Consider the following 57,671-nt stretch of genomic DNA (forward strand, 5'->3'; position numbering starts at 1 on the left):
TCCGTATGGGTAGCCCTTTTTTGTATCTGCAATTTAGTAAGGCTTGTGGCTTAATCGATTATGCATCTGAGCAGCTACAGGCAAAGCTTCTTTATCCTCCTTCAAAGTAGCACTGGTATGGCGCTGTAGAGTGCCTCGCACATTGCTGGAAGGCCACCCCCGCATACCCCCATTTAGAAGAAAGACCACTCGCAAATGTAGGCCTTTTTCTGTTTAAAAACTTGTAAGTCTAGTCCTGAATAGTTCAGATGAATTGAGAACCTATGTTTTTTTTGCTAACAAGATATGAGACCTCCCCATAATGAGAAGGACTGGAATCTTATTTGGCAGATGAACACATCATTTATATCGCCATTAAAAAAGTTTTATTAAAGCCTGATATAATTTGTCTATTTTAACGAAAAGTTACTTTTTACTGCCAGTTTATGTTGTCCAGAAATAACGTATTTGTGTTTTAAAACATCATATAGGAATGACATCAATGCTATTTTGGTGAGATATATACTAATTAAATTAATATCAGAAACGACTATGGTTGATTGTTAATTATCTGCTGTTACCTTTGTGTCTAGATTAAAATGGGGTGCGTCAATAGTTGTTGTGACGATCTTACTGTTCGATGAAATAAACTATTAGAGGATTACCTATGCAATATTGGCTATTTAAAACTGAGCCAGATGCATTTAGCATTGATGATTTAGCCAATATTCCAGATCAAACTGAACATTGGGATGGTATTCGTAACTATCAGGCCCGTAATTTTTTACGAGATAACGTGAAGATAGGTGATCTGGTATTTATTTACCATTCTAGTTGCAAAAATGTTGGTATCGTTGGTTTAGCTCAAGTGATTAAAGAGGGCTACCCTGATCACACACAATTTGATCCTGAGTCTCAATATTACGAACCCAAATCGCCAATAGATAATCCCAGATGGGTAATGGTTGATATACAATTTAAACAAAAATTTAAAGAAACTTTGGACTTAAAAACCATTAAGCAGATGACAAGTATTGAGCAGATTGGTCTAGTGAAAAAAGCAAATCGCCTATCTATTATGCCCGTGCAAAAACATGAGTTTGATTTATTACTAAAGGAATGCTTAATTTAAAACAGACTGCTTTGTATAGTAAGGTTATGTGAACCTTACTGTTGTTGTATAAATAGTTGGATATTTTCATCTAATACAGAAAGAGGTATCGACCCATGTTCCAGAACTGCTTGATGAAATTCCCGCAAATCAAAGTTTGCACCTAATGCTTCTTCTGCTTGGTTACGTAATCTTTTTATTGTTAGTTCACCAATTTTGTAAGACAACGCCTGTGCTGGCCAAGATATATAGCGATCGATCTCGGTAGTAACGTTATGTTCAGAAAGAGCTGTATTGTCCAACATATAGTTGATGGCTTTTTGTCTAGACCAACCTTTAACATGCATGCCAGTATCTACCACTAATCGACAAGCTCGCCACATTTCATAGCTCAAACGACCGAATTCATCGTAGGGGTCATCGTACATGTGCACTTCTTTACCTAAGAACTCTGCATATAATCCCCAACCTTCACCAAATGCTGAAATGTAGGTGTAGCGTCTTACGTCTGGGAGCTCTGTCATTTCACGAGACAAAGATATCTGTAGATGGTGACCAGGAACTGCTTCATGGAGAGTTAAAGCTGTGAGTGCGTATAGAGGTCGCTTATCAAGTGCAAATGTATTGACCCAATAGAAACCAGGTTGGCTGTCGTTAGCTGGGGAGATGTAACGACCCGTTGTATATTTTGGTGCAATATTTTCGGGCACAGGCTCTACACCGTATGGAGTGCGAGGCAAATAGTTGAATAATTGTGGAAGTTTTGCATCCATCTTTTTCGCAATATATGAGGCTTCTTTTATCAGCTCTTCGGCTGTTTGAGCATAAAACTTTTTATCAGTGCGCAAGTATTGAATAAACTGATTAATACTTCCGTCATATTTAAGTTGATTAATAATAGTCTGCATCTCAGCACGAATACGTTTAACTTCACCTAGGCCTAAGGTATGAATTTCATCTACTGACATTTGAGTTGTAGTATAAAAATCACTTTGATTCTGATAATAGGCCGCACCATTTGGTAAGGATATGGCGGAAATATTAGATTTTCCTTTTGGAATATATTCAGTAATTAAAAAATCAAAAAATTTTTGATACGCACTAAAAACATGGTTCGTAATTATTTTATTCGCTTCTTCCGTTAATTTTTGATGGTGAATGGAATCAATGCTGGCAGTCTTTAATTTATGAAAGGGTGCATAAAACACACTGTCTTCAGGTGAGTCATGTATAAAGCCTTTGACTGAATTTTCAAAACCTTGCAGCACTACCTTAGGTTGTATGAACCCGGTTTGTATGCCTTTTTTCATCCAATTAATCTGTTGCTCAAAATAAATCGGGAACTGTTCAAGACGTTCTAGATAATTTTGATAATCCACTAAGGTTTTAAAACGGCTAGAGCGTGGTAAAAAAGCTAAACCACTATGGAAGCTAGATTCCGATGTAAGCGGCATATAATGAGCATTAAAGCGATATTCATCTATTTTGTTCTGCAAATTCCTTTGTTGAATTAACAAGCTAATTTGCTCATTTCTGGTTAATTCAGTTTCATCTATAAAAGATAGCTTTTTTAAAAAGTCCTGAAATTGAGAGTCTCGTTTCTCCAGTGCATCAGGTGACATGTTAGCAAGTTTATTATCAAAATCATGTACGCCTTGGCTTGTTGCAAATATAGGACTAATAGATAAGTTATATTGCCAAATTTCATCAAGCAATGGCTGTAACTTAACCGATACAGTAGCAGAACATACATACGAAAAAAGACTCAATATTAGTAAACCGCAAAATGTTTTCATATTTCAACCTTGGTGAAAATAACTTTTTATTTAGGTGAGTTTCTGGGTGTATAAATCGGTGTAGGGAAGGCGGTTACTTTATCAGATAAAGCTGTGATTTTTGAGGTGCCTTGTTTCTTGACTTCATCGATACGTAAAATGCTATGCATAGGTACGTAAGTACGAGTAACGTCAGCAAACTCATCTTTTAGTTTTTCGTGACTAGGATCCAATACTAAACTGGTATGCGTATCCCAAACAAAGTCACCTATTTCGATAAACCCAAACATGCTGCCTTGGCAAACTTCACGCACGTAAAGTTCATAACGTTCACCACTAGCGATAAATTGGATGCGAAATAAATGCTTTTCACTGGACATAATAACTACTCAATATAATAAGCTACTTTTCTCATCTTAATAGACAGGGCTAAAAGTAGAAATAGTTTATGGAACTTAATAATGGTGATGGTCTGACTAATAGCAAGGTTAACAAAAACTTGTTTTAGAATATTATTATCGACCATTTAAGTCAGGGTATATCTATTAATAATTAGAAAGTAGTCCATTTGAGTTAACAGATAGATATATGGACTCTTGTCTAACAGTAAAAGGGTCTTATAAAGTTTGAGTGGCTAGTTATCACTCATCTGTATCATCCGTCAAAATAACATTAACGGTGTAACCTTAAACGTAACTAGTCAGCTGAAGTGCAGTTGATTTATATTTATACGAGCGTGCACGTGTCCTAACAATTGGAGGTTTTCTAAAAGCAAATAGAGTCAAGCCCTTGATGAAACTCAAAAGGTTGCATGATCTTATTTAGGTAAACAGTTTGAATGCGCTATGTAAAGAAAAGTCTACTTACTGCCAAACTTGATATAAAGCCCGGTATTATTGAAATCGGTCATCGGGAATGCCCTCATACATGATAGTACTATAATAAACATGCACCCAAAACGCATCAATGGCTTGTCTTAACACAGTATGGATTTTGTCTTGGGCTTTACGTGGCATGGTTGTCATATGACTTTAGCAGAGCAGAAGTTCTTGAAAAGTTCGTCGGGTTTAATTGTGTGTCAAGGTTGAAGTAGCTATGCATCTCGCTTAATGTGCAAGTTATAATACCTAACTAAAACAAGTGGGAAACAATATGAAGTTAAGTCTAGGCTTGGGAGCCATTTTGACAGCTGTGTTACTGGTTGCATGTCAACCAGAGCAAATTCAACAAATACCTGGAATATCTGCTGAGGCATCACGAATTAAGTCGCATCTTAGGTTTCTATCTGATGACTTATTAGAAGGCAGAGATACAGGTTCCAGAGGCCACGAAATCGCTTAGTTATATATTGCTGCTGAATTTGAAAAATATGGCTTAACACCAGCAGGTAACAATGACACTTATATGCAGAAAGTGAATTTTGTTCAGTCTTACATTGATCAATCTTCAATAAAATTGTCAATAAGGGGTTCAAAAGGTGATGTGACGCTTAGTTACCCTAAACATTTTCTCACTTACCCTGACGCTATAACAGAAACGACTAAGATGGCGGGCAAGTTAGTGTTTGTTGGTTACGGTATCGTAGCGCCTGAGTTGCAGCACAATGATTATCAAGATATGGATGTTAAAGGCAAAATAGTCGTCACCTTATCGGGTAAACCTAAGTCCTTCTCCAGTGAAGAGGGAGCACACTTTGGTTCAAGTCGAGAAAAGCTCCGTCATGCATCTGATAATGGCGCAGTGGGTTTTATCTCAATTAGTACTCCAAGGGCTGAAAAAGTGAGGCCGTATCAAAACCTATTAAACTTTTTACATACTCCAGTTGTTCGTTGGACAAACAAAGATGGACACCCTTCTGGCGTGTATCCACAAATTAAAGGTTCGGTATATCTGAGCAAAGAAGCGTCAGAGCTAGTATTTACAGATGCAGAGCAAAATTTAGAGCAAATTTATGCGATGTTGGAAAATGATCAGTCACCTAAGGGGTTTAATTTGCTTATGGAAATTCAACTTGAATCTAAAAGCACCCACAACTCTATAACTAGCCCCAATGTGGCTGCAATTTTAGAAGGTTCAGACCCTAGTCTTAAAAATGAATATGTGGTGTATTCTGCTCACTCTGACCATATCGGTTTTGCCAAAACGGTAAAAAAAGACAAGATTAATAATGGCGCTATGGATAATGCGACGGGGACTTCTGTATTAATGGAAACGGCAAGATTATTTAGTCAGCTCGACGAGCGCCCAAAACGATCCATTGTGTTTTTAGCTGTTACGGGTGAAGAAAAAGGTTTGTTAGGCTCAGACTACTATGCCCAAAATCCTACGGTACCCTTGGGTTCAATAGTGGCAAATGTGAATCTTGATATGCCAATACTGACTTATGAGTTTGCCGATGTCATCGCTTTTGGTGCCGATCATAGTGATATGAAAACTTCTGTGGCAAAAGCGGCTAAGAAAATTGGATTAGAGTTAAGCCCTGACCCGATGCCCGACCAAGCTCTATTTACTCGCTCTGATCACTACAGTTTTGTAAAACAAGGTATTCCTGCGGTATTTTTAGTGCCTGGTTTTAAATCAGTAGATCCTAAGATTGATGGCAGTGAGCAGTTTAATCATTTTCTTAAGACAAACTATCACAAGCCAAGCGATGATTTTAACCAAGCTTTTAATTGGAAAGCAGCAACTAAGTTTACTGAGGTGAATTATCATATAGGGTTGACATTGGCTAACCAGGTGCAACGTCCTAATTGGAATGATGGTGACTTTTTTGGAGAAACTTTCTCAAAATAGAATAAAAAATCCAAATTTGAATCAAAAAAGGGACACTAAAGAGTCCCTTTTTTGATTTATAGATACTTAAGAAAAAAACTGTCTATGAATTAACTGCCATTGTTCTGCAAAGTTATCAGTGGGTTTTTTGGTGAATTCACTGCGGATAAACTGATTGATACGACCATCTGCAAAACAAATTAACATGTTAGCTATGATGCCTTCTTCTGCAGGCAATGTTTTGCCTTCACGTAATTTACGTTCGCGCAATACTTGCTTCAACTGAGTTTCTAGGCGTTCGAACAATTGTGCAATGCGTTGTCTCAATCTGTCTTGCTCGCCCATTAATGCATCGCCATTTAAAATACGGGTTATACCAGGGTTTTTTTCAGCAAAACCCAAAATAAGATGCAATATAAGTTGGCAGCGAGTAGCGGTGTCTTTTTCTTCATTGATAATTTTGTTGATACGAGAAAATAAGGTTTCTTCAATAAACTCAATCAATCCCTCAAACATCCGTGCTTTGCTTGGAAAGTGACGGTATAACGCCGCCTCAGATACTCCAACATGAGCAGCTAGTTTAGCTGTAGTGATCCGTTGTCCTGGGTTGGTTTGTAACATGCTCGCCAGAGCTTGAAGAATTTGCGCACGGCGATTGGGGCGTTTTGTAGCTGGCATTCTGGATTCCTAGGCGAAAGTGGCGTCAGTCGTTAGAGTCTTCTATGTATCTTTGGGTTACTAGGTGCATTAACTGCATAGCCAGTAATTGCTTATCGGCAACATCTAGTTTTTTTTCACCCTTTGACCAAAATACCGTAAGTGCATTTTGCTCATTGTTAAAACCAATTGTACTATCAGATACGTCATTTGCAGCAATCATGTTGAGCTTTTTACGCTGTAATTTGCCTAAAGCATATTCTCGCAAGTTTTGGGTTTCTGCAGCGAAACCTAAAGTAAAAGGCGCATTCGTTAAATGTGCTACATCACTAAGAATATCAGGGTTTTTAACAAAAGTAAGCGTTAACTCACTATTTGATTTTTTGATTTTTTGATTGGATGTGTGTTGTACCCGATAATCGGCTACTGCGGCGCAACCTATAAAAATATCGCAGGTATGAGTCGTGTGCATGACCGCATCGTGCATCTGCTGTGCACTAGATACAGGTATTGTTTGAATATTAGCCGGCGGAAGTAAATTTACAGGGCCGCTAATTAAAGTCACTGTCGCCCCTAGCTCTTGTGCTGCAATCGCCAATGCATAACCCATTTTACCAGAGCTATGATTAGACAAATAACGCACGGGGTCTATTTCTTCACGAGTTGGGCCTGCGGTTATAGTAATACGTTTACCCGTCAACGTTTTTTCTGGTGTTTGTTGCCACAATAGATCTGCAATTTCTTGTGGCTCAAGCATTCGTCCAGGGCCGACATCACCACAGGCCTGTTCTCCTTGGGCAGGGCCTAAAAACTGTACTTTCCGTAATTCTAATGAATTTAAATTGGCCTGCGTTGCGTCGGCATTCCACATTTGTTGATTCATTGCTGGGGCTACGTAAATAGGTGCAGTTGTAGCAAGACATAAAGTAGACAATAAGTCGTCTGCTAAACCATGTGTTAATTTAGCCATAAAGTTAGCAGTGGCAGGGGCAATCAATAACTTATCTGCCCAGCGCGCTAGTTCAATATGTCCCATAGCCGCCTCTGCATCTTTATCTAATAAATTATCAGAAATTGAGTTGCCTGACACAGCTTGTAAAGCCAAAGGGCTAACAAATTCTTTAGCTGAATCGGTCATAACCACACGAACGTTTGCACCCTTGGCAACAAGCTTACGCACTAGATCTGGGGTTTTGTAGGCTGCGATGCCGCCAGTAATACCTAAAATAATATTTGTTTTATCGAGTTGCATGGGCTCTTTTTGACATGTTGCTGGGCCTGTTAAGCACATTATTGGCTTGAATAGCCTTCATTTGCTAGGCTTATTTTGAAGTTTTGTTAAGTATTAACTTAAAAACCGTAGCTGATTATTGACCGATAAGGCAAGGACGCATGAAAATTACGGATTGGCCCAAACAAGAACGCCCCAGAGAAAAGCTATTACTTAAAGGGGCCGCAACACTCTCCGATTCAGAACTATTGGCCATATTTCTTCGTACCGGCATTAAAGGTTATAGTGCTCTTGATCTTGCTAGAAAGCTACTTACAGAATTTGGAAGTTTACGCCGCTTACTTGGCGCTTCTGAACATGACTTTTGTCAAATAAAAGGATTAGGTCAGGCAAAATTTGCTCAACTACAAGCAAGCGTAGAAATGAGCCAACGTTTTATGGCTGAAACCTTGATTAAAACCGATGCCTTTAGCTCCGTAGAACAAACTCAAGCGTATTTAATGGGCAAATTAAGAGACCAACCCCATGAAGTATTTGCTATGTTACTACTCGACAGCCAACATCGACTCATAAAATATCGCCCTATGTTTTATGGCACAATTGATAGCGCATCAGTTTATCCTCGAGTTTTAGTGCAACAAGCATTAATCGACAATGCCGCTGCGGTGATCCTCGCCCATAATCACCCTTCAGGTATTGCAGAGCCAAGCCAGGCAGATAAAAGTATCACCAAACGTGTTATTGCCGCCTTTAACCTAATGGATATTAAAGTGCTCGATCACTTCGTGATTGGAGATGGAACAGCTGTATCGCTTGCGCAAAGAGGTTTGCTTTAGACAATCGATAATAATTAGATATTTTGTATTTTTAATTAGTTATATTTTGCTTTAAAAGTGAAGTGTTTACGTATTCGTTATCACGGGAAAAAAACAAGAATTGGGCTAAAAACTTAGCATAGACAGGTAATTATGCCGACAAGCGACGAAAGAGTTGCTTTTCTACACATTATTCTTGAACTCATCCCTAGTTTACTGTATAAAATGCGCCCTCTTGTTAATAGCGTTAGCTGACTCGTAGATTGATTACGATTAAACATGAGTCAGAGCTAAATTTTTAGATTGTTTGGAGACAAAGGCCATGGCCAAAGTATGTCAAGTTACAGGCAAGCGTCCAGCGGTAGGTAATAATCGCTCTCACGCAAAAAATTCGACCCGTCGTCGTTTTTTGCCGAACCTTCAATCCCACCGTTTTTGGGTTGAAAGTGAAAACCGTTTCGTGAAATTACGTTTATCTGTTAAAGGTATGCGTATTATTGATAAAAAAGGTATTGATACAGTATTGTCTGATATGCGTGCCAACGGTGTTAAAGTTTAAGGAAGCAGATTATGCGCGAAAAAATTAAATTAGTGTCTAGTGCTGGTACAGGCTTTTATTACACTACAGATAAAAACAAACGTAATATGCCTGGCAAAATGGAGATCAAAAAGTTTGATCCTAAAGTTCGCCAGCACGTTTTGTTTAAAGAAGCCAAAATCAAATAAATTTATTGTTTTTGTCTCCTGAAGAACCCGGCTTTTGTCGGGTTTTTTGCAATTACATCTTATGTCATAATCCCTCACACCTTATTTTATTCGGTTTTAATTTTCACATGATCAAGCTATCACAGCGCGCTTGGAATAATGTCATCATTGTCAGTATGCTAATACTGATCATGTTATTCAATTTTAGCAGCCTTTTTTTAAGTGATGGGGACAGCAATGCTCCATCATTGCTTACGCTTGTGGCCCCTAACATGACCATCACGACTATGGCGTTTGAACAAGAAAAAGTAGAACGAATTGGTCAAGGCTGGCGAACAACTTCTGGGAAATATGGTAGAAAGTATAGTAATGAAGAGCTTGTAAGCTTAGTCGAACAATGGACCAATGCTAATATCAGCTTATTTGATGGAAACTCTAATGGGCAGTCGCCTTTATCAACAGTGCAACTCTGGTTTGCTGGGCAAGCATTGCCCATTGACTATCATTTTATGCAACTTGAGGATAAAACCTTAGTGAAAATAAACAAACAAATATACCTGCTAATCAGCCCCAGTTATCAAATGTTAACCCTATCAGAGTAAAACATGCCTGAATTACCAGAAGTCGAAGTAAGTCGGTTGGGTATTAGCCCTCACCTTGAAAATCAAGTTATTCAAACAATCATTGTGCGCAAACGTCAATTACGCTGGCCTATTCCAATGGATATACACCAAGCCGAAGGTTTAGTTATCACTTCAATCCGTCGCCGCGCTAAGTATTTGTTATTAGACACCAGTAAAGGCAGCATTGTTTTACATTTGGGCATGTCAGGCAAACTGTGTGTGGTAGATTGCGATACAGAAGTGAAGAAGCATGATCATTTGGATATCGTGATGCAAAATGGTGTGTGTTTGCGATTTAATGATGCGCGAAGGTTTGGATCTTGTTTATGGCAAGGTTGTAATGAACCCACACTAAGTTTATTGGCATCACTGGGTCCAGAGCCATTAACTGACAATTTTGATGGAAACAGGTTGTATGAGTTGTCTCGTAGTAAATCTGTCGCTGTAAAGAAATTTATTATGGACAATAAGGTGGTGGTGGGAGTAGGAAACATTTACGCCAATGAATCGTTATTTATTGCAGGTATTGATCCGCGTAAGCAGGCCAGTAAAGTAACTAAAAAACGTTATATGCAATTGGCGGACATTATTAAAAAAGTCTTGGCAAGCGCCATTGAACAAGGTGGCACTACCCTCAAAGACTTTGTGCAAGCAGATGGACAACCAGGCTATTTTTCACAACAACTGCTGGTTTATGGTCGTGCGGGTGAAAATTGCGATGCGTGTCTGTCGCCCATTAAATCAGTAAACATTGGGCAACGTAATACTTTTTACTGTGGGACCTGTCAGCGCTAAGAGGGAGCCCTCAGCGTTGGTAAATAGCCCCTTAACGGGTCTATTTGTTATGTAGCTTTTGTTGCAACGCATCAATTACTGCAGGGTGACAGAATTCGTTTACCCGACCTCTGTGTAAAGCCACTTCTTTGACTAAGGTGGATGAAATAAAGGAATTTTCTTCAGCGGGTGTCATAAATACGCTCTCAAGATCAGGGTTGAGTCTTCTATTCATATTCGCTAGCTGAAACTCATATTCAAAATCAGATACAGCACGAAGCCCACGAACGAGAACACTCGCTCCTTGGTTCTCAGCAAAATCAGCCAGTAACCCTTTAAAACCAATCACTTCTACATTATCCAAATGTGCCGTCACTTGTTTAATGAGTTCGACTCGTTCTTCTAAGCTAAATAGAGGCTGTTTGCTGGGGTTAGAAGCTACGCCGACAATCACTTCGTTAAACATTTTGGCTGCACGTTCAATTAGGTCTGCATGACCATTAGTAACAGGGTCAAATGTACCCGGATATATCGCTTTTCTGTGCATAATTGACCTTATTACTTGATTTCTTTTAGGCTAACCCGATTGAGATGAATTTTACTAATTTATTTGTATTATGGTGTATATCAAACTTTCCAATAGTCGAGTTTTTTTCGCATCTTAAGTTTTCGCAATAAATTACGTGGTTTGGTTTTTAATTCTTTAGGTGGTGATTGGATTGTTTTCTCAGTGGCATCTAGTACCCTGGCTGAAGAATTGCCGTCAAAATAAGGATGCATCAAATTAGTATTATGTTGGATTGTTTTAAGCAGCGATGGGTCTGCCTTTAAGGCTTGTTCTATTGCCGAAAATAAATCTTTTGCCTCAGATATATTTAATAAATGTGATTCTGGCTCTTTATTATTGAAAGTAACAATTGGTTTGTTGAGTAAACCAAATTCAGTAATAATTGACGAAGTATCAGATACGATCACGTCTGCTACTTGTAGTATAGGAGCGAGCTCTGATGTTTCAATTACATGCAGGTTGTCACAGCTTATGTTTTGATATTGTTGAACTAGGTTTTTTGCCATTTTTGGATGAAACTTAATTATCCACTGCCAATCCTGATGGGTCTTAGCTAATAAAGTAATGTCATCAAATAAAGCCGTTGCAGATGTTAATGCCGGTGAAAAAGTAGGAGCATAAAGTATTGTTTTCACATTACGTCTATTTAGCCAGTCGTATGCTGTGGCATTAAATAAGGTATCTGTTTTCGGCCAACCTGTTTCTATTACTGTGAAATGTGGATGAGTTGCACGTATCTGTTCGAATCGTTGAGTGAAAAAAGGACCTTGGGTGCAATACAAGTCAAAACACCCTCGCTCTCGAAAATGCCCTTTTTTCTTCCATTCAAAACCATGAAAGACTTGCACTTTTAAACCAGGAATAAAATCTGGCACTAAGTTTCCGGGTACGAAAACAGCTCTAGGATTATAATTAACTACTTGTTTTATTGTGACTAATATATTTTCATCTGGATCAAAATAATCAGAATTTATTTCGTCACCATCTACAAACCATGCCACATCGTGGCCGCGACGGCGAATTTCTTGTTGCAGTGGACGTAATATTTCAAAGGCATAATTGTGAGCTACATAAAATAGATAGTGCCTCACATTGTTTCCTTGATTATCTCAATGACTTCAGTTGTGGAGATAGAAGGGGTACGAGGTAAGTATACTACCTGACAATAATGTTTTAAATGGTCAAATCGGCCTTGCCAGTCATCACCCATAACTAAAATATCTGCATTCTTTGAAGTAATGTATTCAGCTTTCAAGTCCATTGAATCTTCCACGAATACATCGTCAACAAACCTTAGAGAAGAGATGATTTCCAATCGACTTTTTAGAGGATAAATAGGCTCTCGACCTTTTTTATTTCTATTAAGCTCGTCAGAGGATACGCCTACTATTAAGTGGCTTCCTAGTGACCTTGCGCGCTTAAGCAATTTTATATGCCCGATGTGTAATACATCATATGTACCAAATGTTATGATTCTACTCACTGTTCACCTATTAATTAATAAACTGACGTTCTATTAAAGCCTTAACTCAAGCCCATTGTTCTTAGCATTCGTACAATATATTCCGTATGATATCGGTTAGTTAGAGATTAGTAAAAGCCGCTGTTCGGCATTAACGGAATGACTTATACGCTGAGTCATTCCGTTAATGTGTTTAAAGGTCGGTTATATTCGTGGGCAGTGCCCAAGGCGAAAAGATATTTTATTGGGGATAATGTTGTTAAAAGTTCGACAGAGACATTTTTACTGTTTTTATATTTGTTTATTTTGGTCAATTAAGGGGTGGTGTTCTCCCTGGATTGGTACACTTGAACCACAATTGCACCAAGACTTACAAGTGTTAGTGGAGTGGGGGGTGATAGATGCATCAGTGAGCAGTTACCCTGTTCCTTGGAAAGGTATTGCAAAGCAGTTAGAAAAACTTCAGGTACACACTCTTCCGAGTATTCCTGCCATCTCTGCGCAGCGATTGAAACATTATCTACAAACCCATAAAAAACAAAAGGGTCATTCTGTTATCAGCCTCTATGGCGCAAAAGACGACAGCAGGTTTGTGGGGGGGGAAAGTGTACAGGCCGGAAAAGTCAAACTAAATGTAATTAAAGAGTTTTATGCTGGCCGTTGGGCTGGGCAAATATCGACTAACTATGAACGCGGTGGGGGAAGTCACTTTGACCAAAGTTTTTTGGCTTATCAATTTGGTGATTGGAATCTACGGGTGGGTTCATTGAACCAGTGGTGGGGGCCAGCACAATCCAGCAGTCTGATTATGTCTAATAATGCTAGGCCTGTTCCCTCTATAAGCTTTTCTCGCTCCCAAGCCATACGTTCTGAAAATAAGTGGTTGCGGTATCTTGGTCCTTGGTTTCTGACTGTGCAAATTGGACAATTAGAAAGTCAAAGAGCCATGCCAGATAAAAAGCTATGGATGACGCGTTTTAATTTCAGTCCAATTTCTGGTTTAGAGTTGGGGTTGTCTTGGAGTGCAATTTGGGGCGGTAAAGAGCAGCCTCATTCCATCAGTGATTGGTTAAGGGTGGTGACCTTTCAAACCCAATGTGCAAACGGTGCGGCGACTTGTGAGTATACATTAGATTCCAAACTAGGTAACCATCTTGCAGGCTTGGATTTCAAATACAGCGTGATGTTGTTCAATAGGCCTTTTAACATTTATGGACAACGTATTGGTGAAGATGCGGTTGATTATTATCGTGTAACTGATAATGCAAATTTGATTGGTTTATCAACTTACCTTTGGGGTCATAAAGTGTTTATCGAGTCTAGTGATACCAATGTTGCTTGCTCCCATGTCGGTACTAATGAAAAAAAATGTTACTATGAGTATGAGATTTATCAATCAGGCTATCGTCGATATGGCCGTGCTATCGGTAGTAGTTTTGATAGTGATTCGAAGATGCTCACGCTAGGTATCAATAAAAACTATCACAATGGCGATTTTTTCGAACTGGTACTTAATCGCTTAATACTCAATAAATATGAGGGCACGCCTTCACCGATATTAAGTGATATGAGTGAGGAAGTGATCAGGTTAAGCGGCTTTTATCAAGCAGCTTATGGTAATTGGTTAGTCAAATTTGGTGCAAGCATTGAGCATGGAAAAGTGGACGATGCTGATTCAAAAACCGATAAATTGGTGTTTTCGGAGATTAAATATCGGCTTAATTAGCTACTGCTGCTGTGTTATAGGCAGTCATTAGGATTTTCCAATTAGGCAGTTGCCAATGAATATTATGTAATCTTTTTTCTTTTTCAAACGAACGTTTTAGACGCGCGATATTTGATTCCTTCCAATTATTACCTTGTTTAATTCCGCATTTATCAAAATCAATTAACCAAACGCCATACTCGGCATCAAGCATAATATTATGAATATTTAAATCGTGATGATAAATTTGATGATTATGAAATTTGGCAATAGTGTGACCTATTTTTTGGTATACATCTGCGGCAATGCTTTTTTCTAGTAAAATGTGATGTAAGTCTTGGGCATAAGGAATTCTTGTTGTAATAATATCGGCCTGATAGTAGAAACCGTGTTTAGTGACCATTGCTGCGCTCGGTTTAGGAGAAGACAAACCCAGTGTTTGCATATGCTGCAGTAGCCTAAATTCTTGCCATGCACGGGATTGCTCAAGACCTGTGTACAGATATTGATCGCTCAGCACTTTTCCAATCAACCCGCCACGGCGATAATGACGTAAAACATATTCACTTTTGTCATGTTGAAAAAAATAGGTGATGCCACGACCTTTGGATTGGCCGGTTATGGCATTTTGTGTCTGCCAGTATTGCCCTGTAAAGTTTGGGGGGGTAGGCTCAGGAAAATGTTCTTTATCAAATAAAATGACATGTGAGTTTATAATTTTTTGCTGAATAGTAACCATGTTATAATTTTGAATCAGAAGTGATGAGTGTATTGTATACATATTACTTAGGGAAGTGCAGGTCCAAGTAGCTGTTTTGTGTTTCAACAAATTGAGTAATTTCCATCTATGAATAATCACGTTTCTAATGAAGCGCACTCAGGCGAAATTGAATTAATTATTGGTAACTCCAATTCAAATTTTTCAGGTGTGACATCCACTATGCTGCAAGTGATGTCCTATCAAAAAGGGCTAATTAACTTACGCATCATGGGGCCACATTTTTTACCTGATCAAGCTTTAGCTATTAGTTTTTGGCAAACAGCAAAAATGTGTCGAAGACAACTCAGAAATGGCAAGTGGCGTATTTTTCATGCTCGCCGCGTCGATGAAATGATCCAAGGTATATTATTGAAATACCTGTTTAGAGCAAAAATTAAGCTAGTGTTTAGTTCGGCCGCACAGCGCAAACGTTCAGCATCAACTGTGTGGTTAACCCGAAAAATGGACGCTGTGATTGCGGTAAGTAAAAGGTCAGCGGGATTTTTATGTGATCCCCCAAACTTAGTCAACCCCCATGGCGTGCAAGTTAATGATTATTTACCTGCTAAAGATAAACAGCAAGCATGGGCTGAATTAGGCTTTGGAGGTAAATATGGCATTGGAATTTTAGGTCGCGTCAGACAACAAAAAGGGGTGCACTTGTTTGTTGAAGCCTGCATTGAACTGTTTGATAAGTATCCTGATTACCATTGTGTGGTTGTTGGCGCAATTTCACCAAGCAACAAAGAGTTTGTCGAGCAGTTAAAAACCAAGGCGGCACAGGCTGATATGGCTGATAGGATCACTTTCACCGGTGAGCTTCCATTTGAACAAATACCCACAATATTTAGTGCACTGTCTTTGGTTGCAGCGTTGAGTGATAATGAGGGATTTGGTTTAACTGTTTTGGAAGCCATGAGCAGCGGAGCAGCGGTATTGGCAACAGAAGCCGGCGCTTGGGAGGAAATTGTTCGTCCAGGTGTAGATGGTTATATTGTGCCTGTGAATGATCAACAAGCCGTGACTGACAAAATGGATTTATTATTATCGAATACCAAAAAACTTGCAAAAATGGGTATTGAGGGGCGTAAAAGAGTCGAGGACAGTTACCGTGTGGAAGACGAAGCAACACGTTTAATCGCGTTTTTTCGTAGCTTATAATAGGGATACAATTAATAAGACTGGTAAACAGTAAGGACATCTAGGGTTTTTTGAATCGCACCACTGTTATCTGTTAACGCTTGTTTGCCCGCATCACCTGCAAATTTTCTTTGTTGAGGGTTGTCTAACCATTTTTTACAAGCAGATTCAATTTGCTGAGCATCTGTCACTGTGAGCAATGCGCCACTATAGGCTAAGGCTTGGCAAATAGCAGGGTTATTGTAAGTCGACTCACCCATCAATATTGGCACACCTAAAGCCGCAGGCTCCAATGCATTGTGCCCACCTCTATCAGCCAAACTGCCGCCTACAAAACTGATGTCCGCTAATGCGTAGATGGAACGCAACATCCCCATTTGATCGCACAATAGTACTTGAGAATTGGTCTGACATGGTTTTTCTTCGCTCATCAAAACTGTTTCAATATTTTGTGTTTGAAGCAGTTGATGAACTTTACCAAAGCGGTGAGGATGGCGAGGGACAATAATTAATAATAATGCCGGGTAATGTATTACCAACGCTAAATAGGCATCCAGTAAAATTTGTTCCTCCGGTTCATGGGTGCTACCGGCCACTATGAGTAAACGCTGTTCTAGTACAAATTTTGTTTTAATTGTGTGACTTAGCGCAATGTCTTGAGCGGAGATAGTCAAATCGAACTTAATATTATTGGTCAAGGTTAGCTTGTCAGGATTTACCCCAAGGGTCATGTAGTTCTGATAATCTCTTTGGTCTTGGGCACAGATGGCAGTGATTTTTTCGAACATAGGTTGAAATAACGAAGGGTATTTTTGATAAGTTTTAGTCGACTTTTCGCTCATCCTACCGTTTATAATAAGAATAGGGATATTCGAACACCAACATTGATGACATAAATTCGGCCACAATTCCATTTCATTAATGAGTACTTTGGTTGGTTGTTTTATCTTTAGGAAAAGTTTTATACAAAGTGGGAAATCATAAGGTAAATAAGCATGTTCAACACGACTTGCAAACAACTGTTTCACCCTATCAGCACCTGTGGTGGTATTCGTGGTGATGGTAATGCGTTGGTTGGGATTATTATTTAATAGTTGTTCAACTAAATTTTGTATTGCCACTACTTCACCCACCGACGCACAGTGGATCAGGGGGCCATTCTTATGGTTAGCTTGCTTTGATGTAAAACCATAGCGTGACAGACGGGCTTCTGTATATCCAGGTTTGCGTTTGATAAGTTGGTAAACAAAGTGACAAAAGGCAAAGGGAATAATCAGTAGCCATAATAATGAATAACCGAGTAACACAATTTGCTGCTTGGTACTGGGTTTAAAAGTCTTGGTCATGGTTTCTGCGTGTAGGTGAGAGTATATAAACAAAGTTTACTTTATCAGATTCTGTCAAATTGAAAAGTGCCATTAGTTCAACATTAGCCATGCTGTAGTTAATCTGTCAGACTGAATCGTAATTAATTTTTACCAAAGTATAGCTATTTTTAAAACTCATTTAGTGTGAAAGTGTACTCTGGTAGGAGTGCGCTTTTGGATCACATTTTTCAACAGATTCAGTTGATTCTGTTTGCTGGTTTGGACTGTCTATTATCTGTAGTCTTTTAGACTGATAGTCAGATGCTGTGGTGCGAGTTGTGGTGAAATCCTAAGTTGAAGCTAAAGAACTGAGCGTTGAACAAATACGAAGCATTTTACCCTCCGCCCAATACCATATAGCGATTTATACTTTTATTTTATCTGACAGAAATATTTAACAAACTTTTGACCTATAGTGTAAAAAAAATTTGCCACTTGCATATAACTTTCTGTTCTAAAAATTATCATTCATCATATTGAATATATATGATCCGCTTATTTTCGTCCCATACATAGGATTACCCATGAAAAATGACTTTTATATTCGCTTGGCACAGCAAATTGAAGATACTAAGGCACAAGGGCTATACAAAAATGAACGCATTATTACATCAAGCCAACAAGCTGATATTGAAGTTAATCATGAGCAAAAAGTACTTAACTTCTGTGCCAATAATTATTTAGGATTAGCCAATCATCCAGAGCTGATAAATGCTGCAAAAGCAGGCTTAGATAGTCACGGGTTTGGTGTGGCATCGGTACGATTTATTTGTGGGACGCAGGATATTCACAAGCAGTTAGAAGCAACCATAAGTGACTTTTTAGGCACACAAGAAACTATTCTTTATCCTTCTTGTTTTGATGCCAACGGTGGATTATTTGAAACTATTTTAGATGCTGAAGATGCCATTATCTCTGACTCACTGAACCATGCAAGTATCATTGATGGGGTGAGATTATCTAAAGCTAAACGTTATCGTTACGCAAATAACGATATGCAAGCTTTAGAGGCGCAGCTTATTCAAGCTGACGCAGATTGCGCGCGCACTAAGCTGATTGCCACGGATGGGGTGTTCTCTATGGATGGTGTGATTGCAGACTTGGCCGCAATATGTGATTTGGCCGATAAATATCAAGCGTTGGTGATGGTCGACGATTGCCATGCTACTGGGTTTGTTGGTGAAAATGGTCGGGGTAGCCACGAATATTGTGATGTGATGGGGCGAGTGGATATTTTAACCGGTACCTTGGGTAAAGCCCTAGGCGGTGCGTCTGGTGGATATACGTCAGGCAAAAAAGAAGTCGTTAATTGGCTACGTCAGCGCTCTCGCCCGTATCTGTTTTCAAACTCTGTTGCACCGCCAATTGTTGCCGCATCTATAAAAGTGTTTGAAATGATGCAACATGGTGATGCGCTGCGAAAACAGTTAATCGACAACACTGCACATTTTCGCCAGAGAATGTCAGCTGCGGGTTTTACACTTTCTGGCAAAGATCATGCGATCATTCCTGTGATGTTAGGTGATGCGAAGTTGGCCAGCGATATGGCGGATAAAATGTTGCAAAAAAGCGTCTACGTCGTGGGGTTTTCTTTCCCTGTAGTGCCCAAAGGACAAGCGCGGATCCGCACCCAGATGTCTGCTGCCCATAGTCTTGAACAAGTTGATTTTGCAGTCGATGCTTTTATTGAAGTCGGCAAAGAGTTGGGAGTCATCTGATGAAAGCGTTAGCCAAGTTACACTCAGAAAAAGGCATTTGGATGACTGAGTGTGAAAAACCAACCGTTGGTCACAATGATTTACTAATTAAAATTCATAAAACCGCAATTTGTGGTACTGATATGCATATCTACCAATGGGACGAATGGGCACAAAAAACTATTCCTGTGCCTATGGTTGTTGGCCATGAGTATGTCGGTGAAGTAGTAGATATTGGCCAAGAAGTGCGCGGCTTTGCACTAGGCGATAGAGTGTCTGGCGAAGGGCATATCACTTGTGGTCATTGCCGAAATTGCCGTGCAGGTCGTCGCCACTTATGTAGAAATACCACTGGAGTGGGAGTCAACAGGCAAGGTGCCTTTGCCGAGTATTTGGCTATACCTGCATTTAATGCATTTAAAATTCCGCATAATATATCCAGTGACTTAGCCGCCATTTTTGACCCTTTTGGCAACGCGGTACACACAGCTTTATCATTTGATTTGGTTGGCGAAGACGTTTTGATAACAGGCGCAGGGCCTATTGGTATAATGGCTGCTGCTGTGGCGCGCCATGTTGGCGCAAGAAATGTGGTCATCACAGATATAAATGAGTATCGACTAGATTTAGCCACTAAAATGGGCGCCACTCGTGCGGTGAATGTATCTAATACTCAGTTGCAAGATGTGATGAATGAATTAGGTATGACCGAAGGTTTTGACGTGGGCCTTGAGATGTCAGGTGTGCCAGTGGCATTGCGTGATATGCTCGATAAAATGAACAATGGTGGCAAAATAGCGATGTTAGGTATCCCACCTAACGATGTAGCGATAGATTGGAATCAAGTGATTTTCAAAGGTCTGATGATAAAAGGCATTTATGGCCGTGAGATGTTTGAAACATGGTATAAAATGGCTAGCCTGATCCAAGGAGGGTTAGATTTAAAGCCTATGGTAACCCACCAATTTGCTATTGATGATTTTCAGCAAGGTTTCGATGTTATGGGGTCCGGCCAATCTGGTAAGGTGATCCTAAATTGGCAATAGAGTTAACCTATAAGCGAGATAAGCAGCGCTGCTCAACACCGCTATTTAGCCCATGTCTTCGTTTTAATTTCTGGTAATAGTGCACAATTACGTATGAAAATGAGCCCCGATAATCACTAAAATTTTGATGTTGAGTCACACTTGGGTAGTTTAACAACGTGAACGTTATGTAACAGCTTGAATTTATGATAGTTTAATTGGATACCTTCGACACTCATTATCCCGAGTTCAGGTTAACAATAAATTTTTGAGGAGAGTCATCTAGATGGAGCAATTTGCCCATATATCTGTGCAACAGGCACAACAAAAACTGTCTGAAGGTATTGTACGAATTGTCGATATTCGCGACGACGCTGCTTTTGCAGCGGGTCATATTAAAAATTCTACTCACTTAACCAATGGTTCGCTGAGTAGTTTTATGACTGATGTGGAATTTGATACGCCTGTGATTGTTTGTTGTTACCACGGTATTAGCAGTCAACAAGCAGCGCAGTTTTTAATTCACCAAGGTTTTGAAGAGGTATATAGTCTAGACGGTGGATTTGAGGCGTGGCGTCAAGACCAGTCTTTTGAAGTTTCACATCCAGATGTTTAAAGATTATAGGAAGTATAATACGTTTGTTTACCCCGCTTAAGTTAGTCGCTTTTTCTGAAGAGCAACCAGCAAGATTACTCGCTATTTATCTTATCGAACAAGGTATTAAAGCTGAGTATCAATATTCAGCTAATGAGTACTCTCATGTAGTGATGTTACTGGAGTCAACTGACCAAAACAAAGCCAAACAGCTGGCTGAAGAGTTTGTTATTAACCCGAATAACGTAAAATATCAAACTGCTGCTTGGCAATCTGGCGAAACGGTTAAATTAATGACGAAGCAGTATTTCTCGGTAGGCAAAACTGTTGCGGATTTAAAACAGGCTCCATTTACTTCAAGTATATTGGTAATTTGTTTGGTGATTTATTTATTGGCAATGGTCGGCGTTTCATCACCTTATTCCTGGCTAAAAATACAACCATTTACATCGCTTTTAGAAACGGGGCAATGGTGGCGAGTATTAGGACCCGCACTGCTTCATTTCTCAGTTCTGCATATTGCGTTTAATCTGCTGTGGTGGTGGACATTAGGTAAACAAATTGAAAAAACGTTTGGCCTCAGTAGTTTGCTAGCACTTTTTATATTTTCCGCTGCAGCATCTAATGTTGCTCAGTTATTGGTTAGTGGTTCCAACTTCGGTGGACTTTCCGGTGTAGTGTATGCCTTAGTGGGCTGTGTTTGGTGGTTAGGTTGGTTAAAACCCAGTTGGGGATTATCCTTACCTAAGCCTATCATTGGTTTTTTATTGGTTTGGCTAATTGTGGGGTATTTGGATTTCTTACCCGTGCATATGGCAAATACTGCGCATACGGTGGGGCTAATATGTGGATGCCTTTTTGCTTGGTTTCTGGTCACCAGAGCAAAAAACGCTAGTATTAAATAGTTTGCAGAGATTCTAGAAATAAAGGTATTTTGTAAAGATAACATCTTTAATTATTTTAGAGCCAGTTTCTCTGAGCATGAGTTTTTGTAATTTTTCTAAGCAAATATTCCTAATATTCTCGCGGCCACTTAGTGAACTTACTTCCTCTGCTCCTCGGCTACCGAATACTTCAATTGTGGCAGCTCTCATTGGGGAGAGTGATGTTCAGCTACTTCAAGAAGGTCTGGATTTTCTAACATTAATTCTATTGATACCCTAACAAAGCCTATTTTTTGCGCTAGAGCCTAAGTAATTGGTCACTATCTCTGGCTCAAGACTGAAATAAGCGTAGCTTTTTCTGGAGACCTCTTGTCCGTTTACCACGTTGTGATAACTTAAAAGAGCTAGCAAACTAGTCATTAGCCATATGTTTTGTTTCATTGAGAGTTTCTTATTTTAGTTATCATTATACTTTCCTTAAGCTTACCAACTTTTACGTAGCTCTTAAAACTAAATCAGACAGAGCGGTATTTAACTTTAGTATACGTCATCGACTTGTTATTATTAATTTTTACTAATCAACAACGTTGTAAATTTGAGCTCATCTTATACTTTTCCGGTCGGTATCTCATCACAATGGGCTGATCCTAACCACCTTACTATTCCTAACCCATGTTTGAAAGACTGGTTACTTGACACTGATTCATTAACCGAAAAGCTTCAATCAGCATGCACATCATTCCATTTAACCCTTTTAGGTCAAAGACAAGCCCCCATCACTCTTGAGGAATTTCAACAAGTGTGTTCTACCCAGCAACAATTAAATCTAAAAGAATGGCAGGTTAGAGAAGTAATATTATGGGGTGACAATCAACCTTGGGTTTTTGCTCGCTCTATTATTCCGCAAAGATTATGTGAAAACGATTTTATGAACTTGAATACTCAACCTTTGGGTCAACTGATTTTTAATGATAAACGATTTAAGCGTATGCCGTTTGAAGTCACTAATATGTCTGCCAGCAAAGCCTTTTTAGCGCAATTACATATATCCTCTGAGATGCACTTATGGGGGCGTCGATCTGCATTTACTTTTGACGATCTGAAAATGACAGTCAGTGAAGTGTTCCTTCCTAGTTCACCAGTTTACCGAGAGATGAAATAAACTATCATGGATAATTCAGGGCTATTATCAACTACAAAGTTAAATGCTTATTGGCGTTTAATGCGTGCTGACAAACCTATTGGTATCTTTTTATTATTGTGGCCCTGCGTATGGGCGATGTGGATAGCTTCAGCAGGATTTCCAAGCCTACATATATTAGTTGTGTTTGTTTTGGGGGTAGTGGTGATGAGATCGGCTGGTTGTGTGATCAATGATTATGCAGATCGCAATGTAGATGGTTTTGTTGAACGTTCTTCAGCCCGCCCACTAGTAACAGGAGAAGTGACAGAAAAAGAGGCATTGGGTTTGTTTTTTTTACTTTTATTTTTCGCCTTAATTTTAGTTTTGACGTTATCTTGGCAGACGATACTGATGTCAATAGGTGGTTTGATATTGGCCACTATCTATCCTTTTATGAAACGTTATACTCACTTGCCTCAGGTCATACTGGGTGCTGCTTTCAGCTGGTCTATCCCAATGGCTTTTGTAGCAATAGGGCAATCCCTAAATTGGGTAGTGTGGTCGTTATATTTTGCTAATTTAGCTTGGACCGTAGCCTTTGATACACAATACGCCATGGTAGATAAAAACGACGACATTAAAGTCGGTGTGAAATCAACCGCCATCTTATTTGGTCAATACGATAAGTTGATCATAATGCTGTTACAAATACTCAGTTTGTTTCTACTTACTACCGTAGCACTATGGTTAACACTAAGCTGGCTGTTTTACCTAGCACTAGTTATCAGTATGGGGTTGTTTTTGTATCAACAAATGCTGATTAAAGACCGTGATCGACCCCTCTGTTTTAAGGCTTTTTTGAATAATAATTATGTGGGTTTGGTTTTAGCGTTAGGGATTATTGGGCATTACATTATGCATCCAGCTTAAATTTAATTTGTGAATGGTCATACCCTCCTCTCTATCTTTATACCATGGGTGGTTTTATGCTTCGGGTTTCTCTAATTTGGCCAGGCGAGTTTCCAGTGCTTCTAGTTTTTCTCTGGTGCGCTTAAGCACCTGGCTTTGTATATCAAATTCTTCACGACTAACAAAGTCTAATCGGCTCATTTGAGATTGTAATACTTGTTTAACTTTAGCCTCCGCACCTTCTGCCATCGTTTTCATACTTGGAGGCACTGCATCAGAGATTTGTTTAGCGATTTCTTCTAGTTTTTTAGGATTTAGCATTAGGGTTTGTTTACCTTTGGTGTTCAAATTAATTTTTAAAACGAAATCTGGGTTCAAGTTTAAAAAAATTATACGCTGTTAATCTACTTGGACTAACCTGCGTATTCTCTTACAATCACCGCCCCAGCATCATTGGTTGTTTAATTTAGCATGAAACTTAACCCCGGTCAGAACGAAGCAGTAAAATTTATTTCTGGCCCATGCTTAGTTTTAGCTGGAGCAGGCAGTGGTAAAACCCGCGTTATCACCAGTAAAATTGGTTACCTGGTAAGGGAATGTGAACTTCCAGCACGTTATATAGCTGCAGTAACGTTTACCAATAAAGCTGCGCGAGAAATGAAAGAGCGTGTCGCGCAAACTCTAGGTAAGAAGGAAGCGCGCGGGTTAAAAGTTTCTACCTTTCATACCCTTGGCTTAAACATTATAAAGTCAGAAGTCAAAACCTTGGGTTTAAAGCCCGGATTTTCTTTATTTGATGATAAAGACAGCATGTCGCTTCTTAAGGATTTGACTGAGGTAGAGTTTGATGGTGACAAAGAATTGTTGTCATCGTTGCAAAGTTGTATTTCTAACTGGAAAAACGAACTTATTTTACCAGAAGACTTAAAGTATCAAACACTGTCTCCTAGCGAAGTTGAGTATGCTGGATTCTATCAGCGTTACTATAATCATCTGCGAGCTTACAATGCACTAGATTTTGACGACCTGATCTTATTGCCTACGGTACTGTTAAAAGATAACGAAGCTGTCAGACAAAAATGGCAGAATAAAATACGTTATTTGCTGGTGGATGAATACCAAGATACTAATACCAGTCAATATGAACTGGTTAGATTGTTAGCGGGAGAAAGGGCTCGATTCACTGTTGTAGGTGATGATGATCAGTCTATTTATTCTTGGCGTGGTGCCAGACCCCAAAACCTAGTGCTCCTTCAAACCGACTTCCCTAAGTTAAGGGTTATTAAGCTTGAACAAAACTATCGTTCGTCTGAACGAATTTTGCACTGCGCCAACATCCTTATTCAAAATAACCCCCATATATTTGAGAAAAAATTATTTTCTGAGTTAGGCTATGGTGAGCCTCTGCAAGTAATTACCGCCAAAAACGAAGAGCACGAAGCTGAACGTGTGGTAGCTGAGTTAATGGCTCATAAGTTTATGGGGGCTACCAAATTTAAAGATTATGCGATTTTGTATCGAGGCAATTTCCAATCTCGTGTGTTCGAAAAAGTACTGATGAGTAACCGTATTCCTTATAAAATTAGCGGAGGCATGTCGTTTTTTGGCAGAACAGAAATCAAGGACATCATGGCTTATCTTCGCCTGTTGGTAAATCAGGATGATGACAATGCATTGTTGAGAGTGATCAATACCCCTACTCGAGGTATTGGCCGAGTGAGTTTAGAAAAGCTCGGTAACTTAGCTAATCATAATCGCTCTTCTATGTTTGAAGCTGCATTTGATCCCAATCTCCAAGATGTGTTAAGTGGTAAGGCTTTAGTATCGGTAGAACAATTTAGTAGATGGATAGTTGAACTATCAGACAGAGCTGTCAGAGGTGATGGCATTGCGACCATTCGTGAAATGATCAAAGCAATGGGTTACGAGGAATGGTTGTATGAGTCGAGTACTAGCCCAAAAGCGGCAGAGATGGGCATGGCGAATATCAGCACCTTGTTTGGTTGGATTAGCAACATGCTTGATGGCAGTGAACTCGACCCACCAATGACACTCCAAGAGGTGGTTAATCGTTTAATTCTGCGCGATATGATGGAACGGGGCGAAGATACCGAAGAAACAGATCAAGTACAACTGATGACCTTGCACGCTTCCAAAGGACTTGAATTTCCTTATGTATTTATGGTGGGTATGGAAGAGGGATTATTGCCTCATCAAAGCAGTATTGAGGAAGACAATATAGATGAGGAAAGACGTTTAGCGTATGTGGGTATTACCCGTGCACAAAAAGTCTTGTTTATGACACTAGTCAAAGAAAGGCGTCAATACGGTGAAGTTATCAATCCTGAACCTAGCCGGTTTTTACACGAGTTACCGCAAGATGATTTGGTATGGGAGCATAAAAAGCCAAAAGTGTCAGCACAAGAACGTCAGCAGAAATCTCAGGTAGGTATTGCCAATCTGCGTAACATGATGAATAAGAGCTGAGAGTTAACTTAAAATTTTCATCTGATTAAGTGAAATTTTAGCTGCCTTGGTTAATTTACCTTGACCAAACTTACTCAGTTTCTCTAGAGATAATTCATTGACGTTGTTTGTAGAAATCGTTAGCTAAATTAAAGGACAATTAAATTATTATAAGTACGATGGACCATTAATAAAAATAAACTACTCAAACTAAAAAGACCACCTTGAGGTGGTCTTTTTTATCGAAGTTTAAGCTGTTTTTCTCAATCTATATGCCTTCAATCATATGTTCGATTGCCGCTTTGATGTCATCATTTGAACAATCGCCGCATGTTCCCATTGGTGGCATGCCACGTATACCATTAATTGCATTTTGCCAAACTGTTTCAAAACCCTGTTCCATACGAGGGGCCCAATCTGCTGCATCTTGTAATTTAGGTGCATTTAAAACACCAACACTGTGACACGCAATACAAGCTTGCACGTAAATTTCTGAACCTGTTCTTGGACCTGCAGATGCCAGTTCAGCTTTTGCACCGGCTACATGAACTTTGCCAATTTGCTGGATACGAGCCCTAATGTCATCTTCGCTCATTTCTTGTGCTTGAATTGCCGAGACACTAAAAACACCCATACATATACATAAAAAGACTTTTAATTTCACTATATTCTCCAAATCAGGCTTTGTTTACCTAAAAAAACTGGAACAGATTATAACCACTAATGTTTTGTGAACAACTGTTTAACTGACAAATCTGAGCGATTTCACGCTTTTTGTTTAAACGACGTAATTTTATTTGCTCTTAAGCATTCCAATCTTAAAAGTGACTGATCTCATTTTATATTCGGTGGTAATATTATGCTTAGTGAAATTCTTTCAGAAGGGATCAAAAATGATAACTATAACGCGCCTCTTTGGGATCATGTTTTGTGTTGTTTTTACTAACTCAGTTTGCGCTCAGCAACCAAAGACCTCGCTCTCAGGTAGTATTCATTCTTATAAGCCACAGCTTGTAACCAAGGGAATAGATATTCCTTGGGGCATGGCTTGGTTAGATGAAAAAACCATACTGGTATCCGATCGCAAAGGAGAATTACGGGTTATCAGCAATGGCATATTATTACATGAAAAGGTCACAGGATTACCCGAACTTAGAGCTCAAGGTCAAGGCGGCCTATTAGATGTTGCAGTAGACCCGAATTATAATGAGAACGGGCTTATATATTTTTCTTACTCTGGTTTAGAAGGCGAGGGAGAAGGCGCTCATACGTCCGTTATGCGCGCTAAGTTACAAGATTTTAAACTGACCGAACAAGCGGTTATTTTTGATGCTGGCCCTAACTCTATAAAAGGTCAACATTTCGGCAGTCGTCTATCATTTGATAAACAAGGTTATTTGTATATATCCAGCGGTGATAGAGGCAACCGAGACGTCAATCCGCAGCGTTTAGATCGAGATGCTGGAAAAATTCATAGAATTAATAGCGACGGTAGTATTCCTAAGGACAATCCATTTATTGCACAAAAAGACGCCAATTCATCTGTCTACTCATTCGGCCACCGTAATCCTCAAGGTATGGCAATGCATCCGGTAACGGGTGATATTTGGACACATGAACATGGCCCTAAGGGTGGCGACGAAATCAATATTATCCAACCAGGTGCAAATTATGGTTGGCCCGTGATTAGCTTTGGAGTTAATTATAGTGGCTCGTCCTTTACTGACCTGACTGAAAAGGAAGGTATGCAGCAACCTGCTTGGTATTGGGTACCCTCGATCGCTCCATCAGGCATGACCTTTGTTAATGGCGACATCTACCCAGATTGGAAAGGTAAAATTTTAGTCGGCTCACTCAAGTTTGCCTATTTAGTTGCACTTGAATTAGATGGTAACAAAGTACTCAGTCAAGAAATTTTATTTCCCGGAATAGGCCGAGTACGCAATGTGGTTCAGGGTGCCGATGGATATATATATGTGGCAACTGATGGCGCGGGGATATTTAAAATTGTACCAAGTAAATAATCTTTATAGTTGGCATGTAGCACCGTTGACTATTGGTATTACCTATCCTTATTTTCATTTAGTAATCCATTTTGGTGAAAAGCATATCTCTTTTTGAGCTTATCAATTGTTTGTGCTTTAGGCCGCACCGACAGCGTCATCAATTTATTTTCTGCAAATGATGGCCAAGTTACTAAGTTTTCGCCATTAGGATCGCCAAATTTAATAAAATTGGCGAAATACTGCTGCGTTAACCTGGATACTTTATAGTCCTCTTCTTGCCATCTATACAGCTTATTTACATCTAAATTACCCAGAACATATTCAATTTCAGCCGAGTGAGTCGCGCCTCTTGGGGGAGCTTCGGGTGCTTCTTTTTCTACGTTTGCTGGACGTACATGTTGATAACTGTAATAAAAACCTAGTTTGCCGCTAGATTGGGTAACTGTGTTCATCCAATGATAAGTGCCAAAACTAATAAACCTATCTGAGGCTAAATCCTGAGCAGCATCCATCACTTGCTCGATGTTTGTTGCAGGATATAAGTTAAAAACCTGTTCATAGTCATGGGGATATAATTGTTGCAGTGCTTCCTTATAATTTGAAACTGTAGGTTTATTTTGGGCCAAAATACTTTCATAATTGCTTTCTTGAGAATTCACCCCTGCTAACAATGGAACCTGAGAAAATTGTTTGTTGGCATAAAGTTTCTGTGGAGACAAAGGTAAAAAGTAACCGTCGACAGTGGGACTAAACCAAGTGAAACCCGCATCATTCGCTAAGCTCAATAGTTGCGCTGCTGGTATCTTTCGCAAGTCTCTTAAATTTGCGGTGTCACCCGCGATTGCAGTAACTAAATCTTCCCCTTTTTGTTGCGCAACAACTAAAGGCACTGCCATTAGAGGCGGACCAAGAATAGAGCCGCTTTCACCAATAGCACCAGCGATAAGATCTCTTGATAATGGAGAAGCCATTAGTGCACTTACTGAAACTGAACCCGCCGACTCTCCTGCGATAGTGATACGTGAGGGATCTCCACCAAAGGCAGTAATATTTTTAACTACCCACTTTAAAGCTGCTACTTGATCTAAAAAGGTATAATTACCACTACCTTGGTACAAGGTTTCAGCTGATAACAGCGGATGAGCCATCAATCCAAACAATCCTAGGCGATAATTTGCGGTTATGACTACTATGTCTTGCTGCGCCATGCTGGCACCATCGTAGCGTCGCTCAGAACCATCCCCAGCGACAAACCCACCACCATAAAAATACAATAATACCGGGTGTTTCTTGCCTTGTATGTTACTAGGAGCCCACACGTTCAAATACAAACAATCTTCACTCATGCCTGCAGAGCGAAATTTCATATCATCATAGATTAGATTTTGCATACATTGCGGACCAAATTCGGTCGCCTGTTTTGTTTCTTTCCAAGGCACGACAGGTTGTGGCGTTTTCCAGCGTAAATCTTTTATAGGTGGCGCTGCAAAGGGGATACCCTTGAATGAGACAATTTTATTCGAGCCGGCGTTTGTTCCCACTAATGAGCCCGACGAGATATTAACTTTTGTTTTTGCCAATAATTGGCCATGTGCCATCATGCAAAAACATATCATGGCTAAAACCTGTTTTTTACTGAACATTGAGTAACCTTTAAATAGTGGAATTCGCTAAGGATTAAACTGATGAATATTCACAATAGACCTAATATCGTTAAATCTGGTTCAAATGTACATTTATTTGTTGCAAGGGTGAGGAGTTAATTTGTGATTTTAATAAGTATGAATCGCAACTTACGGTTACCGGCAAGGACACGAGGATTATCAAACCCTATGTACCAAAAACTAAAAAGCCCCACACATTTCTGTTCAGGGCCTCTAGAATAATGGTGCCTAGACTCGGAGTCGCAACTTACGGTTACCGGCAAGGACACGAGGATTACCAAATCTTATATACCAAAAACTAAAAATCCCCGAACATTTCTGTTCAGGGCCTCTAGAATAATGGTGCCCAGACTCGGAATCGAACCAAGGACACGAGGATTTTCAATCCTCTGCTCTACCAACTGAGCTATCTGGGCATCAACTAATAAGTGTCTTTTCAGACCGCTTGTTTCGCTGAAGGTGCGTATTAAACGGATTTAGGCCTTTTAAGTCAACCCCTTTTTAGGGAAATATTGCAGATTGCTTATAGATTGCGCAAATTCACTACTAAAACAGCTTAGTTCAGTTAAATGGTCACTTTAAAGTTGGTTAGTTTTAGCTTTTTGGCGGCACATAACCTTGGATATCAGGTTCTTTGCCTTCAAATAAATAACCTTGCATTTGAGCTTCTAGGAATTCCCTTGCAGTTGGCTCCATCATGTTGAGCTTATTTTCGTTGATCAACATGGTTTGTTTCTTTTGCCATTCAGTCCATGCTTCTTTACAAATATTATCGAAAATTTTCTTACCTAGCTCACCTGGGTAAAGTTGGAAGTCTAGACCATCTGCTTCTTTTTGTAGACGTTGACAAAATACTGTTCTGCTCATAATGCTCCTAATCAAACTGGATAATTAAAATGTTGTGTTGATTGTACTAAATAGTTTTTTGGTTGGCGCGGCTAATCCAACATTTTGCGGCTGGGTTAAATCGTACCATATTTGTGTGTCTTCCATTATTTTCGAAACAGGTTGTTGTTTTAGGTGAAGCAAAACTGGCTGTATGTCTAAATGAAAGTGACTAAAGGTGTGCCGAAAAGATGTGAGTGTTTGTTGTTGGATGTCATTAAGGCCTAAGCTTGACGCTCGTTCAACAATTTGGTCTGCATGTTCAACTTCATGAAACCCCCATAATCCGCCCCATAATCCTGCTGGTGGGCGCTTGTAAATTAAAAGCTGTTTTTGCCACATGGGGATTAGCATTATGGTCGATCGTATCGGAATAGTCTTTTTCGGCTTTTTGTGAGGTAACTCTGCTTGCCGTCCTTGCACACATGCTAAGCAGTTTGTGTGTAATGGACAACTGTCACAGTGTGGTTTGCTGCGAGTGCAAAGTGTTGCACCCATGTCCATCATGGCTTGTGTATAATCAGCTGTTCTGTGCATTGGAGTTAATTGATCAGCATACTGCCATAATTCAATTTCAACTTTTTTATTGCCAGGCCACCCATTAACAGCAAAATAGCGGGCCAGTACACGTTTCACATTACCGTCTAAAATACTGTGATGCTGACCACAAGCTAAAGATAAAATAGCGCCAGCAGTTGAGCGCCCAATACCAGGTAAGGCGATTAGTTGTTGTAACTGTTCAGGGAATTTTCCGAAGTAATCATCTCTAATGATTTGCGCTGATTTTTGCAAATTGCGCGCTCGAGCATAATAGCCAAGACCTGTCCAATGGTGTAACACTTCATCTTGCGCTGCATTGGCCAAACTCAATACATCAGGGAATCGCTGCATAAAAGCATGGTAATAGGGGATAACCGTTTTTACCTGCGTTTGCTGCAACATGATTTCAGACACCCAAACTGTGTAAGGGGTTTTATTTAACTGCCAAGGCAAATTTTTTCTGCCATTTAAGTCAAACCAAACTAAGACTTTTTCACTAAAACGAGAATATATAGCTTTAATATTGTTAGGCACCGAGTAAGGTTCTGTTGTTCTTGAGGTAATTAACGGATAATACCCTAACAAACTTGAAATAGTTCATTTGAGAAGAGATTGCCAAAAACAAACGATATCATTTATCAAATTGACCAGCCTGTCGTCTTCTTCCCTGGCACATTGTGTGATGAAAGAATATTCAACTCATGTTGGCAACATTTAGATATACCTATGCGTGCTTTTGTACCTTTGCAGTGGGCAGAAGATTTAGCCCAAATGAAAATGTTAAGTGCAGACCGTCTCGCCTATTTTGAACCGCCTGTGCATTTGGTGGGATATTCTTTGGGGGGGTATGTCGCAGCGTTGACCGCTTCAGAAAATCAAGGTCGTATTGCATCTTTGACGCTTATTGCTTGTGCCTGTGACGAATTACCTGAAGATGATGTTCAGCAGCGTCAACAATTGCTTAAGTTAATCAAATATAAACAATATAGCGGTATGACCGATACCCGCTTGAATAGTTTTTTTCATGACTGCCATCATCAGAATTGCGAATATGTAAATATCCTTAAACAAATGGAACAAGACTTGGGTTCTGCGGTTTTGGCTGCGCAATTGGCGGCGATTTATCCCAGGAAAAACCTGCTTCCCGGTTTATCTAAGTGCCCTTTTCCTATTCACCTTGTTAGTGGCGAACAAGACAATTTGGTGAGTGAAGCAACCATGTTTACCATGAATAAACTTTTACCAAATAGTGATATGACCTTAATTAAAAAAGCCGGGCATATGTTGCCAATTGAACAATCTAGAGCGTTGGCGGAATATTTAGCGTCAAAAATTAGATAAACTATAACGTCTACCTTGCAATCAGTCTGTGTCGCCGGATAATGCGCCACACAAAGTGCTGGCAAAATCAATTTTAAGCATAGATATGTCACCAGTAACATTTTTTGAGATGAGATCTAAATATGAGTCAGTTTACATCTGAACAAGAAGCCGCCAAATCAGGCGTGTACGTTCGCAAAATTCAGAGTTTTGTGAAAAGAGAAGGGCGTTTAACTTCGGGTCAGGCGAAATCAATCGAACAAAACTGGCCCACTATGGGTTTAAAGCATATTGACGGCTTACAAAATTTTGCAGACGTTTTTGATCGCCAAGCATCGCTAGTATTAGAGATTGGTTTTGGTATGGGCAAGTCTTTGGTTGAGATGGCGTTAAATGAGCCAGATAAAGATTTTATTGGGATTGAAGTTCACCGCCCTGGAGTTGGAACCTGTCTAAGCGAAGCTGCTGCGCAAAATGTACATAACTTACGAGTATACGAGCACGATGCGGTTGAAGTGATTGCTGATTGCATCGCTGATAATTCTTTGGCACGTGTGCAGTTATTTTTTCCTGACCCTTGGCATAAAAAACGCCATCACAAAAGACGCATTGTGCAGTCTGATTTTGTGCAAAAGCTTAGAAACAAGTTAGCAATTGGCGGTGTGTTTCATATGGCGACTGATTGGGAAAACTACGCTGAACATATGTTGGTTATCATGTCTGAAGCTGAAGGTTTTAATAATCAATCAACGACTAACGATTATGTGCCAAGACCCGAGCAGCGACCGCTTACTAAATTTGAACAGCGTGGACATAGATTAGGCCACGGTGTATGGGACTTAATGTTTGAGAGGATTTCTTGATGCTGTCTGCTCCTAGTCAATTATTGATGCGTAATAAAGATACCTTCGCACAGGGCAAGTGGTTACTGGTTAACCCAACCGATAGCCACATAACTAAACAACTGAACAACCCTGACATTGAGGTGTTTCACCAATACTTTGATATTTATCAGCAAAGTTGTGCTGCGGGAAATTCAACGCAACATACGTTCACAGCTGTTTACTCCACTGATGACAAATTTGATGGTGCGGTTATTTACATGCCTAAGTCTAAAGAGCATGCGAAAATGTTGATTGCCAATGTTGCAGCTTGTCTTAAGGAAAATGGCAGTCTTTTACTTGTGGGTGAAAACAAAGGCGGTGTAAAAAGTGCGGCAAAAATCTTCGAGACTATTAGTTCTCAAGTAAACAAAGTCGATTCTGCACGTCATTGTGCATTATTTGGTGCACAAATCGATAAACCAGTAAAATCCTTTGAGCTAGCCAAATGGCAGAGTGAAATTGAAATTTCCGTTGGTGGTTTAGACTATAAAATTTGTTCTTTACCGGGCGTGTTTAACCATGGCGCAATCGACTTAGGTACTAGGGTGTTATTGGATAACTTACCTGAAATAAAAACTGGTCGTTTGTTAGACTTTGGTTGTGGTGCAGGTGTAATTGGATGTTATCTTGGGTTGAAAAGTCCAGAAAGTGAAGTGGTGATGAGTGATGTCAGTGCCTTAGCTGTGCACTGCTCAAAAGAAAGTGCCAATCTGAACCACATTAACGTTAAGGTGGTGCCGTCAAACGGCTTGATGGATGTGCAAGGCAAGTTTTCTGCCGTATATACTAATCCACCTTTTCATACCGGTATTCAGACAGACTATTCTGTGACTGAAGAATTTATTGCCCAGCTAAAACAATACCTTGCTAAAGGTGGTTCACTGACATTGGTGGCGAATAAATTTTTGCGTTATTCTGAGTTACTTGAACAGCGGTTTAGTGTGGTGGGTCTTATTGCCCAAACCACTAAATTCAGTCTTTACCATTGCGCTCGCATAAAATAGAAAAGGTAAGCAGCTCGAATGAAAATATTGTTTGTTGTGTCTGAAGTGGAAGATCTTGTCAAAACTGGAGGTTTAGCTGATGTAGGCAAAGCTTTGCCTTTGGCATTGGCTGAACTGGGTCATGAAGTAACAATCGTAATGCCTTATTATAAACAGTTAGCAGATAAATTTAACGCCCCTGATTGTTGTGCCAAACAAACCTTAGATGCTGGCCATCAATCCTATGAGTTTGCTGTTAAACGTTTAACCTTGGAGGACTTGCCAGTATTAGCGGTTGACTACCCAGAGTATTTTGAACGTAAAGGTCTGTATTCTGACGACTATCATGCTTATCCAGATAATGCAGAACGTTTTGCATTTTTTGCAAGTGCGGCTTTACAAGCTTCAAAGGCAGTAGGATTTCAGCCTGATATTATTCATTGTAATGACTGGCATACTGCACTCACACCCTATTTTGTCAGTATCGACAACTCTGGTTTTTTTGCTCAGGCAAAAACAATTTTTACTATACACAATGGGGCTTACCAAGGAACACATCAATTTAGCGATATTGCTTTCTTACAGACACATTATAAATTACATAGCCAGTTGGACGGAGATGCTTTAAATTTTGTACGCATGGGGATCCGTTATGCCAATAAAATTAACGCTGTCAGTCCTAACTATGCACAAGAACTACTGTCATCTCTTGGTTCTCATCACTTGTATGATGAGTTCCAAAACCGACGAGACGACGTGTCAGGTATTTTAAATGGTTGTGATTACAGCCAGTGGGATCCTATTAATGACCCACATATTGCAAAAAACTTTCATCATGCTGACTTGTCTGGCAAAAAAGCCTGCAAAGCTGAATTACAAAAAGAGTTAGGGCTACCAAAAAAAGTGCGCGTTCCTATCATTGGTATGGTGTGTCGTCTAACTGACCAAAAAGGCTTTGGCTTTATTTTGCCTATGTTAACTAAACTGATGCAACATAACGTGCAATTGGCCATCATTGGTACCGGCGATCCAAAAATCAGCCTGTTTTTGCGAGATGTGGCTGACAAATATCCTAAAAAAATGGCGTTTTTTGAAGGTTTCAGTGTGCGAAAAGCACACATGATTGAAGCGGGTAGTGACTTTTTTCTAATGCCTTCTTTGTTCGAGCCTTGTGGTTTGAATCAAATGTATAGTTTGGCATATGGCACCTTGCCTATAGTCAGAGCTGTCGGTGGGCTTAAGGATACCGTGATAGATTTGGCAGAAGACCCAGGCAGTGCGACTGGGTTTGTATTCGAACAGCCCGATAGCAGCGCATTGCTATCATGTATAGAGCGTGCATTACTGTTTTATCATGAGTTGCCTAAGGCTCTTGAGTTAACCCAACAGCGAGCTATGCATAGTCGTTTTACGTGGGAAGCCGCCGCACAAGACTATCAAGCACTGTATTTGAGCTAAAAGGATGACAAAAGACAGACAGAGTTATTTTTTTGGTCTGATAACAGCAGCTTATGGATTGCCATCCAAATGTTTGTAGATTTTGGAAAGGTAGAATGTATGATTAAATCTTGTAGTTAAAAAAGATGACCTTACCTGTGTTGTTTTTAAAGTACAAAAGGTGATGTTATCTGCATTTTCTTTAGGGCCGTTAAAGGTATGAGAAACTGTAACGAAAAAGTTGAATTTATAAAATAACATGTTGCACATTTAAAGACGGGTAGAAAAACATCAAAAGTTAGTAAGGCATTTTGACTTTACTCAGGTATTGATTTTTTGCAGTAGAAAATATTAGTAAATTTAGTCTACTAGTTGAATTTTGAACGTTTATGTATCAATGACATAAATTAAACGTGGTCAGATTAAGGAACACGTAACGAGCATTATGGCATCAGACACTAAATTTTTAATCTATAAAAAGCCTGTTCATATCGGTAGTCATGGCGATTACATCCATATCATTTATTTTGTTTTCTAGTGTTAATTTGTATAATCAAATCAGTACTTATAGACAATCCTTGTAAGAAAATGTTTTGATTTTTTCCAATATGATTGGTCAAAGTGCATTAAAATCCATGATTAACGATGAAGGTTTGGTTGAAGAACAAAACCTGATGGCGCTCGCTGCATCCAAAATCATTGAAAATGTACATATTTACAAAATTCTGGACCAGAAAACCACTCACTTTTTTGCTAGCTACAATAAAAAGGTATTGCGCCTGTAAAAGCCAAATTTGATCAGATAGAAGCACTGGCTAAAACTAAAGTGACGGGCGGTGTGATAGAGATTATTCGACATATTTTTAATAATGAAGACGTGTATCTCCGCGCTTCAACACAAACATTAGAAAACCTGATTGCCGAGTCAATTATGGTCACCTTAAGTGTGTTGTTGATTGGTTTGCTAATGTATTTTACTTTAAAACTGCAAAGTGCAATTTCTGCTCCTATTATGTTTTGGTGAAATTGGTGCAACGTATTACGCGGCAAAGGGATTATTTAAGCCGAACAGAGATGCACGGCATTAAAGAATTAGATATTTTAGGTGGGGCGTTCAACAATATGCTATGACTCACCCAAGAACATATGGAACCGCAAACTGAAGTAGAATCTGAACAAGTTAAATTTGAGTTTGGAGGAAAAAGTACAGTAACGCACCATGGCTATAAAAGAAGCCAATAATGAATTAATCCAAACACTAGAGAAACTTCACCAGTTTCAACGACAAATGGTGCAAAACGAAAAAATTGCATCCTTGTGCGACATGTTTACCGGTGTAGCTCATGAGGTTAATATTCCAGTTGGTCTTGGCGTTACTGCTTTCACTATGATGTTAGATAGATTATCTGATACGCATAAAGTTTTTGAAGAAAAAATACTAAAAGCCAGTTCTTTGTCGAAATTTATTACTGAGAGTGAAGAAAACCTCAATATTACCTATCGTAATTTGAATCGGGCAGCCGAGCTGATTTCAAGCTTTAAACAAGTAGCGGTTGACCAAGCCTCAGAAAACAATGGCGTTTTCTCCTTTGCCAAGTTGATGGACGAAATATTAATGTCGGTAAGGTCTAAGTTAAAAAAAGTCAATCATTTGATCCATGTGAATTGTGCAGATAACTTAGTGGTTGAATCTAAAACTGGGCCAATTAACCAAATTATGATCAATTTAATAATGAATTCTATTATTCATGGTTTTGAACACGTAGATAAAGGCCAAATAGATATTATCATTGAATCTGTCGATGACAATAAAGTGAGTATCGAATTTAAAGACAACGGCAAGGGTATTCCAGAACATTTACAAAAGCGTATCTTTGATCCTTTCGTCACCACTAACGTTGGTCAAGGGTTAGTGGACTGGGTATGCATTTAGTTTATAATTTAGATACACAAACCCTAAACGGCTCGATCTTTATTGTAAGTGAGGAAGGTAAGAGCGTTCAGTTCAGGATTTTATTCCCTGTCAAAATGGTCGATATCAACAAATTACATAGTAGTTCTTTTATGTAAATGCATAAAAATTAATTATATATGCTACTTTAGTTGGATAAAACACTGATTTTTAGATATTTTCTGATAAACTTTTATAAAAATCCTAACCAGGCGTGAAACATGCAGACTCCTAACGTATTAATTGTTGAAGATGAAGTGGTAACACGTACCACCCTTAAAAGCTTGTTTGAAGCAGAAGGGTATAATGTATTTGAAGCCGAACATGGTGAACAGATGCATGATATCTTCGCAAACAACACTATTAACCTGGTCATTATGGATATCAATTTACCCGGTAAAAATGGCTTGCTTTTGGCCCGCGAAGTCCGTGGCCGTAAAAATATTGGTTTGATATTCTTAACCGGCAGAGATAACGATGTAGATCGCATCTTAGGTTTAGAAATTGGTGCTGATGATTATCTTACTAAACCTTTCAATCCCCGAGAGTTGACTATACGCGCACGTAATTTATTGACGCGAACATCTAACAGTAACGAAGATGATGATTTACCAAGTCGTGTAGGTTTTAACGGTTGGATATTAGACAGCGATAGTCGTAGCCTTATCTCTCCTAGCAGCAAAGAGTTTCGTTTGCCACGAAGTGAATTTCGAGCATTGCATTTGTTTTTGAACAACCCGGGCAAAATTTTGACACGTGAACAACTCATAATGGAAATGACTGGCCGTGAGTTGCGCCAAAATGACCGCACAGTTGACGTGACTATCCGTCGTATTCGTAAACACTTTGAGTCAGAAGTGAATGCCGATGATTTGATAGTGACTATTCATGGTGAAGGTTATCGCTTCTGTGGTTCTTTAGATTCATAATTGCTGGTTGATATGTTTTTATAAAGCTCCCTTGGGGGCTTTTTTATTGTCTTAAGTTTTACTTAAGTTTTAACTTCTAGAATGATTGCAAATTATCTTCATGGCCAATAATTTGCGACACTTCCTATTAAGTATGCTGCTTACCCTCATCAGCATCACACCATTATCTTTAAGTTTTGCGCAGGAGATTGCAGCTCCAGATTTTGCTATCTCTCACGATCAGTTACCTAACAAACTATCTGATTTAAATGGACAAGTCGTGTATCTCGACTTTTGGGCTAGTTGGTGCAAGCCATGTCGTAAGTCATTTCCCTGGATGAACCAGATGCAACTTAAATATGCTGAAAAAGAATTGCAGATTATTGCCATCAATTTAGACGCTGAAGCTACTTTGGCGAAAGCTTTTTTAGATAAAGTACCTGCATTAGTCCCCATTGTTTATGACCCCAAAGGCAAGATCGCTAACATCTATCAATTATTGGGCATGCCAAGCAGTTATTTAATCGATAAAAAAGGCAATGTTCGTTTTGCAGATAAAGGGTTTTTCACCCGCACTCAACCCTTATACGAACAAGAATTAGCCTTACTACTTAACGAATAGGAGTCGCCAGTTATGTTTAAAAAAGCACGAATTACCGTCGTAATTATGCTGTTTACTCAGCTTGTTGGTTGCGCCAACCTTGGAGTACAGTCATGGGAGCGTGATTTGTTAGCCAAAAAAGAAATGACGTTGGACGCCGAGGGTATCGACCTTGGTTTAGATGATCATATTTATTTTAGTAAAGAGGCCACCAGTGGAGGTCGTGCTTTTGCTGGTGAAGGTTGTGGATGCAACTAATATCGAAAAGTCACATAGTCAAAAATAACAAGACAGTTGCCAATGTAAATACGGCACTCGCAGCTGCTGCTTGTGCACTATTGGGCACATCCCCAATCGTTCAGGCAGATGAAAGTGTATGGGAAATGGATACGGCCCTACTGTATTATGGTGAAACGGATAGAGTCACCGCAGTTGAAGGTGTATTTTCTGCTAAAAAAGATTTTGGTGATGAGCATATCTTTTCTGGCAAAATCGTTGTTGATTCACTCACTAGGGCTTCAGCGTCAGGCGCCGTTGTTCAACTAAACGCACAAACTTACACGCGTCCCTCAGGTAAAGGACAATATGTTATTGATGTAGGTGATATACCCCTAGACGATACTTTTCACGATACCCGTGTGCAACTTGAAGCACAATGGACACAACCTCTTTGGAACGATATGCGTGGTAGCACAGGGGTGCATCTTTCGAAAGAATATGACTACCTATCTATTGCGGTTAATGGCTCTCTTACCAAAGACTTTAATCAGAAAAATACCACGGTATCCGCTGGATTATCTTTAGCTTTTGACACTATCGATCCCGAAGGTGGACGCCCCGTAGCTTTTTCTGAAATGGTAATCGATGAGGGTCAATTCGCTAATGAAGAAGCTTATCAAGCTGCTTTTGATGCCACAAGACAGAAAGATACCGATGATAAGACAACGGTAGATTTGATGTTTGGGGTAACCCAAATTATCAACCGTAGAATGTTGATGCAATTTAATTATGGCTACTCAATGTCCGATGGTTATCACACCGACCCCTTTAAGGTATTAAGTGTAGTCAATGACAAAGGGTTAACTCAGTCGTTAGTTCATGAGGACAGGCCTACAGAGCGCACTCGCCATAGTTTTTATTGGCAAACAAAGTATGCCTTGGATAGCGGTGTTGCGGATATCTCTTATCGATACGCCACCGATGACTGGGACATCAATTCCCATACAATTGATTCTCGATTACGCTTCAATTTGAGTGACAATACTTATATTCAGCCACATTTTAGGTATTACCAACAAGGTGCCGCTGAGTTTTATCAACCATTTTTGATAAAAGGTATAACGCTGCTTACATTTGCTAGCTCAGATTATCGTTTAGGTGAAATGACAGCTTACACCTTAGGCATTAAATATGGTGTAAAAATGGCAAGTGGCAACGAATGGGCATTTAGATTGGAATATTATCAACAAGATCCTAAAAACGCTGATTTCGAAGCTCCCGGAATGTTGCAACAACTCGACTTATACCCCAGTGTGAAGGCTGTGATTGCACAAGTCAGTTATAGCTTTTAAAATAAAGCTTTGCCTTAAGGACTGCCTTTGTTAATAAGCTCTTATAGCATAGAACAAAAAAGCGACCATATAATGGGTCGCTTTTGGGCTATTGCTAGCCCTTGTGAGCTGCTGATTGAAACCCAAGACTCTATGCTTGCAAATCATCTAACTTCAGTAGCTTATGCAGAAACCAAACGTATCGAACAAAAATTTAGTCGCTATTTGCCCAACAACCCCATGGCCAATATTAACGATAGTCAGGGTAAGCCTATTGCAATTGATAATGAATTTTTTCGTCTTTTGGAGTTAGCTAATAGCTGTTTTCAGCTAAGTGACGGCCTATTTGATATCACCTCTGGTGTATTACGTCAGGCTTGGACATTTGACGGCTCAGATAATCTACCATCACCTGATGCAGTCAAAGTATTAATGCCGTTTATAGGTTGGGGAAAAGTTAAATATGATCAATCTTCAATTACTGTAGCCAAAGGTATGGAGTTGGACTTTGGCGGCATGGGCAAAGAATATGCGGTGGATTGTGTGGCTAAATTATGCACAGAACACGCTCCAACCACATCAGTTGTTGTGAATTTTGGTGGCGATATTCAAGTGAATCGTGCACGGCATAATAAGCAGCCATGGTATATCGGTATTGAAAGCCCAGACGATGCAGAAGCGACTTAGGTTCTAAAAACTATCAGTGGTGGATTAGTTACCAGTGGTGATGCAAGACGCTATCTATTAAAAAATGGTAAACGTTACAGTCATATTCTTAATCCTGAAACCGGATATCCAGTAAAAAATGCAGCCAGTTCGGTGACTATCGCTGCTCCTCATTGTATTCAAGCTGGATTGTTAGCAACTATGGCTTTATTAAAGGGCCCTAACGCAGAAGTGTTTTTAGAACCGCAGGATGTCAAGTTTTGGTGTTATCGATAGAGCACAGCTGTGTAACTAATCTTATTCAAATAGGTGCTTGATATTGGAACCTGCCAGTTCCGGTGTTTTTCAAGATAGTTGTGGCTTTTGATAGCAGGTTTTGATTTTATATGGCTGTGCATTATAGGCGAATACTTGTCAGTCGAGTTTTATTCAGTTGAACGACCACTGAAGGCTTAAGAGCCTTTCATAATAAAATAGTGGCTGTCTTAAACGATGGTTGAGTTCACATTCGGGCTAAATTACTGATTGACATAAGTCATCGTCAAAACATCGATGATTATCGGCTATGTTTGGGGATTATAAAATAATACCCAAACATATCTAAAAATTATCTTAAATATATGTAGAAGTTAGCTTATGACTACTTCATCTCTACTCAAAAGAATAGACTCCAACCATAATATTAACTCACTTTAGTAAAATACATAGAAAAGGAATTAATATTATGAAAACGTTTAACCTCATATCAGTGATAGTTGCTGCAGGTTTTACTCTGAATTCCAATGCAGCTGATTATCAATTCGAAGGAGTTGATAATTCGATTGAGACTAAAATTTGTATCGCTGCCGTAACTAATAACAAGAGAGCATTAAAGCAAAAAATTCGTATGTCAGGTGCAGGAGTTAGATCGATAGCACGAGGTCTAATGTGCAATGAGCAGATTGTTGCCAACTTTGCATATAAATATAATGCCTTAAAAACCTCTGGGTATTTAGACCGTTATACGCCTAAAAAGTATAAAGCAAATCGACCAACGGTGACCATTCAAGATATCACCGCAATACATGGAAAAACAACAGTGGTGTTAATTGCCAGCAAGTAGTGACAAATTAAATACGTTTTTAAAGACATATTTACTGTGCACGTTAGCAATAGATACCTATTGCTAACGTGTTATACATTCAACAAACGATACTTCAAAGTGATAAATCATTCGAATAAATGGCACTATCGCTTGTTCTGGTCAAGTCCAACCGGACACTTTTCTAAAGGAGTTTTCAAATTCAATTGGCGATTGATCCAAATTAGCTGAATGTAGTCGCTCAACATTATAATATTTCATGTACCTAGCAACATCTTCTCGCATATGTGTTCGAGTGGGCTGCGGTACTTTAAACAACCAATCATGCTTTAAACTTCCAAAGAAGCGCTCCACAACAGCATTATCCCAGCAAGCTCCAACATCTCCCATACTAGCTCGACACTCTAATCGCGACAGTAGATTTCTAAAGCCTTTACTCGTGTACTGAGAGCCTCTGTCACTGTGAAACACCAAACCTTTTGGTGGTTTGCGTAAATTATGAGCCTTTGTCAGTGCTTGCTCGACCAAATCACGCGTCATGCGTTTTGATATATGCCAGCCCACAATCCGGCGTGAATACAAATCCATGACAATGGCTAAGTACAACCAGCCCTCACCAGTCTTTAAATAGGACACATCACCCGCCCAAATTTGATTGGGTCCAACAGGATTGAAATTCATATTTAGCAAGTTGTCAGCCACAGCATCACTGTGTTTGCGCTTGGTTGTCACTTTATAAGCTATTCGCTGAGTCACAACTAATTTAAGCCGTTCCATTAACTTAATGGCGCGATACCGCGTTATTTCAAAGCCTTCTTTGCGTAGTGCTTTAGCAAGCTCTCTGCTGCCTAAACTGTTTCGACTTGCCTTGAATAATGCTTTGGCTCGTCGATACAGTCTTAGCATTTGAGCGCTAATGAGTTCACCAGGTTTTTTTAGCCATGCGTAGTATGCTGACGAACTCACTTCCATCACTTTACAAGCAACTGACACCGGATACTTCGCATCAAGCTCACTTATAAAAGAATATCTTACTTCATTTCTTTCGCGAAGAAGGCACTGGCCTTTTTTAGGATTTCACGCTCCATTTGTAGACGTTTATTATCCTTCCTGAGTTGAATTAACTCTGCTCGTTCATCGCCAGACAACACGTCACCTAGTGCCTGTTTCTTATGCTTAGCTACCCAGTTGTAAAGTAGTTTGTCTGTCACACCTAAAGATGCAGCAGCTTGTACGATTGGATAGTCTTGCTCTATTACCAGAGCGACCGCTTCTTGTTTAAATTCTGCGGGATAATGTTTATTTGTTCGTCTAGTCATATTCACCTCAATTAACAGGATTATAATCCTTTATTGAAGTGTCCGGTTAATTCAACCACAACAGCTTGTCTGAAAGGTAAGTCACAGGGGATAAGTAGCTAAGGGAGCCACAACAAACTTTTAGGGATTTTCACAGGCTATAAAATAAACGAAAATTACACTTAGGTTTATTCATGCTTAGCTTACACATCAAAATTTTGTTTCATAATAAGCTATATTTAACTAGATACAAAACTCCTAGTTATATTAAGTAACGCTTTGTTCTTCGGCAGGAACGTAAAGGCATCATTGCTAACTTGACGCGGCATTCACTTTCATCAACATCTCGAGCTGTGTTTTTCAAGTTTGAAATCGCTTGCGCTATGGCGTTTCACATTAGAAACGTTGCAGGACTATTTTTAAATTATCTCGGCTAAACTCATAGGGGGGGAATGTTAAGTTGAGTAAGGTCATTATTAGTAGCTAAAGCGTTTTTTACCGCATCTACAATCACCGTTGAAATTTCAGTTTGCATAGCTAAAATATTGTTATTTTCTCTATTGAAAGTCGCACCCCATATTTGGCGATCCTTTTTGGCCTCTATTAACTGGACGGTTATCATGATTGTGGTCTCTGATTTTCTAACTGAGCCTTCTAATACATAAGTAACCCCTAATTGCTTAGCAACATCGGAGATATCAATTTCTGTATCTTTAAAACGAAACGAAGATGAATGAGAGACTACGTATAAACTTTCTGCACTGGATAGCCCATTTAATATAGCGTCAGAAACACCATCAGAGAAGTATTCGTAGTTCGGATCGCCACTCAAATTAAGGAAAGGTAATACTACAATTGAATTTTGCTTAATTTCTGGAGCGTCTAAGTTAGAAAAAACAAGAATTGTAGTCAGTAATAAAAAAATGAATATAAGGATTTTCCAGATAAGTTTTGTGCGTAAGGTAGATTGGAAAATAGAATTTTCTTTATCTGATAGTTCCTTAGTTGTGGCAATAAACTGGTAACCTCGGCCTCTAATCGTAGAGATAAGGTTTTGTTCTTCACCGTTGTCACCCAGAATTTTTCTAATTGATTTTATGTGGTTACTTAATGTCGAATCACAGACAATTTGCCCTTGCCAGACAGCGTTAAATATTTCTTCTCTGGTCACTGTTCGATGGCGATTCTTGATTAAATACACAATGAGATCAAAATCTTTAGGTTCAATAGCTTTAGCTTTGCCAGCAAAAAACAATTTAAACTGAAGTGTATCAATTTCAAAGCTGTTGAATTGATAACGCATTTCATTCCCTTTGCAAGATTTCCCTAATTTTACAAGTATAGACAACATGAATCATTATTTTTCAAAAAATTACAATTTATGTTGCCTTATATTTCGAGATTGGGCTTTCTTTTTATATGCTTGAGGGATTGAAAGTCAGCAGTTTTTTAAATTACTTAGCGGTTTTGATGAAATTCAAAATGAAAATAAGTGTCTTCGATGCTGTGCTGCTCAGCTATGAATATTGCTTTTATTAAAGCATAATTATGTGTTCCCAGATATTCAGATTTAAAAACCATCTTGACTATGGCGCAAAGCGTGCTTTTTTTACAAAAATAAAAGCGGCACTCGTTGCTTACCCTTTCTGCCTATCACATTTGAGTAAGCTCCATTAGCCCAATCTATATTCAGTTTCGATAAAGTGTCTTAATCAAATGAAAACCAAATTGGGTTTTGAGTGGCCCGTGTACTGTCAGTATTTCTTTTTTAAACACCACATTATCAAATGTTTTGACCATAGTGCCGGGGCTGAATTCACCTAAGTCACCACCTTTTTTACCTGATGGACAGATAGAATGTTTTTTGGCTAGTTGATGAAAGTTACCTCCTTTTTCTAGTTGGGTTTTTAGCTTGTCAGCTAGGACTTTGTTTTTGACTAAAATATGGCAGGCACAGGCTTTCATTGGAATCTTCAAGCTCTATTATGTTAGCGCTATTGTAGACGAAAAGTGCTGAAGCAGAACTAAAATTCGTACTCCAAGGCGAATCTAAGGGTGTGATCTTTAGAGTCTCCGTTTAGCCCAGCAATAAACGCTAATTCCCATTTTAGTTGTTTCTGTCCTTCGTATCGATGAATCCCCATAAAACCAGGCCCTAGACCAATAAAATCTTCACCAGTGTAGATTTCGATATAAGGTTGTAAGGCAGGTAGATACCGATAGCGATACTTGAGTCTTATTTCTGTTTCAAATTCATTTTGAATGCTTTTTCCACATTCATAAACGAGCAATGCGTTGATCGTTAAACTAGTTTATGTAAATTCTTTTTCAAATAAAAGGCCAGTTGTAAATTCGTAATTATCTTTTTTATGTTGTTTTTCAAGCTCGAACAACATTCCCCAATCTGCCCATAGTTCTCCTTGGTCAGTTAACATCCAGCGAACCTCAATTTCATAAGCTTGCAAACCAAAATCGCCAGTGTCGTCTCTTTCTCCTACGATATAACCTTCAATTGTCAGATATTCTGAAATGGCATGTCCATAAGCAAAGCGTTGAGCCAACACATTGCCATTGTTGTTTTGCCTCGAGATAAAACGCCATTCCAACTCTCGCTCATTAGCCAATACATAAGGATGATAAACCTTGTCAACTGGAAAGCCGTCAGCCCAACTTATTGACATGCAAGATAGATAGTATAAAAGCGCGAAAGATACGCGATAAAAGGCTTTCATTTTTTGATACCTGAGTGGGGAGCTGAATCTAGCTTAAGCCAATAAAAAATAAGTAGAGGAGTGAATAATGCAAGAGTATAGACAATCACTTGAGCAATAGATGGTGCTGCCTGATAGCCAAATAACACGTTAAATAAACGACCATATTCAAATTCATTGCTAACAAAATATTGACAATATTCCAAGCTGTGGCTGATGCATCAATAAAGTCGACCTGAACCAGTAAAGGTAAAGCGTTGACGAGTTGGCCAGTAACGTAAATATGAACTAATAACCATGTTGACCAAGGGCCAAACTGCTGTTTTAACAATTTTGCGCTTAGATACAACAATATAGCTAAGCTTAGACAAATACCTAGACCCAAAAATGTACCAAGTAACATGGATTGTATTGCATTGCTCTGGTTCAAATAACCATCGAAGTACAAAATGAAATTACTGCCTTTGGAGACTAAGGTTAGGCTGACCATTATGCCAGCAGCCCAATATAAATACTGCTTATTCGAAGTCCGATTTTGGTTTAATCCATACCCTAAAACCAAGGCTAACAAGTAGACAAATATCTGACATATCCACAATGATAATTCAATGCCTTTACCATCAAACCAATGACCAATTAAATGGATTTGATTAATATAGATTAGGCTCAAAAGGGCACCGACTAGCATACACAATAATAGCCACAACTTAGTTGCTGGCAGGTGAACATATAAATAAACAACCAATACAAATATCGGTAACGCATCCCGTAAAAATAAAATAAACGTATTAATTAACATCTGCAGCCTTTTGCTTTTGATGTTCAACAATCACAATGCCGCGTGCAGTATTAGGGTTATACTCACCAAAAAATTTGTATTCGCCAGGCTTCAGTGGGCCAATAAATATGATTGCTGTATTATTGGCAAAAATAACCTTATCTCTATTGAGTGAAAAACTATCGAATTCCTCTGGAGTATTGTCTTGATTGTTGATCACTAATTTTACTTTTTGGTTTGCCGGAATGATGATCTGTGATGGAAAAAAGAGGTGATCCTTGAGTTGAATATGATACTCAGCAACAGCCGCCAACAATGATTGGCAAACACGCCAAAGAATAGGGCGGTGATACCTATTAATTTGTTCATAGGTTTATTCAACGTATTGCCCTTGTGGCAATAACAGCTCTACTGATAAGCCTGATAATTGCTCAGAGCAACTAAGTTTTAATGAAGCATTATGCAGTTCTGCAATATGCTTGGAAATGGATAAACCTAAACCACATCCGGGTGTATTGCTAGTATGACGATCACCCCCAATTCTGTAAAAACGTTCAAACACTCGTTGATATTCTGATTTATCAATGCCAGGGCCTGAATCCTCTACTTGAATAATTACCTGATTATTCAATGTCTTCAATACCACTCTAATTAATGATCCTTCAGGCGAATACTTGCTGGCATTGGAGATTAAATTTTGTAACAAGATACCCAGAGAAAACTCATCACCTTGAATTTTTGTGCCTTGACCAACTAGTTCGATCTCTTGTTTTTTTGCATCAATTTGTGGGAATAAACTGGCTATTACAGTTTTGCAAAGTGAAGCAGTATGTATTTGTTTAAATTGGCCTTGGTATTGTTCAGGATTGGTTCGGTTGAGCAATAAAATTTGTTCTACTACATGGCTTATACGCTCAATACCTTCTTGCAGGTATTGCATATTTCTGTTTGAAGTTCTGTTATTGCTAAGCTGCAACCTCAAATTGTGGGCATTGATTTTTAAAACGCTTAATGGGGTACGTAATTCATGAGCTGCGTCAGAGGCAAAGCGTTTTTCTCGTGAGAAGGCTGCGTTTAATCGCTCAAATAATTGATTCAAAGTTTCTAATACGGGGCTGAGTTCGTTTTGCTGATTTTGCTGTGTGATTGGACTAAGGTCATCGGCTTTTTTGGCGCGCAAGTTCTCAGATAAAAGCCTCAATGGGCGCAACCCAGTGCTGACCAATAAAAATATAATAATGGCTAATAATGGAATACACAATATCAGTGGTGTAACAGCAGCCAAGATCATTTTTTCTGCCAGCTCGAAACCCCGGTTTAAGGGCTGTGCAACCAACACCCATTTATTATCTGATTCAAAAAAATGCCCATAAGTACGCCAACGTTGAGCTAAAAAATTATGCTCATCAAATTCATTTTTGAAATCACTCATAGCGGCTTTAAGTTCTGGATGAGAGCTAACAATTAATCGGTTGTGTTGCCATATTTGATAGATAAAGGCAGCGTCAGGTTGAGGCGCTAGTGATTGAGTACTCATGTCGGTGATATTAACCAATACATAAGTTAAAGAACGTAATTCATTATCAAATACGCTGGTTGCTTTTGCCATACTGCCGCGATAACCCTGAATGGCTGCCGCGAAGGTGACTAATGTAATCACAGATAACAAAATCAGTGTTAGATAGCGGCGGATAGACAAATTTAGGGTCCTATACTTGGGCTAGCTTTAACACTGTAACCTACACCACGAATTGTTTTGATAAACGCTTCAGGGAGTTTTTTGCGTAGATGGTGAATATGTACCTCCACAGCATTACTTGCTACCTCCTCACCCCACTCGTATAAATTAGACTCAAGTTGTTCCCTCGATTGTATTCGTCCGGCTTGCTCTAGTAATACCTTCAACAACATAAATTCTCTGCGAGATCGTTCCATTATCTGTTCCGCGACACTTAACTGATGAGAGGCGCAATCTAGACTTACTTCGCCAATAGTAATAGTAGAACTGGTTGCTGTGCCCAACCTTCTTTCAATCACCCGCAAACGTGCAATGAGTTCATTTACATCAAAAGGTTTGCTAGTAGAATCATCTGCACCTTGATCTAGTCCTTTTATTTTGTCTTCGATGGGTTCTCTTGCGGTGAGAATCAGAACGGGCATATTTACCTTCATTTGCCTGATCTTTTTAAGAAGTGTAAGGCCATCCATATCTGGCAAGCCTAAGTCTAATATTAACATGTCACATCCATTGGTTTTTATAGTCAACAGTGCTGACTTAGCATAAGTGACGTGATTAGCGGTAAAACCTTCTGATCGAAGTGTTTGGTGGATGTCTCTGGCTAATTGCAGATCATCTTCGACTAATAAAACTCGCATTCTGATAACTCTTAATTAATAGTCGATTACACTATGTGATTAAGGTAGTCCAAACTAATCTAGTTTGAAAGGTTAAGGTTGTTTAGGTAGCTGTTTCTATTTTCAGTAATATTGTTTGTGAGTTGTTTCTTATGATCACTCCAAATGTGTTTATATAGTTTAGTTGGGTTATGCAGCTAAATCGCCCTTGAAGAAGCTCTCTGCTTACTGGTCAACCTAAAATGTAAACTGCCTAACAAACTTGCTTGTTGGGCTTTTATCATACCCAGCAATATGCAAACAGCCGGTATTGTTTTGTGAGAGTTTCAGTTTGGTTGGTTCGGGTAGTTAATTTCAATGGTTGTTCATTTGTTTGTCGTTGCAGCGCTGACCTTCGTTCATAAAGCGCATATAAATATTGCCCCTTAATCTCAAATGCTTGAGCTGATAAACAAATAAAAATACTGAAACTAAGCTACGACAAAACATTATATTCTTTCAGCTAAATGTTATTGAAATGTAATGTTTAGGTTAGTCTGGCTTTCTTAAGTCATCCTTAAGGGCTGGATTTTCTGGTGGTTTATCTTTACGTTCAAACTCACCCTCGATGACATCATCAGATTGTTCTGTTGAATGGGGTGGCTGGTGGTATTGAGAAAAGTCACCATTAAAGGATGGACTCACCATCTTGAGAGCTAAATTTTTAACTAACCCTCTGGCTATAAGCGGGCGAGTAATAGGCAAACTCAATAAAAACCCAATGCTGTCTGTGATAAATCCTGGGGTAACTAACAACACACCTGCAATCACCAATAATAAACCTTCAGCCATTTCTTGGCCTGGCATGATGCCCGTTTGCATTTTTTGTTGGGCTTGCATCAAGGTGCTGAGCCCTTGTTGTCTGACTAAATGAGCGCCTGCAAAAGCGGTCAGGATAACGATAGCTACAGTATACCAACCACCTATTTGCTCACCCACATTGATCAGTATTGCGATTTCGACAATAGGTAAAATGGCAAATAATAAAAATAATTTAAACAAAAATGCCTCGTTATTTGAGCTATACGTAACTAGGGTTGCGTATAGCTTCAATGATAATGTGTTTGTTATGATACTGGGACTAAACAATAGAAACCCAAGTAACGTATTGTTACAGACTGTTGCTTGGTTTGTCTAATGAGTTTGGTTATTAGAGTCTATTTATCTCAAACTCAAATTATTTAATGAAATAGTGAAACTTGATTGCTTAAGCTTGGGTCTTTAAACAAAGTAAGGGCCCGTCTTAATAATTTGTTAAGATTTGTGTTTTAAGGTTTGTAAGTCCCTATTGGCCTATTAGATTGGTATAATGAAATTATTGCCAAGTTTCCCTTTATATAAGAAGTATTGTAGATGAATTTGAGTTTTAGATATTTTATTTTACTACTTGGTATTTGTTTCGTCTCGTCCTTGAGTATCGCGCAAACTTCCGAGCCCTTAGCCGACCTATTTTCTGACGAACCAGAGTTTTTGCAAGTAGACGAATCGTTCCAATTCGACTTCGCCCAGCAAGGCAATCGCGTCATCCTGAGTTGGCAAATTGCAGACGGGTACTACTTATATAAAAAACAATTTAAAACTGTGGTTAAACAAGCCGAGATAGGTCTGCCGGTTTTTCCTGTTGCGGAGCAAGTTGAAGATGAATTTTTTGGTTTATCGGATGTATTTCGTGGGCAACTAGATGTTACCTACCCCATAGTATCCTCAGTGCAAGATGGCATAGTTAAGATTCGTTATCAGGGCTGTGCGGATGCTGGCTTGTGTTACCCACCCACCACCAAAGAGGTGTATCTAAGTCAAGTGGGTACTGCTTCAGTCGTAGAGCCTGGCCAAGATACAAAAATCTCTATATCCGATTCAGACTCTCTGGCTCCAATTTCAGAACAGTTTGAATTAGCTAGCTTGTTGTCCAGTAAGCAGAGTTTACTTATCACGCTGTTATTATTTTTAGGTTTAGGTGTTGGTTTAGCCTTTACACCTTGTGTGTTTCCTATGTACCCGATTTTATCCGGCATAGTGATTGGTCAGGGTAAAACCATTAGCACCTCTCGGGCATTTACTTTGTCGTTTGTCTACGTACAAGGCATGGCGATTACTTACTCGTTGTTGGGGTTGATTGTTGCTTCTGCTGGTGTGCAATTTCAGGCGGGATTACAACATCCAGCGATTTTAATCTCTTTAATCGTGATTTTTGTATTGTTGGCAGTGGTGATGTTTGGCGCCTATGAATTGCAGTTACCTTCTTCGTGGCAAGAAAAGCTCAATGCCATGAGTAACAAACAAACCAGTGGTAGTTATATGGGCGTGTTAGCTATGGGCGCGATTTCGGGCTTAGTGGCGTCACCTTGCACCACTGCACCCTTGACCGGTATTTTACTATTTATCGCTCAAAGTGGTGATTTAGTTTTAGGGTTTAGTGCGCTATATGTGCTGAGTTTGGGAATGGGTATCCCATTGATTTTATTTGGCATTACCGGTGGAAAATTGTTGCCCAAAGCAGGTAATTGGATGAACGTTGTTAAAGTCACTTTTGGTTTTATGATGTTAGCCGTTGCCATTATGTTTGTTGAGCGTTTAGTCACACATTTTGCTACTGATATTGCTTGGGCGTTACTTGGTTTGATAACATTTACCTACTTTTATGTGATGAACCAAAATACCCCCGTATCTTTTTTCAAAGGTCTCCGCATGTTTTTAATCTTCATTGGATTATTTGTTTCAGTTGGATATGGTTATCAGACATTTAGTGGGATAGGTCACAGTAACGTGCAGGGGCAATCAAACGATATCGCAATAGCTCACCCAGAGTTTCTTAAGATCAGTAATATCGAAGAGTTCAATCAGGCAATAGCAGAGGCCAGCGCTGATGGTCAAACCGTAATGTTAGACCTCTATGCAGATTGGTGCGTGGCCTGCAAAGAATTTGAAAAATACACTTTCTCAGATGCAAACGTAGTCAAAGAATTAAGACACAGTGTATTGATGCAGATTGACCTTACCGATAGCAGTGATGCTAACCTTGCGTTTCAAGAACGCTTTTCTGTTCTTGGCCTGCCTACTATTATGTTCTTTGATGCCCAAGGACAAGAGCTCGAGACTGCCAGGGTGACAGGTTTTATGCGTGCTGCGCCTTTTGCTGAGCATGTAAACAGCCTTTTTGCTAAGTAACGGTGTTTTGTCCTTCTACTCGGTATTTTATACGAAAGCTTTTTGTATCTATTTTTACAATCATATCTTGTGTGCTGGTTACTTGTAGTTCTTTAGCGAGCTCAGATAATTACTGCATGGATAATTGGGCATGTGTTGAGAAAATTGAGAAAAACAAGCAGGTTAGTTATTGGCTCTACAATCAAAAACCTTTTGTGGTGACCGTCACCTTAGAAGTGAACACCCGTAACTTAAAAACGGCAACCACAAACCTACCTCAGCACATATTTAGCCGAGTGCTTCAGGGGCATCAACGAGTTAAAGTGCTTGAATTACAACCCATCAACATATACCAAAAAATTTGGTATGGCGAAGCTTTTTATTGGACGCCAGGTAATATGCTAGCGCTGCATCAAGAGGATATTGTTTATCAATATCCTTATGCTGACGGTGATTATTTTCCCATAGTGCAAGGTTTTGGTGGCGGGTATAGCCATAGTGATGCGTCTCAGTATGCTGTAGACTTTGCTATGCCCATAGGAACACCCATACATGCGGCCAGGTCAGGTATAGTGATTGATTTGGTTGAACATCAAACGCGTGGAGGTGCTAGTCGCAAATACGCTAAATATGCTAACTACTTAGTGATTTTGCATAGTGATGACACCACTGGTGAGTATTATCATCTGAGAAAAAATGACGTTGCCGTGATCCAAGGTGAGCACGTTATAGCAGGTCAAATAATAGGTTACTCAGGTAATACAGGATTTTCTTCATTACCACATTTACATTTTGCAGTTTATCACGCAAAACCCTTTGGTAAGTATCAATCATTACCTTTTGTGTTTGAATGAAGACTAAGGATTACGCCTAAACTTACTAAGATTTTCTAATATTGCTGGAATCTTTTCTGTCGGAACAGGTTCAGAAAAGGAATAGCATTTATAAATGCCAACATTTATTTTTTTAAAAATTTGACTTGTTCAATAGTTTCGATATCTTCAGCTACGCAGTTCATTTTCAATTGTTTAGCTATACTTAGCGTTTTAAGGATAATGGCTTCATTATTTTGATTTTTACCTATATCATCAACAAAGCTTTTATCTACATTTAAATAAAATGCGCTGAGGTAAAAATTAACATATTTTTCATTTCACAAAGCGACACGTAATATGTATAGACTTAACGCGTTCCAAAAATCTTATCACCTGCATCACCAAGCCCTGGCAATATGTAACCATGTTCATTAAGTCTTTCATCTATTGCAGCGGTATAAATTTCAACATCTGGGTGCGCAGCTTGAACGGCCTCTAAACCTTCTGGAGCCGCAACTAGAAATAGCCCCATAATATGTTTGCAGCCTTTTTGCTTGAGTAAATCGATAGTGGCAATAAGAGTGCCACCTGTTGCTAACATGGGATCTACAATTAATGCAGTACGCTTTTCTGCATCTTTTACTACTTTATCGAAGTAGGCTACTGGTAGCAGGGTTTTTTCATCACGGTACAAACCTACCACACTGATTTTTGCATTAGGGATAAGCCTTAAGACACCGTCTAACATACCTAAACCTGCACGTAAGATAGGTACTATTGTTATCTTTTTACCTTTGATCTTTTGTATATTAACTTTTTTACCATTCCAAGCTGTGGTTTCAACAACTTCAACTTTTAGCTCTCTGGTGGCTTCATAGGTTAAAAGGTTTCCGACCTCGCTCGCTAATTCTCTAAAATCTTTGCTACTAATACCTGTCTCACGCATTAGGCCTATTTTATGTTGAATTAACGGGTGATGAATTTCGTGTACGGCCATACTTATTTCTCGCAATTATTGTGACAGATGATACGACCGAACAAATTTCAGCCCATGATCTAAACACTCAGGATAGAACTGTTGAAAGCTAGACTCAAGCTGATCGCCATATTGAAGCAAAAAAAGCTGAGCTTTTTTAGCAAACACCACTTTATGCTTTAATCGGTTCTCAATGCTGACAAATGCTCGGAAACAGGTTTCAATACTCATTTAACCATTGATGTTTTTTGATACCTTCAGCCACTTTTTGAAAATGGGTATTATCGGGTAATGAAAATTGTTCAAGTTGCTGGTAAAAATCAGCAAAGACAGTATTAAAATGAGTGCCAGAGTAACGTTTCCAAGTTTGCATCAGTAAGTAATCAAAATAGATATCGATGATCACCCCCGCCATCCTGCGAATATCTCTGGGGAAATATCGCCTTAATTCAATCACGAGTGGATGTGAATCCGTGAATACGTCAATGCTGCGATGTAAACGGATACCCTGCTCAATCTCAAAAGGTAAGTGCTGCAGTTGACTACCTTTAATAAAGTCCCCAAGAAAATTTCCTAACAAGCTGGTTTGGGTGTGGATGCCTATATGGATATGGGCGATATAGTTCAAATTAAAAAACACTCCGATTAAGTAGAAAAAAGTCCCAATAAAAGCATAATATTCATTAACTTTGCAGCAATCTTCGCTGATAAGACCAGTATTTTGCTGTTAATTTCTATTTGCTCTCTATAATAGAGTTATAATTTAGATTAATGTGCATTTAATGTACTAAATTGATTTTGAAATAAGGCTGTTCATTTGCTTACATGCACAACAAAATCATTACTGATTAAAATGGCGACACAGTGAAAGTATTAGTAATTAATGGCCCAAATCTAAACATGTTGGGCAAACGTGAGCCAGAAACGTATGGCTACCAAAGCCTACAACAAATTGTGAGTAAGCTAAGCATTTATGCCAACTCCATAGGTTTGGATTTTACTCATGTGCAGTCAAATGCTGAACACGAGTTAATTGATGCTATCCATAGAGCTTTTGAAAATTCAGACTTTATCATCATCAACCCCGGTGCATTTACGCATACGAGTGTTGCTTTGAGAGATGCGCTTTTGAGCGTGTCTATACCTTTTATCGAAGTACACTTATCTAATGTACATGCCAGAGAAGCGTTTAGGCAGCATTCTTATTTATCCGACATTGCCCAAGGGGTCATTTGTGGATTAGGTGCTCAAGGGTATGAATTCGCTTTAGCGGCGGCCAAACAATATTTAACTAAATAAACATCCGCAAAAATTTGCTTGCTGGTTAACTAATTAGAGAGAAAAAAATGGACATACGTAAAATTAAGAAATTGATAGAGCTAGTTGAAGAGTCTGGCATATCTGAATTAGAAATCACTGAAGGCGAAGAATCAGTACGTATTCATCGTGGCGGCGCAGCTGCTCAGGTAACTCCGATGCAATATGCTCCACAGCCACAATTAGCTCCTGTTGCACAAGCTGCACCTGTTGAAACGATTCCTGAAGCTGCACCAGCAATCAGCGGCCACATTATGTGCTCTCCTATGGTGGGTACTTTTTATCGTTCTTCCTCTCCCGGCGTTAAATCCTTTGCTGAAATAGGTCAAAAAGTGAATGTAGGCGATACGCTTTGTATTATCGAAGCGATGAAAATGATGAATCAAATCGAGTCTGATAAGGCCGGTGTCATCAAACAAATTTTAGTGGAAAATCAAGAGCCAGTTGAATTCGACCAACCTATGTTTGTGATTGAATAAAAGGTTTATGACAATGTTAAAAAAAGTCCTTATTGCAAACCGCGGCGAAATCGCCCTGCGAATTTTGCGTGCCTGTAAAGAGTTAGGCATTAAGACTGTGGCGGTGCATTCGACTGCCGACGAGTCTCTGAAACACGTATTGTTAGCTGACGAAACGATTTGTATCGGCAAAGCGTCAGCCACAGAGAGCTATCTTAATATTCCTCGTATTATCGCCGCTGCTGAAATAACAGACGCAGATGCCATTCATCCTGGTTATGGATTTTTAGCCGAAAATGCGGGTTTTGCAGAAGCCGTTGAAAAAAGTGGCTTTACCTTTATTGGTCCAACTGCCCAAACCATTAACTTAATGGGAGATAAGGTCTCTGCAATTAGAGCGATGAAAAGTGCTGGCGTGCCTTGTGTCCCAGGTTCTGATGGACCTTTGGGCGAAAACGATGCTCGAAATAAACAGCTTGCCGCAGGTATTGGATACCCCATTATTATTAAAGCAGCAGGTGGCGGCGGTGGTCGTGGCATGCGCGTGGTACGAAGTGAAGGTGAACTTATTTCATCCATTGCCATGACTAAAAGTGAAGCCGGTGCGGCCTTTAATAATGATGTTGTATACATGGAAAAATTTCTTGAAAATCCTCGTCATGTTGAAATTCAAATACTGGCTGATGGCCAAGGTAGTGCCATTCACTTAGGTGAACGTGATTGTTCTATGCAACGTCGTCATCAAAAAGTAGTGGAAGAAGCTCCTGCTCCCGGTATTACACCAGAAATGCGAGCGGCTATTGGCGCTAGATGTTGCCAAGCCTGCATTGATATCAACTATCGTGGTGCAGGTACCTTTGAGTTCTTGTTTGAAAATAATGAGTTTTATTTCATTGAAATGAATACTCGTATTCAGGTTGAACACCCAGTATCAGAAATGATCACAGGTGTTGATTTAATTAAAGAGCAACTGAGAGTTGCGGCCGGTCAAAAGTTGTCTATGACTCAAGAGCAGATAAAGGTGAAAGGCCATGCGATCGAATGTCGTATCAATGCCGAAGATTCAAAAACTTTTATTCCAAGCCCGGGTAAAATTACCAAGTTTCATTCACCAGGTGGTTTGGGTGTCAGGTGGGATTCGCATATCTACACAGATTA

60 protein-coding genes, 1 tRNA gene and 3 pseudogenes (1 of these 64 running past the window's edge) are annotated in these 57,671 nt (G+C 39.3%); 35 read left to right on the forward strand and 29 right to left on the reverse strand.

Features of this window, described 5'->3' with window-relative positions; all coding sequences use genetic code 11:
* The first annotated feature begins 646 nt into the window (after positions 1-646).
* On the forward strand, positions 647-1,111 hold the full coding sequence (locus Q0Y52_RS16515; RefSeq protein WP_297823553.1) for an EVE domain-containing protein: 465 nt from the start codon (positions 647-649) through the stop codon (positions 1,109-1,111).
* Positions 1,112-1,146: 35 nt separating this feature from the next.
* Here the strand turns inward: Q0Y52_RS16515 and Q0Y52_RS16520 are convergent, their stop codons facing one another.
* From Q0Y52_RS16520 to Q0Y52_RS16530, 3 genes are all read right to left on the reverse strand, one after another.
* The gene (locus Q0Y52_RS16520) at positions 1,147-2,886 is read right to left on the reverse strand and encodes a DUF885 family protein (RefSeq protein ID WP_297823555.1); all 1,740 of its coding nucleotides are present in this window, start codon (positions 2,884-2,886) and stop codon (positions 1,147-1,149) included.
* A gap of 26 nt (positions 2,887-2,912) precedes the next feature.
* Complete coding sequence (locus tag Q0Y52_RS16525; protein ID WP_297823556.1) at positions 2,913-3,245, reverse strand: DUF1820 family protein; 333 nt, start codon at positions 3,243-3,245, stop codon at positions 2,913-2,915.
* Between the two features lie 513 nt (positions 3,246-3,758).
* The gene (locus Q0Y52_RS16530) at positions 3,759-3,881 is read right to left on the reverse strand and encodes a hypothetical protein (protein WP_297823558.1); all 123 of its coding nucleotides are present in this window, start codon (positions 3,879-3,881) and stop codon (positions 3,759-3,761) included.
* 136 nt (positions 3,882-4,017) lie between these two features.
* On the opposite strand from Q0Y52_RS16530, the gene Q0Y52_RS16535 reads away from it, so the two are divergent.
* Positions 4,018-4,206, forward strand: a complete 189-nt coding sequence (locus Q0Y52_RS16535) for a hypothetical protein (protein ID WP_297823560.1) — start codon at positions 4,018-4,020, stop codon at positions 4,204-4,206.
* Between the two features lie 63 nt (positions 4,207-4,269).
* On the forward strand, positions 4,270-5,658 hold the full coding sequence (locus tag Q0Y52_RS16540; RefSeq protein ID WP_297823562.1) for a M28 family metallopeptidase: 1,389 nt from the start codon (positions 4,270-4,272) through the stop codon (positions 5,656-5,658).
* Positions 5,659-5,724: 66 nt separating this feature from the next.
* Here the strand turns inward: Q0Y52_RS16540 and slmA are convergent, their stop codons facing one another.
* Both slmA and coaBC read right to left on the reverse strand, forming a co-directional pair.
* Positions 5,725-6,315, reverse strand: coding sequence for a nucleoid occlusion factor SlmA (gene slmA, locus Q0Y52_RS16545; protein WP_297823564.1), 591 nt, complete (start codon positions 6,313-6,315; stop codon positions 5,725-5,727).
* A 25-nt stretch (positions 6,316-6,340) separates the two neighbouring features.
* The gene (coaBC, locus tag Q0Y52_RS16550; protein ID WP_297823566.1) at positions 6,341-7,546 is read right to left on the reverse strand and encodes a bifunctional phosphopantothenoylcysteine decarboxylase/phosphopantothenate--cysteine ligase CoaBC; all 1,206 of its coding nucleotides are present in this window, start codon (positions 7,544-7,546) and stop codon (positions 6,341-6,343) included.
* 140 nt (positions 7,547-7,686) lie between these two features.
* On the opposite strand from coaBC, the gene radC reads away from it, so the two are divergent.
* The 5 genes from radC to mutM all read left to right on the forward strand — a co-directional run bounded on the left by radC (position 7,687) and on the right by mutM (position 10,463).
* Complete coding sequence (gene radC, locus Q0Y52_RS16555) at positions 7,687-8,361, forward strand: DNA repair protein RadC (protein WP_297823568.1); 675 nt, start codon at positions 7,687-7,689, stop codon at positions 8,359-8,361.
* A 301-nt stretch (positions 8,362-8,662) separates the two neighbouring features.
* Positions 8,663-8,899 (forward strand): 50S ribosomal protein L28, encoded by a 237-nt coding sequence (rpmB, locus tag Q0Y52_RS16560; protein WP_007625404.1) that lies wholly within the window; start codon positions 8,663-8,665, stop codon positions 8,897-8,899.
* An 11-nt stretch (positions 8,900-8,910) separates the two neighbouring features.
* Positions 8,911-9,066 (forward strand): 50S ribosomal protein L33, encoded by a 156-nt coding sequence (rpmG, locus tag Q0Y52_RS16565; protein WP_297823571.1) that lies wholly within the window; start codon positions 8,911-8,913, stop codon positions 9,064-9,066.
* A 107-nt stretch (positions 9,067-9,173) separates the two neighbouring features.
* The gene (locus Q0Y52_RS16570; protein ID WP_297823573.1) at positions 9,174-9,647 is read left to right on the forward strand and encodes a hypothetical protein; all 474 of its coding nucleotides are present in this window, start codon (positions 9,174-9,176) and stop codon (positions 9,645-9,647) included.
* A gap of 3 nt (positions 9,648-9,650) precedes the next feature.
* The gene (gene mutM / locus Q0Y52_RS16575; protein WP_297823575.1) at positions 9,651-10,463 is read left to right on the forward strand and encodes a bifunctional DNA-formamidopyrimidine glycosylase/DNA-(apurinic or apyrimidinic site) lyase; all 813 of its coding nucleotides are present in this window, start codon (positions 9,651-9,653) and stop codon (positions 10,461-10,463) included.
* 40 nt (positions 10,464-10,503) lie between these two features.
* On the opposite strand, the gene coaD is transcribed toward mutM, so the two are convergent.
* From coaD to Q0Y52_RS16590, 3 genes are all read right to left on the reverse strand, one after another.
* Positions 10,504-10,989 (reverse strand): pantetheine-phosphate adenylyltransferase, encoded by a 486-nt coding sequence (coaD, locus tag Q0Y52_RS16580; RefSeq protein ID WP_297823577.1) that lies wholly within the window; start codon positions 10,987-10,989, stop codon positions 10,504-10,506.
* A gap of 80 nt (positions 10,990-11,069) precedes the next feature.
* Positions 11,070-12,101 (reverse strand): CDP-glycerol glycerophosphotransferase family protein, encoded by a 1,032-nt coding sequence (locus Q0Y52_RS16585; protein ID WP_297823579.1) that lies wholly within the window; start codon positions 12,099-12,101, stop codon positions 11,070-11,072.
* On the reverse strand, positions 12,098-12,493 hold the full coding sequence (locus tag Q0Y52_RS16590) for an adenylyltransferase/cytidyltransferase family protein (RefSeq protein WP_297823581.1): 396 nt from the start codon (positions 12,491-12,493) through the stop codon (positions 12,098-12,100). Before Q0Y52_RS16590 ends, Q0Y52_RS16585 begins: the two co-directional genes overlap by 4 nt.
* A gap of 337 nt (positions 12,494-12,830) precedes the next feature.
* Between Q0Y52_RS16590 and Q0Y52_RS16595 the strand changes: the two genes are divergently transcribed.
* Positions 12,831-14,198: a capsule assembly Wzi family protein gene (locus tag Q0Y52_RS16595; RefSeq protein WP_297823583.1), complete on the forward strand. Its 1,368-nt coding sequence runs from the start codon at positions 12,831-12,833 to the stop codon at positions 14,196-14,198.
* On the opposite strand, the gene Q0Y52_RS16600 is transcribed toward Q0Y52_RS16595, so the two are convergent.
* On the reverse strand, positions 14,191-14,916 hold the full coding sequence (locus tag Q0Y52_RS16600) for a 3-deoxy-D-manno-octulosonic acid kinase (RefSeq protein WP_297823585.1): 726 nt from the start codon (positions 14,914-14,916) through the stop codon (positions 14,191-14,193). The two genes, Q0Y52_RS16595 and Q0Y52_RS16600, sit on opposite strands and share 8 nt — an antisense overlap.
* 108 nt (positions 14,917-15,024) lie before the next feature.
* Here Q0Y52_RS16600 and Q0Y52_RS16605 point away from each other — a divergent pair, with 108 nt between their 5' ends.
* A complete protein-coding gene (locus tag Q0Y52_RS16605; protein WP_297823587.1) occupies positions 15,025-16,098 on the forward strand; it encodes a glycosyltransferase family 4 protein in 1,074 nt (357 codons plus the stop codon).
* An 11-nt stretch (positions 16,099-16,109) separates the two neighbouring features.
* Here the strand turns inward: Q0Y52_RS16605 and waaA are convergent, their stop codons facing one another.
* Positions 16,110-17,423 carry a lipid IV(A) 3-deoxy-D-manno-octulosonic acid transferase gene (gene waaA, locus Q0Y52_RS16610; protein ID WP_297823588.1) on the reverse strand — a complete coding sequence of 438 codons (1,314 nt, stop codon included), beginning with the start codon at positions 17,421-17,423 and terminating at the stop codon, positions 16,110-16,112.
* Positions 17,424-17,968: 545 nt separating this feature from the next.
* Between waaA and Q0Y52_RS16615 the strand changes: the two genes are divergently transcribed.
* The 4 genes from Q0Y52_RS16615 to glpG all read left to right on the forward strand — a co-directional run bounded on the left by Q0Y52_RS16615 (position 17,969) and on the right by glpG (position 21,666).
* A complete protein-coding gene (locus tag Q0Y52_RS16615; RefSeq protein WP_297823590.1) occupies positions 17,969-19,162 on the forward strand; it encodes a glycine C-acetyltransferase in 1,194 nt (397 codons plus the stop codon).
* The gene (tdh, locus tag Q0Y52_RS16620) at positions 19,162-20,187 is read left to right on the forward strand and encodes an L-threonine 3-dehydrogenase (RefSeq protein WP_297823592.1); all 1,026 of its coding nucleotides are present in this window, start codon (positions 19,162-19,164) and stop codon (positions 20,185-20,187) included. The genes Q0Y52_RS16615 and tdh overlap by 1 nt, the downstream gene beginning before the upstream one ends.
* 265 nt (positions 20,188-20,452) lie before the next feature.
* A complete protein-coding gene (glpE, locus tag Q0Y52_RS16625) occupies positions 20,453-20,782 on the forward strand; it encodes a thiosulfate sulfurtransferase GlpE (protein ID WP_297823594.1) in 330 nt (109 codons plus the stop codon).
* A 23-nt stretch (positions 20,783-20,805) separates the two neighbouring features.
* Positions 20,806-21,666 (forward strand): rhomboid family intramembrane serine protease GlpG, encoded by an 861-nt coding sequence (gene glpG / locus Q0Y52_RS16630; RefSeq protein WP_297823596.1) that lies wholly within the window; start codon positions 20,806-20,808, stop codon positions 21,664-21,666.
* 12 nt (positions 21,667-21,678) lie between these two features.
* Here the strand turns inward: glpG and Q0Y52_RS16635 are convergent, their stop codons facing one another.
* Positions 21,679-21,855, reverse strand: coding sequence for a flagellar basal body-associated FliL family protein (locus Q0Y52_RS16635; RefSeq protein ID WP_297823598.1), 177 nt, complete (start codon positions 21,853-21,855; stop codon positions 21,679-21,681).
* A gap of 385 nt (positions 21,856-22,240) precedes the next feature.
* On the opposite strand from Q0Y52_RS16635, the gene Q0Y52_RS16640 reads away from it, so the two are divergent.
* Both Q0Y52_RS16640 and ubiA read left to right on the forward strand, forming a co-directional pair.
* The gene (locus tag Q0Y52_RS16640; RefSeq protein WP_297823600.1) at positions 22,241-22,807 is read left to right on the forward strand and encodes a chorismate lyase; all 567 of its coding nucleotides are present in this window, start codon (positions 22,241-22,243) and stop codon (positions 22,805-22,807) included.
* A 6-nt stretch (positions 22,808-22,813) separates the two neighbouring features.
* Positions 22,814-23,698, forward strand: coding sequence for a 4-hydroxybenzoate octaprenyltransferase (gene ubiA, locus Q0Y52_RS16645; protein WP_297823602.1), 885 nt, complete (start codon positions 22,814-22,816; stop codon positions 23,696-23,698).
* A 54-nt stretch (positions 23,699-23,752) separates the two neighbouring features.
* On the opposite strand, the gene Q0Y52_RS16650 is transcribed toward ubiA, so the two are convergent.
* The gene (locus tag Q0Y52_RS16650) at positions 23,753-23,998 is read right to left on the reverse strand and encodes an accessory factor UbiK family protein (RefSeq protein ID WP_297823604.1); all 246 of its coding nucleotides are present in this window, start codon (positions 23,996-23,998) and stop codon (positions 23,753-23,755) included.
* Between the two features lie 150 nt (positions 23,999-24,148).
* Here Q0Y52_RS16650 and rep point away from each other — a divergent pair, with 150 nt between their 5' ends.
* Complete coding sequence (gene rep, locus Q0Y52_RS16655; protein WP_297823606.1) at positions 24,149-26,164, forward strand: DNA helicase Rep; 2,016 nt, start codon at positions 24,149-24,151, stop codon at positions 26,162-26,164.
* Between the two features lie 247 nt (positions 26,165-26,411).
* Here rep and Q0Y52_RS16660 read toward each other — a convergent pair whose 3' ends face one another.
* Entirely contained in the window at positions 26,412-26,807 is a 396-nt protein-coding gene (locus Q0Y52_RS16660) for a c-type cytochrome (protein WP_297823608.1), read from the reverse strand.
* 229 nt (positions 26,808-27,036) lie between these two features.
* Between Q0Y52_RS16660 and Q0Y52_RS16665 the strand changes: the two genes are divergently transcribed.
* Positions 27,037-28,167, forward strand: coding sequence for a PQQ-dependent sugar dehydrogenase (locus Q0Y52_RS16665; protein ID WP_297823610.1), 1,131 nt, complete (start codon positions 27,037-27,039; stop codon positions 28,165-28,167).
* Positions 28,168-28,205: 38 nt separating this feature from the next.
* Here the strand turns inward: Q0Y52_RS16665 and Q0Y52_RS16670 are convergent, their stop codons facing one another.
* The 4 genes from Q0Y52_RS16670 to mutY all read right to left on the reverse strand — a co-directional run bounded on the left by Q0Y52_RS16670 (position 28,206) and on the right by mutY (position 31,772).
* A complete protein-coding gene (locus Q0Y52_RS16670; RefSeq protein ID WP_297823612.1) occupies positions 28,206-29,792 on the reverse strand; it encodes a carboxylesterase family protein in 1,587 nt (528 codons plus the stop codon).
* Between the two features lie 361 nt (positions 29,793-30,153).
* Positions 30,154-30,229: transfer RNA gene (locus Q0Y52_RS16675), tRNA-Phe, on the reverse strand.
* Positions 30,230-30,407: 178 nt separating this feature from the next.
* The gene (locus tag Q0Y52_RS16680) at positions 30,408-30,680 is read right to left on the reverse strand and encodes an oxidative damage protection protein (RefSeq protein ID WP_297823613.1); all 273 of its coding nucleotides are present in this window, start codon (positions 30,678-30,680) and stop codon (positions 30,408-30,410) included.
* A 24-nt stretch (positions 30,681-30,704) separates the two neighbouring features.
* Positions 30,705-31,772, reverse strand: a complete 1,068-nt coding sequence (gene mutY / locus Q0Y52_RS16685; RefSeq protein WP_297823615.1) for an A/G-specific adenine glycosylase — start codon at positions 31,770-31,772, stop codon at positions 30,705-30,707.
* A 78-nt stretch (positions 31,773-31,850) separates the two neighbouring features.
* Between mutY and Q0Y52_RS16690 the strand changes: the two genes are divergently transcribed.
* From Q0Y52_RS16690 to Q0Y52_RS16745, 12 genes and pseudogenes are all read left to right on the forward strand, one after another.
* The gene (locus tag Q0Y52_RS16690; RefSeq protein ID WP_297823617.1) at positions 31,851-32,579 is read left to right on the forward strand and encodes an alpha/beta hydrolase; all 729 of its coding nucleotides are present in this window, start codon (positions 31,851-31,853) and stop codon (positions 32,577-32,579) included.
* Positions 32,580-32,701: 122 nt separating this feature from the next.
* Positions 32,702-33,421, forward strand: a complete 720-nt coding sequence (trmB, locus tag Q0Y52_RS16695; protein ID WP_297823619.1) for a tRNA (guanosine(46)-N7)-methyltransferase TrmB — start codon at positions 32,702-32,704, stop codon at positions 33,419-33,421.
* Positions 33,421-34,446 carry a class I SAM-dependent methyltransferase gene (locus Q0Y52_RS16700; protein ID WP_297823621.1) on the forward strand — a complete coding sequence of 342 codons (1,026 nt, stop codon included), beginning with the start codon at positions 33,421-33,423 and terminating at the stop codon, positions 34,444-34,446. Before trmB ends, Q0Y52_RS16700 begins: the two co-directional genes overlap by 1 nt.
* An 18-nt stretch (positions 34,447-34,464) precedes the next feature.
* Positions 34,465-35,883 carry a glycogen synthase GlgA gene (glgA, locus tag Q0Y52_RS16705; protein ID WP_297823623.1) on the forward strand — a complete coding sequence of 473 codons (1,419 nt, stop codon included), beginning with the start codon at positions 34,465-34,467 and terminating at the stop codon, positions 35,881-35,883.
* Positions 35,884-36,455: 572 nt separating this feature from the next.
* Positions 36,456-36,647, forward strand: a complete 192-nt coding sequence (locus tag Q0Y52_RS16710; protein WP_297823625.1) for a hypothetical protein — start codon at positions 36,456-36,458, stop codon at positions 36,645-36,647.
* Between the two features lie 434 nt (positions 36,648-37,081).
* Positions 37,082-37,795: a HAMP domain-containing sensor histidine kinase gene (locus tag Q0Y52_RS16715; RefSeq protein WP_297823627.1), complete on the forward strand. Its 714-nt coding sequence runs from the start codon at positions 37,082-37,084 to the stop codon at positions 37,793-37,795.
* 239 nt (positions 37,796-38,034) lie between these two features.
* Positions 38,035-38,742 carry a two-component system response regulator ArcA gene (gene arcA, locus Q0Y52_RS16720; RefSeq protein WP_297823629.1) on the forward strand — a complete coding sequence of 236 codons (708 nt, stop codon included), beginning with the start codon at positions 38,035-38,037 and terminating at the stop codon, positions 38,740-38,742.
* A 100-nt stretch (positions 38,743-38,842) separates the two neighbouring features.
* Positions 38,843-39,343 carry a TlpA disulfide reductase family protein gene (locus tag Q0Y52_RS16725; protein WP_366939306.1) on the forward strand — a complete coding sequence of 167 codons (501 nt, stop codon included), beginning with the start codon at positions 38,843-38,845 and terminating at the stop codon, positions 39,341-39,343.
* Between the two features lie 12 nt (positions 39,344-39,355).
* Entirely contained in the window at positions 39,356-39,580 is a 225-nt protein-coding gene (locus Q0Y52_RS16730; RefSeq protein ID WP_297823631.1) for a DUF4266 domain-containing protein, read from the forward strand.
* A complete protein-coding gene (locus Q0Y52_RS16735) occupies positions 39,571-40,893 on the forward strand; it encodes a DUF3570 domain-containing protein (RefSeq protein ID WP_297823633.1) in 1,323 nt (440 codons plus the stop codon). The genes Q0Y52_RS16730 and Q0Y52_RS16735 overlap by 10 nt, the downstream gene beginning before the upstream one ends.
* A 72-nt stretch (positions 40,894-40,965) precedes the next feature.
* Positions 40,966-41,814, forward strand: a pseudogene (locus Q0Y52_RS16740) (FAD:protein FMN transferase).
* A gap of 448 nt (positions 41,815-42,262) precedes the next feature.
* Positions 42,263-42,640, forward strand: a complete 378-nt coding sequence (locus Q0Y52_RS16745) for a DUF3718 domain-containing protein (protein WP_297823635.1) — start codon at positions 42,263-42,265, stop codon at positions 42,638-42,640.
* Positions 42,641-42,781: 141 nt separating this feature from the next.
* On the opposite strand, the gene Q0Y52_RS16750 is transcribed toward Q0Y52_RS16745, so the two are convergent.
* The 9 genes and pseudogenes from Q0Y52_RS16750 to Q0Y52_RS16790 form a co-directional block, all read right to left on the reverse strand.
* A protein-coding gene (locus Q0Y52_RS16750) for an IS3 family transposase (protein WP_297823637.1) occupies positions 42,782-43,938 on the reverse strand; the annotation gives its coding sequence in 2 pieces (ribosomal slippage) (positions 42,782-43,692 and positions 43,692-43,938; 1,158 coding nt in all).
* Positions 43,939-44,356: 418 nt separating this feature from the next.
* On the reverse strand, positions 44,357-45,220 hold the full coding sequence (locus tag Q0Y52_RS16755; protein WP_297823639.1) for a winged helix-turn-helix domain-containing protein: 864 nt from the start codon (positions 45,218-45,220) through the stop codon (positions 44,357-44,359).
* A 386-nt stretch (positions 45,221-45,606) separates the two neighbouring features.
* Positions 45,607-45,882: a peptidylprolyl isomerase gene (locus tag Q0Y52_RS16760; protein ID WP_297823641.1), complete on the reverse strand. Its 276-nt coding sequence runs from the start codon at positions 45,880-45,882 to the stop codon at positions 45,607-45,609.
* Positions 45,883-45,941: 59 nt separating this feature from the next.
* Positions 45,942-46,649, reverse strand: a pseudogene (locus tag Q0Y52_RS16765) (hypothetical protein).
* 85 nt (positions 46,650-46,734) lie between these two features.
* Positions 46,735-47,427: a hypothetical protein gene (locus Q0Y52_RS16770; protein WP_297823642.1), complete on the reverse strand. Its 693-nt coding sequence runs from the start codon at positions 47,425-47,427 to the stop codon at positions 46,735-46,737.
* Entirely contained in the window at positions 47,417-47,719 is a 303-nt protein-coding gene (locus tag Q0Y52_RS16775; RefSeq protein WP_297823644.1) for a cupredoxin domain-containing protein, read from the reverse strand. Before Q0Y52_RS16775 ends, Q0Y52_RS16770 begins: the two co-directional genes overlap by 11 nt.
* Positions 47,720-47,779: 60 nt before the next feature.
* Positions 47,780-49,105: an ATP-binding protein gene (locus Q0Y52_RS16780; RefSeq protein ID WP_297823646.1), complete on the reverse strand. Its 1,326-nt coding sequence runs from the start codon at positions 49,103-49,105 to the stop codon at positions 47,780-47,782.
* A 2-nt stretch (positions 49,106-49,107) separates the two neighbouring features.
* Complete coding sequence (locus tag Q0Y52_RS16785; RefSeq protein ID WP_297823648.1) at positions 49,108-49,782, reverse strand: response regulator; 675 nt, start codon at positions 49,780-49,782, stop codon at positions 49,108-49,110.
* Between the two features lie 510 nt (positions 49,783-50,292).
* Complete coding sequence (locus Q0Y52_RS16790; RefSeq protein ID WP_297823650.1) at positions 50,293-50,802, reverse strand: FxsA family protein; 510 nt, start codon at positions 50,800-50,802, stop codon at positions 50,293-50,295.
* A gap of 351 nt (positions 50,803-51,153) precedes the next feature.
* Between Q0Y52_RS16790 and Q0Y52_RS16795 the strand changes: the two genes are divergently transcribed.
* Both Q0Y52_RS16795 and Q0Y52_RS16800 read left to right on the forward strand, forming a co-directional pair.
* Positions 51,154-52,968, forward strand: coding sequence for a protein-disulfide reductase DsbD (locus tag Q0Y52_RS16795; protein WP_297823652.1), 1,815 nt, complete (start codon positions 51,154-51,156; stop codon positions 52,966-52,968).
* 116 nt (positions 52,969-53,084) lie between these two features.
* On the forward strand, positions 53,085-53,801 hold the full coding sequence (locus tag Q0Y52_RS16800; protein ID WP_297823653.1) for a M23 family metallopeptidase: 717 nt from the start codon (positions 53,085-53,087) through the stop codon (positions 53,799-53,801).
* A gap of 104 nt (positions 53,802-53,905) precedes the next feature.
* On the opposite strand, the pseudogene Q0Y52_RS19625 reads toward Q0Y52_RS16800, so the two are convergent.
* The 3 genes and pseudogenes from Q0Y52_RS19625 to Q0Y52_RS16810 form a co-directional block, all read right to left on the reverse strand.
* Positions 53,906-54,052, reverse strand: a pseudogene (locus Q0Y52_RS19625) (EAL domain-containing protein); the annotation flags it as partial.
* 77 nt (positions 54,053-54,129) lie between these two features.
* Complete coding sequence (gene upp, locus Q0Y52_RS16805; RefSeq protein WP_297823655.1) at positions 54,130-54,759, reverse strand: uracil phosphoribosyltransferase; 630 nt, start codon at positions 54,757-54,759, stop codon at positions 54,130-54,132.
* A 199-nt stretch (positions 54,760-54,958) separates the two neighbouring features.
* Positions 54,959-55,366: an ACP phosphodiesterase gene (locus Q0Y52_RS16810; RefSeq protein WP_297823657.1), complete on the reverse strand. Its 408-nt coding sequence runs from the start codon at positions 55,364-55,366 to the stop codon at positions 54,959-54,961.
* 236 nt (positions 55,367-55,602) lie between these two features.
* On the opposite strand from Q0Y52_RS16810, the gene aroQ reads away from it, so the two are divergent.
* The 3 genes in view from aroQ to accC are tightly spaced (at most 47 nt apart) and all read left to right on the forward strand, a layout consistent with a single transcriptional unit that may run on beyond the window.
* On the forward strand, positions 55,603-56,037 hold the full coding sequence (gene aroQ / locus Q0Y52_RS16815) for a type II 3-dehydroquinate dehydratase (protein ID WP_297823659.1): 435 nt from the start codon (positions 55,603-55,605) through the stop codon (positions 56,035-56,037).
* A gap of 47 nt (positions 56,038-56,084) precedes the next feature.
* Positions 56,085-56,534, forward strand: a complete 450-nt coding sequence (gene accB / locus Q0Y52_RS16820; RefSeq protein ID WP_297823661.1) for an acetyl-CoA carboxylase biotin carboxyl carrier protein — start codon at positions 56,085-56,087, stop codon at positions 56,532-56,534.
* 13 nt (positions 56,535-56,547) lie between these two features.
* Positions 56,548-57,671, forward strand: the 5' portion of a protein-coding gene (gene accC, locus Q0Y52_RS16825; RefSeq protein WP_297823663.1) for an acetyl-CoA carboxylase biotin carboxylase subunit. The gene runs 226 nt beyond the window's last position; 1,124 of the gene's 1,350 nt are visible here — the first part of the coding sequence; it begins with the start codon at positions 56,548-56,550; its stop codon lies off the right edge, out of view.

This window comes from uncultured Paraglaciecola sp. (genome assembly GCF_943787955.1).
Taxonomy (GTDB): Bacteria; Pseudomonadota; Gammaproteobacteria; order Enterobacterales; family Alteromonadaceae; genus Paraglaciecola.

Coding starts and splice junctions, on each gene's coding strand:
- Q0Y52_RS16760 (WP_297823641.1), bottom strand. CDS start 45,882: ATGAAAGCCTGTGCCTGCCATATTTTAGTCAAAAACAAAGTCCTAGCT.
- coaBC (WP_297823566.1), bottom strand. CDS start 7,546: ATGCAACTCGATAAAACAAATATTATTTTAGGTATTACTGGCGGCATC.
- glpE (WP_297823594.1), top strand. CDS start 20,453: ATGGAGCAATTTGCCCATATATCTGTGCAACAGGCACAACAAAAACTG.
- ubiA (WP_297823602.1), top strand. CDS start 22,814: ATGGATAATTCAGGGCTATTATCAACTACAAAGTTAAATGCTTATTGG.
- upp (WP_297823655.1), bottom strand. CDS start 54,759: ATGGCCGTACACGAAATTCATCACCCGTTAATTCAACATAAAATAGGC.
- waaA (WP_297823588.1), bottom strand. CDS start 17,423: ATGACCAAGACTTTTAAACCCAGTACCAAGCAGCAAATTGTGTTACTC.
- Q0Y52_RS16755 (WP_297823639.1), bottom strand. CDS start 45,220: ATGCGTTATCAATTCAACAGCTTTGAAATTGATACACTTCAGTTTAAA.
- Q0Y52_RS16520 (WP_297823555.1), bottom strand. CDS start 2,886: ATGAAAACATTTTGCGGTTTACTAATATTGAGTCTTTTTTCGTATGTA.
- mutM (WP_297823575.1), top strand. CDS start 9,651: ATGCCTGAATTACCAGAAGTCGAAGTAAGTCGGTTGGGTATTAGCCCT.
- Q0Y52_RS16515 (WP_297823553.1), top strand. CDS start 647: ATGCAATATTGGCTATTTAAAACTGAGCCAGATGCATTTAGCATTGAT.
- Q0Y52_RS16680 (WP_297823613.1), bottom strand. CDS start 30,680: ATGAGCAGAACAGTATTTTGTCAACGTCTACAAAAAGAAGCAGATGGT.
- coaD (WP_297823577.1), bottom strand. CDS start 10,989: ATGCACAGAAAAGCGATATATCCGGGTACATTTGACCCTGTTACTAAT.
- accB (WP_297823661.1), top strand. CDS start 56,085: ATGGACATACGTAAAATTAAGAAATTGATAGAGCTAGTTGAAGAGTCT.
- Q0Y52_RS16725 (WP_366939306.1), top strand. CDS start 38,843: ATGGCCAATAATTTGCGACACTTCCTATTAAGTATGCTGCTTACCCTC.
- Q0Y52_RS16650 (WP_297823604.1), bottom strand. CDS start 23,998: ATGCTAAATCCTAAAAAACTAGAAGAAATCGCTAAACAAATCTCTGAT.
- slmA (WP_297823564.1), bottom strand. CDS start 6,315: ATGCCAGCTACAAAACGCCCCAATCGCCGTGCGCAAATTCTTCAAGCT.
- trmB (WP_297823619.1), top strand. CDS start 32,702: ATGAGTCAGTTTACATCTGAACAAGAAGCCGCCAAATCAGGCGTGTAC.
- Q0Y52_RS16530 (WP_297823558.1), bottom strand. CDS start 3,881: ATGCCACGTAAAGCCCAAGACAAAATCCATACTGTGTTAAGACAAGCC.
- Q0Y52_RS16615 (WP_297823590.1), top strand. CDS start 17,969: ATGAAAAATGACTTTTATATTCGCTTGGCACAGCAAATTGAAGATACT.
- Q0Y52_RS16800 (WP_297823653.1), top strand. CDS start 53,085: ATGGATAATTGGGCATGTGTTGAGAAAATTGAGAAAAACAAGCAGGTT.
- radC (WP_297823568.1), top strand. CDS start 7,687: ATGAAAATTACGGATTGGCCCAAACAAGAACGCCCCAGAGAAAAGCTA.
- Q0Y52_RS16735 (WP_297823633.1), top strand. CDS start 39,571: ATGCAACTAATATCGAAAAGTCACATAGTCAAAAATAACAAGACAGTT.
- Q0Y52_RS16600 (WP_297823585.1), bottom strand. CDS start 14,916: ATGGTTACTATTCAGCAAAAAATTATAAACTCACATGTCATTTTATTT.
- Q0Y52_RS16525 (WP_297823556.1), bottom strand. CDS start 3,245: ATGTCCAGTGAAAAGCATTTATTTCGCATCCAATTTATCGCTAGTGGT.
- Q0Y52_RS16540 (WP_297823562.1), top strand. CDS start 4,270: ATGCAGAAAGTGAATTTTGTTCAGTCTTACATTGATCAATCTTCAATA.
- Q0Y52_RS16770 (WP_297823642.1), bottom strand. CDS start 47,427: ATGTTAATTAATACGTTTATTTTATTTTTACGGGATGCGTTACCGATA.
- Q0Y52_RS16700 (WP_297823621.1), top strand. CDS start 33,421: ATGCTGTCTGCTCCTAGTCAATTATTGATGCGTAATAAAGATACCTTC.
- Q0Y52_RS16745 (WP_297823635.1), top strand. CDS start 42,263: ATGAAAACGTTTAACCTCATATCAGTGATAGTTGCTGCAGGTTTTACT.
- Q0Y52_RS16635 (WP_297823598.1), bottom strand. CDS start 21,855: ATGAGAGCTGCCACAATTGAAGTATTCGGTAGCCGAGGAGCAGAGGAA.
- Q0Y52_RS16665 (WP_297823610.1), top strand. CDS start 27,037: ATGATAACTATAACGCGCCTCTTTGGGATCATGTTTTGTGTTGTTTTT.
- Q0Y52_RS16795 (WP_297823652.1), top strand. CDS start 51,154: ATGAATTTGAGTTTTAGATATTTTATTTTACTACTTGGTATTTGTTTC.
- Q0Y52_RS16730 (WP_297823631.1), top strand. CDS start 39,356: ATGTTTAAAAAAGCACGAATTACCGTCGTAATTATGCTGTTTACTCAG.
- rpmG (WP_297823571.1), top strand. CDS start 8,911: ATGCGCGAAAAAATTAAATTAGTGTCTAGTGCTGGTACAGGCTTTTAT.
- Q0Y52_RS16785 (WP_297823648.1), bottom strand. CDS start 49,782: ATGCGAGTTTTATTAGTCGAAGATGATCTGCAATTAGCCAGAGACATC.
- tdh (WP_297823592.1), top strand. CDS start 19,162: ATGAAAGCGTTAGCCAAGTTACACTCAGAAAAAGGCATTTGGATGACT.
- rep (WP_297823606.1), top strand. CDS start 24,149: ATGAAACTTAACCCCGGTCAGAACGAAGCAGTAAAATTTATTTCTGGC.
- glgA (WP_297823623.1), top strand. CDS start 34,465: ATGAAAATATTGTTTGTTGTGTCTGAAGTGGAAGATCTTGTCAAAACT.
- rpmB (WP_007625404.1), top strand. CDS start 8,663: ATGGCCAAAGTATGTCAAGTTACAGGCAAGCGTCCAGCGGTAGGTAAT.
- arcA (WP_297823629.1), top strand. CDS start 38,035: ATGCAGACTCCTAACGTATTAATTGTTGAAGATGAAGTGGTAACACGT.
- Q0Y52_RS16570 (WP_297823573.1), top strand. CDS start 9,174: ATGATCAAGCTATCACAGCGCGCTTGGAATAATGTCATCATTGTCAGT.
- Q0Y52_RS16605 (WP_297823587.1), top strand. CDS start 15,025: ATGAATAATCACGTTTCTAATGAAGCGCACTCAGGCGAAATTGAATTA.
- Q0Y52_RS16715 (WP_297823627.1), top strand. CDS start 37,082: ATGGCTATAAAAGAAGCCAATAATGAATTAATCCAAACACTAGAGAAA.
- Q0Y52_RS16535 (WP_297823560.1), top strand. CDS start 4,018: ATGAAGTTAAGTCTAGGCTTGGGAGCCATTTTGACAGCTGTGTTACTG.
- Q0Y52_RS16670 (WP_297823612.1), bottom strand. CDS start 29,792: ATGTTCAGTAAAAAACAGGTTTTAGCCATGATATGTTTTTGCATGATG.